Source organism: Stenotrophomonas sp. YJH_SMC_80 (assembly GCF_059372495.1).
In genome coordinates, this window is sequence record NZ_JCAFVP010000011.1 from 57,672 (window position 1) to 114,900 (window position 57,229).

Below are 57,229 nucleotides of genomic sequence, written 5' to 3' on the forward strand. Positions count from 1 at the left end.
ATGCGCGCCAACACAGCGCAGGACCAGGCAGAGGCCGGTAACAACAGGACCTGCAGGAGATGGGTGAAATGGCGCGCCCGACAGGAATCGAACCTGTAACCGCCGGCTTAGAAGGCCGGTGCTCTATCCAGTTGAGCTACGGGCGCCCGGACCGGAACGGTGTCCAATCCGACGTGATGTGGGATTGGTCGGGGTAGAGGGATTCGAACCCCCGACATCCTGCTCCCAAAGCAGGCGCGCTACCAGACTGCGCTATACCCCGGTCTTGCAATCCCCTCGGGCCAGGCCCGGGGAGCTGGTCATTGTGGCCAAGCGCATCATGAACTGTCAACGCGGGCGACTCGAACCCGACGCCTGGCACGGCACCACGTGCAGCCATCGGCTATGCTCCCGGTCATCGGCCGGATGGCCGTCCAGCCCCTCATCCGCACGGAGAACACGCATGCGCAGCGGCAACCCGGCTCTTTCCGAGTCGACCTTCCTCGACCTCGCCAGCGGCTCGGTGGTGACCAGCCCCGACCAGGTGATGACCCTCAACGGCACCGCCAACAAGACCGGCTTCCTGCTGTTGTTGACCGTGCTGACCGCGGCGTTCGCCTGGAGCCAGGCGGTCGACGAGTACGGCCAGATTTCCGGCAGCGCGAGCCTGTACGCCATCGGTGGCGCGATCGGCGGCCTGGTGCTGGCATTGATCACCATTTTCAAGAAGGAATGGTCGCCGGTCACCGCGCCGATGTACGCGCTGGTCGAAGGCCTGTTCCTGGGCGCCGTGTCGGCGCTGTTCAACATGAAATACCCGGGTATCGTGTTCCAGGCCGTACTGCTGACCTTCGGCACCCTGGCCGCCCTCCTGGTCGCGTACCGCAGCGGCGTGATCAAGGCCACCGAGAACTTCAAGATGGGCGTGGTCGCCGCCACCGGCGGCATCGCCCTGCTCTACCTGGCATCGTTCGTGCTGGGCTTTTTCAACATCAACGTGCCGGTGATCCATGACTCCAGCTGGCTGGGCATCGCTTTCAGCCTGTTCGTGGTGGTCGTGGCCGCATTGAACCTTGTACTGGACTTCGACTTCATCGAGACCGGCGTGGCCCAGCGCGCGCCGAAGTACATGGAGTGGTATGGCGCATTCGGCCTGATGGTGACCCTGGTCTGGCTGTATGTGGAGTTCCTGCGCCTGCTGTCGAAGATCCAGCAGCGCTGAGTCGGAACATGCCATAGACGACAAAAGGGCGCCTCTCGTGGCGCCCTTTTTCGTTCCTCCCTCAGCGCGCCAGCAGCGTCGGCAGCGACGAGGCCAGCAACGCAATGCCTGATGCGGTCAGCAGGCCCAGTACGACCTGCCTGAAGCGCAGCTCGCTGATGCCGATGTAGACGCGCGCGCCCAGCAGGGTCGGCACCAGCATGGCTGGCGCCACGATGGCGAAGTACGGGAGCATCTGCCGGCTCACCAGGCCACTGCCGACATAGGTGGCCATGGTCACCGCCAGCATGGCCAGATTGAAGTTCTGGATGACCGCGCGCTGCTCGTCCTTGCCGAAGCCGCGCAGCGTGCTCCACAACGTCGGCACCGGCCCGGCGAAGCCGCCGATGCCGCTGAGCACGCCACCGGCCATGCCAGCAATCGCATCACCGATACGGCCGCCGACGCGGACCGGAGGCAACGAACGCGCCATCAGCATCACCGGGCACCACAACGCCAGGAAGCCGCCCAAAAGCGCCTTGAACCAGTCCATGTCCAGCTGCGGCAGCACCATCACGCCCAGCGGAATGCCGGCCAACCCGCCCAGCACGAACGGCAGCAGCAGGCGCAGGTTGAATCCGCGGCGCACGGTGAACACCGCGACCAGCTGGCCGACCAGCGCGCCGAACACCGACAGCGTGGCCGCCAGTCGCGGCTCCAGCCCCCATGCCCAGAACGACATCGCCACCATGCCAAAGGCGAAGCCGGACAGGCCCTGCACGAATCCGGCGACGATCGCGCCCAGTGCGACCAGCAGATACACCGACTCCATCACCACCTCGATTGCAGCCGCGCGACTACCCTGCCGCGCCCACCTGTGCAGCGTAGTGCGCCGCAAGGTGCTCGACCAGCGCACGCACTTTCGGCGCCAGCGCACGTGCATGCGGATACAGCGCGAAGTAGCGCCGCTGTCCGGCGTGCCAGGCAGGCAGCACACGGATCAGGCGGCCGGCACGCAGGTCCTCCTGCACCGTCAGCGCAGTAAACAGGCTGATGCCCATGCCAGCCAGCGCGGCGGCGTACAACGCTGGCGTCGCATCTACCCGCAGGCGTTGCCCGGCCTCGACGCTCGCACTGGCACCGCGCGGCCCCTGCAGCTGCCAGGGCGGCATTGACGGCGTGGGACTGAAGCCCAGCAGCGTGTGCTGCGCGAGATCCGATGCCTGACGCGGCAGGCCATGACGCGCCAGGTAGGCTGGGGCGGCCACCAGGATGCGAGGGCAGCTGGCCAGTTCACGTGCGACCAGCTGGCTGTCCGGCAACGCATGCGCGATCCGCAGGGCCAGGTCGAAGCCACCACCGACGACATCGACCAGCTGATCATCGGCCGACAGATCCAACGAGACGTGCGGGTAACGCTGCAGGAACGACGGCAGCCAATGCGGCAACTCCTGGCTGGCCACCACCTGCGGCACGCTGATGCGTACGCTGCCACTGGGTTGCGCCTGCCCGGCGCGGGCACGGTCGTCCGCCTCCTGCAGGCGGTCCAGCAGCGTTGCCGCCTCGCGGTAGTAGTCGCGCCCGGCCTCGGTCAATGACAGCCTGCGGCTGTTGCGATCGAGCAAGCGAACCTGCAGATGCTCTTCCAGCTGGCGCAGTTGCCGTGACATCGCCGAGTGGGTGGTCCCCAGGCGTTCAGCGGCCGCGGTGAAACTGCCCGCGTCAACGATGGCGCGCAGCGCACGCAGGGCGGCGAAGTGATCCATCGGCGGGCAGCTCCATGTGGCGGGGCCCACGGCATGCGGGCCCCGCCAGCTTATCAAGCGCCGTCGCCGGCCTTGCGCACCGGCAACGCCAGGATCGCGTCGGTACTCATGACATCACCGAAGGCGTCTTCGATCTGCGCCAGCGAGGCATCGTGCAGCGCGCGATGATCGATGCGCTGGCCACCGGCCAGGTCCAGGTCACGGCTGGCGCTGGCATCGGACGACACGATCACCCGGTAACCACGGGGTGCGGCCGCCGCGTCGCGCGCGGCACCGGCCACACAGGCATGGGTCTGCAGGCCGGTGACGATCAGGGTGTCGATGCCGGCATCCTTCAGCACCGTGTCGAGCACCGCGGCCGAGTTGCCAGCGAACACACTGACGTTGTCCTTCTGCACGACCGTCTCGCCCTTGCGCGGCTGCAGGTCGCGATGGAAGTCGGCATTGACGCTGCCCTGCGCGAACAGCGGTGCACCGGCCGGCAACACGTGCTGCACGTGGATCACGCGGATGCCGTGGGCATCGGCGAACGCGACCACCCGCTTGGCCTGGCGCAGTGCGGCCACGCCATCGGGAATGACCATGCGGCCACCGGCAAAGCCCGGCGCGGCCTTGGCATCGAAGTACTCGTTCTGGAAGTCGATCACCAGCACGGCGGTCTTCGCCGCATCTAGCGAGGTCGCGACCGGCGCGCCCGCCATATGGCGGATGGTGGGATGGGCCGGCTCGGCGGCAACGACCGGAGTGGTGGCGGCCATGCCGATCAGGCTGGCCAGGCCGAAGGCGGTGAGATTCATGGAGCGACGCCTGTGCAGTGGAAAGTGGGCACAGGATGCGGAGCGGATGGCGCACGAACCAGCCGTTCAACAGCACATGATCTGTGCGAGATACGCACAGACAATCCCTTGTAGAGCCACCCCATGGGTGGCTGCGGACCAAAGCCACGCCATCCACGCATGGCGTGGATCTACGAGTCAGCCCACAACGCAACGGGGCGCCCGAAGGCGCCCCGCTGTGGATCCAACCGAGGTCGACCGGCCGCTTACAGGCGGCTGGCGATGGCCTGGGCGAAGCTCATGGTGGTGCCGGTACCGCCCAGGTCGCCGGTCAGCGAATCCTTGGCTTCCATGGTGGCCACGATGGCCTTGCGCAGGCGCTCGGCGTTTTCCGGCTGGCCGATATGGTCCAGCATCTGCGCGGCTGCCAGCAGCAGCGCGCACGGATTGGCCTTGCCCTGGCCGGCGATGTCCGGCGCGGTGCCGTGCACGGCTTCGAAGATCGCCGCGTCCTTGCCGATGTTGGCACCCGGGGCCAGGCCCAGGCCGCCGACGAGGCCGGCGCACAGGTCGGAGATGATGTCGCCGAACAGGTTGGTGGTGACGATCACGTCGAACTGCTCCGGACGCATCACCAGCTGCATGCAGCAGTTGTCGACGATCATTTCCTGGAACTCGATCTCCGGGTACTGCGCGGCCACTTCACGGGCGACGTTCAGGAACAGGCCCGAGGTCGACTTGATGATGTTGGCCTTGTGCACAGCGGTGACCTTCTTGCGGCCGGTGCTCTTGGCCAGCTCGAAGGCGTAGCGCACGATGCGCTCGGAGCCCTTGCGGGTGATGCGGGTGCCGGAGAAGGCGGTCTCGCCGTCGGCCGACACTTCCTGGCCTTCGGCCAGGTAGGCACCCTCGGTGTTCTCACGAACGGTGATCAGGTCGACGTTGTCGAAACGCGACTTGGTGTTCGGGAAGGTGTGGGCCGGACGCACGTTGGCGTACAGGTCGAAATGGCGGCGCAGGCTGACGTTGATCGAGGTGAAGCCACCACCGACCGGGGTGGTCAGCGGGCTCTTCAGCGCGACCTTGTTGCGCGCGATCGATTCCAGGGTCACCGCCGGCATCAGGTCGCCGTGCTTTTCCAAGGCCACCAGGCCGGCGTCGGCGTCTTCGTACTCCAGGCCAGTCTTGAGCTGGTCGAGCACGAACAGGGTGGCGTCCATGATTTCCGGGCCAATGCCGTCGCCGCGGATGACCGTAATTTTCTGCGTCATTGATCGATGTTCCGAACAGGGGGAAAAACGCCGTCCGGACGTGCCCGGAAACGCCGGCGCAAAGGAAGTTTCACCGGCAATTATGCCTGAGACGGGGCCGAGGTCCCAAATAGACCATGGTCCCAGTGCCCGGCTCAGGCAGAATTGCCCGCGCATTCTTCCTCTACCCCCGCCTGTCGGCGCGCCCCTTCAACAAGAAGGGGCTCCTGGGCTGCTGGATCGCGGGACAGGCCCCCTCGCGGGCCCGGTAGTGCCGGCCGCTGGCCGGCAATCTCGGCCAGGTCGAGTTCAGGCGATGCCGGCCAGCGGCCGGCACTACCCTCAGTGCTCGTGCGCTGCCGGAGCGCTGGCGCCGCCTTCCAGCTGGTCGAGGAAGTCGACCGCGCGGCGCAGGTGCGGGATCACGATGGAACCGCCGACCACCAGGCCGACCGAGAAGGTCTCGAAGAACTCTTCACGGGTCACGCCGGCGTCCTTGCACTGGGCGACGTGGTAGCTGATGCAGTCGTCGCAGCGCAGCACCATCGAGGCCACCAGGCCCAGCAGTTCCTTGGTCTTCACGTCCAGCGCGCCGGCCTGGTAGGTCTGCGTGTCCAGTGCGAAGAAGCGCCGCACCACCTGGTTCGGTTCGCCCAGGATGCGTTCGTTCATGCGCTTGCGGAAGTCGGTGAATTCGGCGATGCGGTCCTTGCTGCCTTCGTCGGCCGCGCTCATGCCTGGCCCTGCCCGGCCAGCAGCGGCTCGAGCTTGCCTTCACGGTGCAGGGCCATCATGTCGTCGTAGCCGCCCACGTGGACGTCGCCGACGAAGATCTGCGGCACGCTGGTGCGGCGGGTCAGTGCCATCATCTTCTCGCGCTCGGCCGGGTCCAGGTCGATGCGGACCTCGGTCCACTGCTGGCCCTTGCTCTTCAGGAAGTTCTTGGCGGCCACGCAATACGGGCAGACGGCGGTGGAATAGATGGTGATGGCGGGGGCGCCGCCGGCGGTCTGGGCTGTCACGGGAAACTCCACGATGGATCGACGGTCTACATATGGTACCGGTGCGCTGGAAATTCCACGCCACCGCCGCAACACTGTGGGTTAACGAATGGTTGCCCCCTGCCCTGCCACGCTTGGCGCGCCCTGCCCGAGGACCTTCCGCTTGCGAGCCCTGCTGCTGACTACCGCCGTTACCCTGGCCCTGGCCATGCCGCTGGCCCAGGCCCAGGAGAAGCTGCCCGACATCGGCTCCTCGGCCGGCGAGCTGCTGACCCCGGCGCGCCAGGCCGAGTACGGCGCGATGATGCTGCGCGAGCTGCGCAACTATGGCTACCTGCTGGATGACCCGCTGGTCAACGACTGGCTGCAGACCATGGGCACCCGGCTTGGCTCCAACAGCGACCAGCCGCGCCAGCCCTACACGTTCTTCGTGATGAAGGACCGCCAGATCAACGCCTTCGCCACGCTGGGCGGCTATATCGGGGTCAATGCCGGCCTGGTGCTGACCGCCGAGCGCGAGGACGAGGTGGCTGCAGTGCTGTCGCACGAAATCGCCCACGTCACCCAGCAGCACGTGCTGCGCGGGGTCGAACGCGCCCAGCGCGACCAGATACCGATCCTGCTCGGCATGCTGGCGGCGGTGGTGGCCGCGCAGGCCAGCAACAGCACCTCCTCCGGCAACGCGACGATGGCCGCGATCAGCTCCGGCATGGGCCTGATGCAGCAGCGGCAGATCAACTACACCCGCTCCAACGAATCGGAGGCCGACCGCCTCGGCATCCGCACCCTGTCGCGCAGCGGCTACGACGTGGATGCCATGGCCGGCTTCTTCGAGCGCATGTCGGCGGCGATGCGCGGCAACGAGGGCGGCTACAGCGTGCCCGAGTTCCTGCGCACCCATCCGGTCAACATCACCCGCATCAGCGAGGCCAAGGCCCGCGCCGAGCAGATGAAGAAGGACACGGTGCTGCTGACCACCAGCACCCCCAGCGGCGAACGCAAGGAGCGGGTGAATCCGGCCGACCCGGGCCTGGCCGAGCCGCTGTTGCGCGGAAACAACCCCTTGCTGCCCAGCAGCGTGCTGCGCGTTCCGGTCGGCCAGCTGGCCCGTGGCGCCAGCGGCGACTTCGAGTGGGCACGCGAGCGCCTGCGCGTGCTGAGCGCCGATTCCACCGCCGAGCTGGAGCGCGAATACGCGGACATGGCCAAGCGGCAGAAGGACGGTCTCAACGACGCCCAGCGCTATGGCCAGGCGCTGGCGGTCATGCGCGGCGGCCGCAGCGGTGCCACGCAGGCCCGGCAGACCCTGGCCAGCCTGCTGCAGACCCGCCCGGACAACCTGTGGCTGGCACTGGGGCTGGGCGAGGCCGAATCGCGTGCCGGGCTGGGCGCGCAGGCCAACACCCGTTTCGAGCAGCTGCTGCGCGAGCACCCCAACAGCCGGCCCGTGGCCCTGACCTACGCCGAGATCCTGAACGAACAGGGCACCCGCGAGGCGGGCCAGCGCGCGCAGGCCATGCTGCGGCCCCTGCTGTCGCAAAGTGGTAACGATCCGGTCTTCCAGCAGCGATACGCCCGCGCCAGCGAGCTGGCCGGTGACAGCGTGCGCGCCAGCGAGGCCTATGCCGAGGCCGCCTTCCTCAGCGGCCGCCCGGAGCAATCGCTGATGCAGCTGCAGGCCCTCAAGCGCAACCCGGCGCTGGACTACGTGGGCCGGGCGCGGGTGGATGCGCGCATCGAGGCGATCACCCCCACCGTGCTGGAGCTGCGTCGCCAGGGCGTGCAGGACCCGGACCTGGACCGCCGCTGAGTGCTGCGTGACCGGTCGATGGCAATCCCGACCGGTTCCGGCCAGGCAGTCACAAACATGTCATCAAACCGTAGTCTACTGGCACCACTCCAGTAACCGAGCCCTACGGTGTCCTCGTGCAGAAACGCATCCTGATCGTCGATGACGAGCCCGCGATCCGTGAAATGGTCGCCTTCGCCCTGCGCAAGGGCGATTACGAGCCGGTCCACGCCGGCGATGCCCGTGAGGCCCAGACCGCCATCGCCGATCGCGTCCCCGACCTGATCCTGCTGGACTGGATGCTGCCCGGCACCAGCGGCCTGGACCTGGCCCGCCGCTGGCGCAAGGAAACGCTGACCCGCGAAGTGCCGATCATCATGCTGACCGCCCGCGGTGAAGAGAACGACCGCGTAGGTGGCCTTGAAGCCGGCGTCGACGACTATGTGGTCAAGCCGTTCTCGGCGCGCGAACTGCTGGCCCGCATCCGTGCGGTCATGCGCCGCGCCCGCGAAGACGACGAGGACGGCAGCGTGGCCGTCGGCCCGATCCGCATCGACGGCGCCGCCCATCGCGTGTTCGCCAACGACCAGCCGGTGCCGATCGGCCCGACCGAGTACCGCCTGCTGCACTTCTTCATGACCCACCCCGAGCGCGTCTACACCCGCGCCCAGCTGCTGGACCATGTGTGGGGCGGCAGCGTGTACGTGGAGGAGCGCACCATCGACGTGCACATCCGCCGCCTGCGCAAGACGCTGGAACCGTTCAACGCCGAGAACATGGTGCAGACCGTGCGCGGCGCCGGCTACCGCTTCTCCACCGCGACCTGAGTCTCGTCGTGCCGACGCCGCGCACCCGCGGGTGCCGGTGCCGGCAACTCTGCTATAACCCTCGGTTCACCCCAGTGAACCGCCGCACTTCAACGACGAGATCGCAATGCCCCGCCACATCCGCTCTGCCTGGTTGAAGACCCTGGCCACCGTTGCCGCGGTACTGCTGTTCTCCGGACTGGTGGGGTGGTTCACGGGTCACCTGTGGCTGTGCATCGCACTGGGCGCGCTGGCCACCCTGGCCTGGCATTACTGGCGGCTGCGCAGCGTGCTGCGCCGGCTGACCGCGCGCCAGCGCTGGGACACCGCCGAGGAAGGCACCGGCGTCTGGAACGAGCTGGACCGCCTGCTGTACCGCAACCAGGTGGAAATGCGCGTTCGCAAGCGCCGCCTGCTCGACATGCTGCGCAGCTACCGCGCCGCTGCCGCCGCGCTGCCCGATGCCGTGGTGGTGCTGGACCGCAACAGCCAGCGCGTGCAGTGGTTCAACGAGGCGGCCACCGCCCTGCTTGGCCTGCATCATCCGGGCGACCTCGGCGAGGCGCTGGTCGAACGCCTGCAGCCGATGCCGCTGGCGCACTGGCTGGCCGGCGGCCGCAACGCCGAGCCGATCCTGGACGTGCCCTCACCGGTCGATCCTGCGATCCGCCTGAACCTGCGACTGATTCCGTATTCTTCGGACTACTGGCTGCTGATCGCCCGCGACGTCAGCAAGCTGCTGCGCCTGGAACAGGTGCGCCGCGACTTCGTCGCCAACGTTTCACACGAACTGCGCACGCCGCTCACCGTGGTCCACGGTTACCTGGACATGATGGACCCGGAGGATTTCCCGGGCACCGGTCCGATGCTGGAAGAAATGCGCAAGCAGAGCCAGCGCATGGCCCAGCTGGTGGAAGACCTGCTGACCCTGTCGCGGCTGGAATCCCAGGAGCACAGCGAGGAAGAGACCGTCGCCATGCAGCCGATGCTGGCCACACTACGCCGCGAGGCCGAAGCGCACAGCCAGGGCCGCCACCAGATCAGCATCGACGATCTGGCCGGCGTCGACCTGCAGGGTTCCACCAAGGAGCTGCACAGCGCCTTCTCCAACCTGGTCACCAATGCGGTGCGCTATACGCCGGCCGGTGGCCGCATCGCCGTGGAGTTCCGCCGCGAAGGCGATGGCGCGGTGCTGGCGGTGCGCGATTCCGGTTACGGCATTCCGGCTTCCCACCTGCCACGCCTGACCGAACGTTTCTACCGTGTCTCCAGCAGCCGCTCCCGCGAAAGCGGCGGTACCGGCCTGGGCCTGTCCATCGTCAAGCACATCCTCGGCCTGCACCACGCGCGGCTGGAGATTGAAAGCGAGGTCGGCAAGGGCTCGGTGTTTTCCTGCCATTTCGATGCCGACCACGTGCGCCCGCGCGAGTCCGCCCCCCTGACTTCCATCGAAGAATGACGCCATGAGCAGCCTCGGATCCCTCCCCCTCCCCGTGAGCCCGGACAACGATCCGTTGCGCGACCCGGCGCTCTACATCAACCGCGAACTGTCGCAGCTGGATTTCAACTTCCGCGTGCTGGCGCAGGCGATGGATCCGCAGGTGCCGCTGCTGGAGCGCCTGCGCTTCATGTGCATCTCCTGCACCAACCTGGACGAGTTCTTCGAGATCCGCGCCGCCGCCGTCCGCCACGCGCAGGAATTCGGCCTGCCACCGGCACCGGACGGGATGAGCCCGCAGGCGATCCTCAACGCCATCCACGACCGCGCGGCACAACTGGTCGACCAGCAGTACCGCTGCTGGAACGAGACGCTGCGCCCGGCGCTGATGGAGGCCGGCATCGGCGTGCTCGGCCGCCACTCCTGGACCGATCGGCAGAGGCGCTGGCTGCGCGCCTATTTCCGCAACGAGATCATGCCGGTGCTGTCGCCGCTGGGCCTGGACCCGGTGCACCCGTTCCCGAAGATCCTCAACAAGTCGCTGAACATCGTGGTGGTGCTGAAGGGTACCGACGCGTTCGGCCGCGCCGGCCATCTGGCCATCGTGCGTGCGCCACGCTCGCTGCCGCGCATCATCCAGCTGCCGGAGAAGCTCGGCGGGTCGCAGAATTTCGTGTTCCTGTCCTCGGTGCTGTCCACCTTCGTCGATGAGCTGTTCCCGGGCATGGAAGTCCAGGGAGCCTACCAGTTCCGCGTCACCCGCAATTCCGAGCTGGTGGTGGACGAGGAGGAGGTGGAGAACCTGGCGCTGGCACTGCGCGACGAACTGGTCGATCGCGGCTACCGGCCGGCGGTGCGGCTGGAAATCGCGCAGGACATGCCGCGCGAGATCGTGCGTACCCTGCTGCAGAACTTCGGCCTGACCGAGAACGCGGTGTACCGCATCGACGGCCCGGTCAACCTCAACCGCATCATCCAGTTGTACGACCTGATCGCGCAGCCGGACCTGAAGTACCCGCCAATGACCCCGCGCACGCTGCGCGACAGCGACGGCATCTTCGAGACCGCGGCGCGCCAGGACCTGCTGCTGCACCACCCGTTCGATGCTTTCACCGCGGTGCTGGACCTGATCCGGCAGGCGGCGATCGACCCCAACGTGCTGGCAATCAAGCAGACCCTGTACCGCACCGGCAAGGATTCGCTGATTGTCGATGCGCTGATCCAGGCTGCGCGCAACGGCAAGGACGTGACCGTGGTCGTTGAACTGCGCGCACGCTTCGACGAAGAGGCAAACCTGGGCCTGGCCGATCGCCTGCAGGAAGCGGGCGTGCAGGTGGTGTACGGCGTGGTCGGCTACAAGACCCACGCCAAGATGCTGCTGATCGTGCGCCGCGAGGGCCGCAAGCTGCGCCGCTATGTACATCTGGGCACCGGCAACTACCACAGCGGCACCGCCCGCGCGTACACCGACATCAGCCTGATCACCGCCGATGCGGACATCGGCAACGACGTGCACCTGCTGTTCCAGCAGCTGTCCGGGCTGGCCTCGAAGATGAAGCTCAAGCGCCTGCTGCAGTCGCCCTTCACCCTGCACACCGGCATCCTCGGCCGCATCGAGCGTGAAACGCGCATCGCCGCCGCCGGCCGCCCCGCGCGGATCATCGCCAAGATGAACGCGTTGAACGAACCGCAGGTGGTGCGCGCGCTGTACGCCGCCTCGCAGGCCGGCGTGCAGATCGACCTGATCATCCGCGGCGCCTGCACCCTGCGCCCGGGTGTGCCGGGCATCTCGGACAACATCCGCGTGCGCTCGATCGTCGGCCGCTTCCTGGAGCACAGCCGCGTCTACTGGTTCGGCAACGACGGCGCACCGGAGATGTACTGCGCCAGCGCCGACTGGCTGGAGCGCAACCTGCTGCGCCGGGTCGAGACCTGCTTCCCGATCCTCGACCCGGAGCTGGCCAAGCGGGTCTACCGCGAGGTGCTGCAGAACTATCTGGACGACAACCTCAACGCCTGGGAACTGGATGCCGACGGCATCTACCACAAGCGTGCCCCGGCGCACGACGAAGCCCCGCATTCTGCGCAGATGGCATTGATGCAGGGCCTCTGACCCGGTGTGTCGACCAAGGTCGACACCTACCAAGAGCAGTAGGCACCGATTTTGGGCGGGATAGGATCAGTGCCGACCAACGGTCGGCACCCACCATCAGATCGCAGAAATCTGTCAAAGGCGGGGTGGGTCCGCCATCCCACGGATACCCCGCTTTTGACGTTGACGTTGACGTTGCCTCTGCGGGTGCAGGGCGCAGCCCTGCCGCACTCCCCTCTTCCAAAATGTGAAGGCCGCGCGGTGACGAGCACACCGCCCCTTCGGCTAACATTCGCCCATGCCGCATACCACTACGACTCCGCCCGCATTGCAGGATGGCGACCTGCTGGCCGCCATCGACCTTGGCTCCAACAGTTTCCACATGGTCATCGCGCGCTACACGCTCGGCCAGCTGCGGGTGATCGACCGCCTGCGCGAGACCGTGCGCATGGCCGATGGCCTGGATGGCAAAGGTGGGCTCTCTTCCGCCGCACGGCAGCGCGCGCTGGAATGCCTGGCCCGTTTCGGCCAGCGCATCCGCAATGTGCCGCCGCACCGGGTACGCGCGCTGGCCACCAACACCGTACGCCAGCTGCGCTCGCCGCAGTCGTTCCTGGTCCCGGCCGAAACCGCGCTGGGGCATGCCATTGAAGTGGTCAGTGGCCGCGAAGAAGCGCGCCTGATCTACCTCGGCGTGGCCCACGCGCAACCGCCCAAGCCTGGCCAGCGCCGGCTGGTCATCGACATCGGCGGCGGCTCCACCGAATTCATCATCGGCATGGGCATGCAGACCCTGGAGCGTGAAAGCCTGCAGGCCGGCTGCATCGCCAGCACCCGCCGCTTCTTCCCCGGCGGCAAGCTGAGCAAGAAGCGCTGGAAGGACGCGCTGGCCGAGATCGGCCGCGAGTTCCAGCCCTTCGCCAGCAAGTACCGCGCACTGGGCTGGCAGGAAGCGCTCGGATCTTCGGGCACGCACAAGGCAATCAGCGAGATCTGCGCGACCATGAAGCTGAGCAAGGGCGCGATCACCGCCGAGGCCCTGCCCCAGCTGCGCGACGAGCTGCTGAAGGCCAAGAAGATCGACGACATCCAGTTGCCGGGCCTGTCCAGCGACCGCCGCCCGATCATCGCCGGCGGCATCCTGGTGCTGGAGGCCGCCTTCCAGGCCCTGGGCCTGCAGAAGCTGCTGGTCAGCAAGGCGGCGATGCGCGAAGGCATCCTGTACGACATCGTCGGCCGTGCCGGTGAGAACGACCTGCGCGACGAATCGGTGGCCGCGCTCAGCCAGCGCTACGGCATCGACACGGTACAGGCCGACCGCGTGCAGGACACCGCGCTGTCGCTGCTGGAGCAGGTGCAGGAACGCTGGAAACTCGATGCCGACGACGCACGCATGCTCGGCTGGGCCGCGCGCCTGCACGAGCTGGGCCTGATGATTGCCCACAGCGGCTACCACGTGCATGGCAGCTACGTGCTGGAACACTCGGACATCGCCGGCTTCTCGCGGCAGGAGCAGCAGATGCTGGCCGCACTGGTACGCAGCCATCGCCGCAGCGTGACCAAGACCGCGTTCGACGCCCTGCCCGAGCGCCTGCTGCTGACTGCACGCCGGTTGGCCGCCCTGCTGCGCCTGGCGGTACTGCTCAACCGCGCCCACGAGGACGATCCGCTGCCGGCATTGGAATTGACCGCGGACGACAACCGCCTGTCGCTGATCGTGCCGCAGGCCTTCATCGATGCGCGCCCGCTGCTCCGCGCCGACCTGATCGGCGAGACCGACGGCATCGCCGGGCTGGGCATCCAGTTCCGGCCGTTCGTGGCCTGATCCCTACGGCCAGGGCGGCACGTCATGACGCGTCGCCATAGGCCTGTTCCGCGCGTGTTCGACAAGCTGTTGAAGCTCTACGACCCCGGCCCTTCGGAGCCGTGGTCTTTTCTGTTTCCGCGCAGGTTGTCGCTGCCTGCAATTGCCATGACGCTTTCAGTCCAGAGCCGGGACGAGGGTGCATCGTCCATCGCTCCGCCGTCGATCAGATCAATCGATTGATTCACTTCCGGTTTGTGCGGAAGCGTCATGCCGCTCCATGGCGATTTCGTCCTTTCCCCATACCTCTCCCTCTCCTCCTTCACTAGGTTCGAACAACCACCGCCTGCGGTGGCGTTGGCGCGGCCCGCTTGGCTGCGCACCGAAGACTTCGAAGACTGAGAGAGAGACACCCATGACCATCCGTATTCCCGCACTGGGGCTGGCGATCCGTCGTGCGCTTGCAATCACGGCGACCACAACCCTGGCCGTTCCGGCGCTCGCGCAGCAGGCACCGGAAGCCACCACGCTGGACCGCATCGAAATCACCGGCTCACGCATCCGCCAGGTCGACCTGGAAACCGCACAGCCGGTGCTGACCGTCAGCCGCGCCGACATCGAGCGACAGGGCTTCAACTCCGTTGCCGACATCCTGCAGAACCTGACCGCGACCGGCAGCCCGGCATTGAGCCGCGCCAGCCCGTTGAGCGCTGGCGAAGCCGCCGGCGGCAGCTACGTGAACATGCGTGGTCTCGGTGCCCAGCGCACCCTGGTGCTGGTCAACGGCAAGCGGCTGGGCATGACCACTTCGGGTTTTCAGGACATCTCCAGCATTCCTGCCGCTGCGGTGGAACGCATGGAAGTGCTCAAGGATGGTGCCTCGGCCATCTACGGGTCCGACGCGATGGCCGGCGTGGTGAACATCATCACCCGGCGCAACGTTCAGGGTGTAACCGCCAACGTCTATCACGGCCAATACAGTGAAGGCGACGGTGCCCGTACCCAGTACGACGTGGTTGCCGGCTGGTCCAATGACCGTGCTTCCATCAGCGTTGCTGCCGAGCATGTCGAAGAAAAGGGCGTCTGGGCCAGGGACCGCGGCTTCAGTGCCTATACCTATACCGACGGCCACGCGGATGACGGCTGGACCACGGTCGGCCAATGGGGTCGCATCACCGGCTTCAAGGGCCCCGGCTGCAGCAACAGCCGGGGCTGCAGCTATTCGCTCGACCGTGGCAGCCAGCCGGGCGGGCCGGACAGCTTTCACCTCAGCGACAACACACCGTTCACCGGCAATGTCAGCAACAGCAACGAGCAGATGCATCTGCAGACGCCGATCAAGCGCGATTCGATCTTCGTCGATGCGCGCGTGGAGCTGAACGACCAGGTCCGTTTCAACACCCAGCTGGCCTACAACCGGCGCACCACCACGCGCCAGATTGCCGGCTATCCCTTCCAGTCCGGCCCAGCCGGCATCACCCCGATGTCGGCCGACAGCTGGTTCAACCCGTTCGGCAGCCATCACGGCTACGACACGCCCAGCGATGTGCACTGGAACCGTCGTACCTGGGAGATTCCTCGCGTCAGCACCAGCGATCTGACCACCTGGCAGGCCGTCGCGGCACTCGAGGGCAACTTCGAATTCGGCGGTCGCGACTTCGACTGGGAAGCGGGTTATCAGTACAACCGCAGTGAGCTGACCCAACGTGCCACCGGCAACCTGCACAAGCAGCGCGTGGCCGATGCCACCGGTCCTTCGTTCTACAACCCGGCAACCGGCAAGGTCGAATGCGGAACGCCGGATGCGCCGATCGCAGGCTGCAAACCCTGGAACCCGCTGGTTCCGTATGGCCAGGACGATCCCTATGGCCTGACCGGCAACACGGAGCTCCAGGACTGGCTGTTCCCGGAAGAACTCACCCGCGGCCGCACCACCACCCGCAACCTGTTCGCCAACCTCAGCGGCAGCCTTGCCAGCCTGCCCGCCGGTGAGCTGGGCTTCGCCGTGGGGGCCGAGAGCCGCCGCGAGGACGGCCGCTTCATCCCCGATGCGCTTGCGCAGACCGGTGCCACCACCAACCTGGCGGCAGGCCCCACCGGTGGCGGCTACCGCGTCGACGAAGCCTACCTGGAACTGAGCGTGCCGGTGCTGCGCGACCTCGCCGGCGCCCGCGAACTCACCCTCAGCGCGGCGACGCGGTACTCGGACTACTCCACCTTCGGCGGAACCCTCAACAGCAAGTTCGGCTTCACCTGGAAGCCGATCGATCAGCTGCTGGTCCGCGGCACCTGGGCACAGGGCTTCCGTGCGCCGACCATCGCCAACCTGTACGGCGGCGGCTCGGAGACGTTCACCACCGGCTTCCGCGATCCCTGCGATACGGTCCATGGCGCAGCCGCAAGCAGTGCCGAGGTCCGCGCGCGCTGTGCTGCCGACATCGCCAACGCCGACACCTACCGCCAGCTCGGCCAGGGCAATGAACCCATCACCGGCAGCAGTGGGCAGACGCCCCTGCCCTTCACCAACGGCTCCAATCCCGACCTGCAGCCGGAAACTTCGACCAGCCGCACTCTGGGCCTGGTCTGGAGCCCGACGTTCGCCGAAGGGCTTCACATCGCACTGGACTGGTGGAAGATCCGCATCGACAACACCATCGTCTCCGACCATCCCAACGACATCCTTCGCGACTGCTACGAGCTGGGTATTGCCGAGCGCTGCAGCAGCTTCACCCGCGACCCGGAGCTGGGCATCGTCAACAAACTCAACTTCGGCAACCGCAACAGCGGCTTCCGCCAGGCAGAAGGCTACGACCTGGAGATCGGCCACAAGGTCGAAACCCGCTGGGGCAGGTTGAGCGCTGACTGGAAGTCCACCTATGTGGTCAACGCCGAAGAGAAGACCACCAACGAAGCCGGCGTACCGGCCATCCCCAGCAATGGCATTGCCACCAACGGCGGCATCGGCTTCCGCGTGCGCTCCAACGCGTCGCTGGGCTGGGAGCATGGCAACCTCGGCCTGACCTGGGGCCTGCGTTACTTCTCCGCCGTCAAGGAACGCTGCCTGGGTGCGGAGGATTATCCGAACGAGTGTTCCCACCCCGACCAGCGCGCGCCGTGGTTCAGCGGTACGCGCGACTACAACCGTCGTGGATCGGTCACCTTCCATGACGTGCAGGCGCGCTACAGCCTGCCGTGGGACGCCACCGTTTCAATCGGCGCCAACAACGTCTTTGGCCGCCAGGGCCCGGCCATGTACAGCCAGCCGAGTGCCAACTTCTCCTACTACGGTGGCTTCGACATCGGCCGTTTCATCTACATGAAATACCAGCAGCGCTTCTGATCCACGCACCACGCACGGTGCCCACCACGGCCCTTCGGGGCCGTGGTGGCGTACGCTTCCGGCCGCGTCATCTGCCGGTCGCAAAGCGGTCACATCGGCTACATCGCCAGGCCCGAGCATGCCGGAAACCCGGAGGCCCGCCATGCGCTATGCCATCGTCACCGAGACCTATCCGCCGGAAGTGAACGGCGTTGCCCTCACCGTGCAGGGGCTGGAGCAGGGACTGCGCAATTCCGGCCATGAGATCGACCTGATCCGGCCCCGCCAGGCCAACGAAGCGCTGGACTCCGCACCGGGCACCCTGTTGGTTCCCGGCGCCGCCCTGCCGCGCTACCCCGGCCTGCGCTTCGGCATGCCGGCACCGATCCGGCTCGGTCGCCATTGGCAGCAGCAACGCCCGGATGCCGTCTATGTCGCCACCGAAGGCCCACTGGGCTGGTCGGCGGTGCGCACCGCACGGCGCCTCGGCATCCCGGTGGCCAGTGGCTTCCACACCCGCTTCGACGAGTACCTGCCCGACTACGGCGTGGCCTGGCTGCAGGCCGCCGCGATGCGCTGGATGCGCCGCTTCCACAACCAGGCCGATGCAACCCTGGTACCTACCCGCGAACTGCAGCAGTTCCTCGGCGAACAGGGCTTCGAACGCGTGCGCCTGCTGGCGCGCGCGGTCGACAGCCAGCAGTTCGATCCGAACCGCCGTGACCCTGCCCTGCGCGAAGAGTGGGGCGTGGACGGCAACGGCCTGGTGGCGATCTACGTCGGCCGCATCGCCGCGGAAAAGAACCTCGGCCTGGCGGTGAAGGCCTTCCGTCGGTTGCAGCAGATCCGTCCGAAGGCCCGCTTCGTGTGGGTGGGCGATGGCCCGGCCCGCGAAAAGCTGGCGCATGAAAATCCCGACTTCATCTTCTGCGGCGTCCAGCGTGGCGATGCGCTTGCACGTCATTTCGCCAGCGGCGATCTGTTCCTGTTCCCCAGCCGCAGCGAGACCTTTGGCAACGTGACCCTTGAAAGCATGGCCAGCGGTGTGGCAACGGTGGCCTTCGACTATGGCGCGGCGCGCGAGTACCTGCGCAATGGCGAGAATGGCGCTGCAGTGGACAACGACGAGCAGTTCATCGACGCGGCCGTGCAACTGGCCGCGGATGACGCGCAGCGCCACGTGCTGGGCAGCAACGCCGCACGCGCCATGAAGCGCCTGCATCCGCAGCAGGTGGTGGCGGAATTCGACGCCCTGCTGGCCGAACTGGCCCAGTCGCGGAGGACCGGCCATGCGCACAACGCGGCTTGAACTGCTGGCCGACCGCGAAGCGCGCCTGTGCCGGCGGGCCAACCACTACTGCCGCCGCCGCCGTGTGCGCCGCCTGTTCGCGGTCATCAGCCGGCTCGGTGATGGCGTGTTCTGGTATGTGCTGATGGGCGCCCTGGTGCTGCTTGATGGCTTCGACGGCCTGCGCGCATCGGTGCACATGGCCGCCACCGGCCTGGCCGCGCTGTTGCTGTACAAGGGCCTCAAGCGCTGGACCCGGCGCCCGCGCCCGTATGCCGCCGACCTGCGCATCCGTGCCTGGGTGGCACCGCTGGACGAGTTCAGCTTCCCCTCCGGGCATACCCTGCACGCGGTGTCGTTCACCATCGTGGCGCTGGCCTATTACCCGTGGCTGGCGCCACTGCTGGTGCCGTTCACCGCGGGCGTGGCGCTGTCGCGGGTGGTACTCGGCCTGCACTACCCGTCCGATGTGCTGGCCGCCACCGGCATCGCCATCGGGCTGGCCTCGGCCAGCCTGGCCTGGTTACCGTTGCCGGTGTAGCCCCCGGGGTCAGATCCGTTTTCCTTCGGGGAGGGATCTGATCCCCACGATGCCGGCGGCGCTACCGTCATCGTTGATGCCCTAGAATGCCCGCATGACCACGTTGTTCATTTCCGACCTGCACCTGGACCCCAGCCGTCCGGAGATCACCGACCTGTTCCTGCGCTTCCTGCGCGAGCAGGCGCCCGGCGCCGATGCGCTGTACATCCTCGGCGACCTGTTCGAAGCCTGGATCGGTGACGACACTCCCTCGCCCGCCGCCGACGCGGTGGCCGATGCACTGAAGGTGCTGTCCGACAGCGGCGTGCCGGTGTACTTCATCCGCGGCAACCGTGACTTCCTGCTTGGCGAGGACTACGCGCGCCGTGCCGGCCTGCGCATCCTGCCCGACCCGTGCATGATCGACCTCTACGGTCGCCCGGTGCTGCTGCAGCACGGTGACCTGCTGTGCACCGATGACATTCCCTACCAGCAGTTCCGTGCACAGACGCGTGACCCGGTGTTCCAGGCACAGTTCCTGTCACAGCCGCTGGCAGCGCGTATCGCGTTCGCGCAGAAGGCGCGCGAAGCCAGCCAGGCCCGCCAGTCGGAAATGAAGCAGGGTGATCGCGCGCAGTTCGAGACCGTCACCGACGTGGCGCCGTCCGAAGTCGATGCCACGTTCGCGCGCCATGGCGTGGACACGATGATCCATGGCCACACCCACCGCCCGGCGATCCATTCGCTGCAGGCCGGTGGCCGTGCCTGCACCCGCATCGTGCTGGGTGACTGGTACGAGCAGGGATCGGTGCTGCGCGTGGATGCCGGCGGCTGGTCGCTGGATACGCTCGCGCGCGAATGATGGGTCCGAAGGTGCCAACCAAGGTTGGCATCTACCCGGGCAGATGCACGTGCCCGGGTAGACGCCACCCCTGGTCGGCGCTTGGCCTCAGCGGAAGGCCGCGATGGTGGCCTTGGTATTGACCAGCACGCGCTGGTTGTCGGCGGTACTGGCATTGCCCATCGGGATGCCGTTGTAGCTGATGTTCGGGTTCGACCAGTAGTTCAGGCGCGGGCAGCTGCGGGTGCAGTTGTAGGCCATGATCGTGCGCCAGCCGGTGCCGGTGGACGGTTCATAGCGATAGCCATGGCCATAGGCGTACGGCGAGGTGCTCGAGTCGGTCGCGATATCATGCCGCGCGCTCTGCAGGTGGCCGATCTCGTGTGCGAAGGAGTAGTAGCCGGTCGCGCAATCCCAGTACACCGCCGCGAAAGCGGTCGATGCCGTCGAGCCGATGCCCGAGGCCAGGCCGCAGTACGCGGTGTTGTTGATCAGCAGCACGCCCACGTCGGCCGCCGTGTTGTTGCGGCTGGTGTGGATGCTGTCCATGTAGCCGTCACTGGTGCCGCGGAAGCGCGCCAGATCGGTATCGAAGCTGCCGGACTCGGTGTAACTGGTGGTCTCGTAACCGGCCAGCTGCATGGTGATTCCAACGTTGCTGTTGACGTAACCCTGGTTGGACTCGGCCACCGCCAGCTGCACCAGCGACTGCATGTTGCCGCCATAGGCAGTGACCGCCGCATTGGTCGCCACCACCAGCACGCGGATGGTCGCCGGCGTTCCCGACGAGGCCTGCGCGATGCCGATGTGGTCGTTGTCGGCCATCGGGATCTTCGGCAGCTGGTTGTAGTCAGCCGGATGATCGGCTGGCATCCTCGATTCGTCGACCTCGACCAGCACGTGGCGGTTACCCAGTGGACGCAGGCGATAAAGCTTGCCGTCCTTGCGGATCGAACCGGTGATGGTGTCGCCCGAACGTACCAGGATCAACGAATTGCCCGGATCGTCCTGGCCGCTGGAGGTGGCGGCGGTCAACCGGTCGGACGGCGAACGGAACTGGCCGTACCAGATGCTGCCACCATCGGGCAGCGCCTCGACCTTGCTGCGCACCGCCTGCACCCGTTTGCCGAGCAGCTCGAATTCCAGCTGCGGCTGCGCCGTAGCCGCCGCGTCGACACGCACTTCCTGCACCGTCGCCGTGGACGGGGTGGCCAGCAGCTTGCCGAGTGCAGGCTCGCTGTTGGCCGATGCCCGGCTGATGACCGTCACCGGTTCGAACAACGGTGCCGCATGCGCGGCTGCCGCCACCGACAAACCCAACACCAGGCCACCTGCCGCTTTGCCAATCGATCTGGACAACATTGCGTCGCTCCTTGAATGATGTGAACAGCGTTGATGCAGCACGCCCGGGTTTGCCGGGTTTGGCCATATGGCCCGCGCGGGTCGTGTGAATTCAATAGAAGATGGGAATGAAAATCAGGAACTGTGATCGACCGCATCTGCGTTAAGTAAGGTCAAAAGCGTCACTACACTTCGCCAATACACCGCTTTCGCGCTACCGTGACGCGGCCACGACGGGGAATGCACATGGCACCAGCGAAGGACACGGACGAAGATGTCGGCTTGCTGCGGATCGGCCTGTTCTTCGACGGCACCCGCAACAACGCACACAACCTGGCGCGCGGCCGTCCGCAGGTTCCGCAGCCTCGACCGGCGCAGCTGCGCGCGGACGATGATTCGACCTACCAGAGCCGGCTGACCAGCAGCTACGACAACGGCCTGACCAACATCGCGCGCCTGCAGCAGCTGTATCCGGACAGCCGCCGTGATGCGATGGCCGCTCCCTCGCTGTCGATCTATGTCGAAGGCGTGGGTACCCGCGATGATGCCGACGACGATCTGATCGGGCTGGCCTTCGGCATCGGTGCCAGTGGCGTTCGCGCGAAAGTGCAGCGCGCGCTGCAGGTGCTGCTGCCGGCCGCGCTGGCGCAACTATCCGCACGCTGGCAGCGACCGCTGCATGGCGTGCAGCTGGACCTGTTCGGTTATTCACGCGGTGCTGCTGCCGCACGTGACATCGCCAACCAACTGCAGGGCTGGGACAGCGTGCGCTGGCGCCAGCTGCTGCAGGCCGCCGGCCTGTCCTGCACTGCGAACTTCGCCCCGGCCACGCCGGTGCTGCGCTTCATCGGGCTGTTCGACACCGTTGTCGCAGTCAATGGCGGCCGCGCCGATGAGCGGCCGCAGCTGGCCCTGCACAGCGGCATCGCCGGTCGCGTCGTGCAGCTCACTGCACGCGATGAACATCGCCAGCACTATCCGTTGACCAGCGTGGCACCGCCGTTTGCCGAGATCGCCCTACCCGGCGTACACGCGAATATCGGCGGTGGCTACAACCAGCTGGAAGAAGGTCCCAAGCTGCTCAGCCGCCCGCGCCGGCAACAGTTGCGCCGCCCCGCGGTTGCCGACTACCAGGTCCCTCCACTGGCGTTGCTGCGGGCCACCACGGTCTACGCCGAAGCACAGGCCGATGCCGAACGCTGGCGCCAGCAGCTGGGCGTGGGTGAGAAGGAGGTCTGGGTGGATGTCTGGCACCAGTGGCAGCAGCAGCGTCGCGCCGGCAGCCGCAGCGTGCTGTTGTCACCGGTGCTGTATGTGACTGCCGCGGTGGTGCTGCGTCGGCGCATCGACTGGCGTTACCAGCTGATTGCACTGCAGGTGATGCAGCAGCAGGCCATCGACGCCGGCGTGCAATGGACCGCCAATGCCGCCGAGGTTCCTGGCTGGGAGCTCCCGTCCGCCCTGCAGCCGATCGCACGGCGCCTGGTGACCGGACAGCCGCTGACGCAGACACAGGAGGCGCTGCTGCGCCGGCGTTACCTGATGCAATCGGCGCACTGGAACTTCGATGCACTGGGCGACACCGCACTGACCTACGCGGCCGATGCCGGCGTCAGCGAACTGCCCTACCGGCCGGGTCCCGGCCTGTTCTACATCAACCGGCCGACGGTGGATGGCAAGCGCGTGGTGTTGCCGAACGCCTGAGAAAAGGGGACGGAGGGGATCAAGTCGTTTGTGCCACAAACGACTTGATCCCCTCCGTCCCCTTTTCTTCAACCGGCCTGTTCGACCAGGTTGGCGAGCTCATCCGCATCGAAACCGGCCAGCAGGCGCGCTTCCATGTTGAACGGTCCGTGCAGGTAGCCGCCGGCGTACTCCACCAGCAGTTCCTTGAAACGTGCGCGCGGCTCGACGCCGGCGCGGTCGCAGTACCAGCGGTACCAGCGCGAACCGGCAGCCACATGTGCCACTTCCTCGCGCAGGATCACTTCCAGCACATCGGCGGTCTCGCCATCGCCGACATTGCGCAGTTTCTCGATCATGCCGGGCGTCACGTCCAGGCCGCGCGCTTCCAGCACGCGCGGCACCAGCGCCATGCGTGCCAGGCCATCGTGCGCGGTCTTTTCGCACATTTCCCACAGGCCGTTGTGCGCGGGGAAGTCGCCGTAGTCGTGGCCATGCACCTGCAGGCGCTCCCGCAGCAGCATGAAGTGCCGCGATTCGTCGTCGGCACAGCTGACCCAGTCGGCATGGAACGCCGGCGGCAGGCCGCGGAAGCGGTACACCGCGTCCCAGGCCAGGTCGATCGCGTTGAGTTCGATATGCGCGATGGCGTGGATGAAGGCAGCCCGTCCTTCCACACCGCCCAGTCCGCGCCGCGGCACTTCGCGCGGGTGCACCAGCACCAGCTGTGCCGGCCGGCCCGGCATGCGGATCGGCTCTGGCGGTAGCGCGTCGGCAGCCACCTTCAGGCGGCCGGCACGGAACGCAGCGGCGTAGGCCTGGGTCAGCGCAACCTTGCGCAGCGGGTCGGCTTCGGCCAGGCACTGCTGCGCTGCGCGCAGCAGGTCGCCAGCAACATCGGGCACGTCAACCACGCCTGGTCCTCAGGCGCGGCGCTTGTGCTTGGCGTCGTCCGACCGCAGCTGCTGGATGCGCTCGAAGTAGCCCGGTTCAATGCCGGTCGGGTAGTGGCCGTTGAAGCAGGACGAATCGAAGTTGCGCAGCGCCGGATTGCCCTCGCTCACTGCCGCTTCCATGTCTTCCAGGTCCTGGTAGATCAGCCAGTCGCAGCCCAGGTGGGCTTCGATCTCTTCCACGGTGCGGTTGTGCGCGACCAGTTCCTCGGCCGCCGGCATGTCGATGCCGTAGATGTTCGGGTAGCGCACCGGCGGCGCGGCGCTGGCCAGGTAGACCTTGCGCGCGCCCGCGTCACGGGCCATCTGCACGATCTGCTGGCTGGTGGTGCCACGCACGATCGAATCGTCCACCAGCAGCACCACGCGGTTGCGGAACTCCAGGTGGATCGGGTTGAGCTTGCGACGCACCGACTTCACGCGTTCGCCCTGCCCCGGCATGATGAAGGTACGGCCGATGTAGCGGTTCTTGATGAAGCCTTCGCGGTACTTCACGCCGAGCACGTTGGAGATCTCAAGCGCAGCGTCGCGCGAGGTATCCGGGATCGGGATGATGGTGTCGATGTCGTGGTCCGGGCGCAGGCGCAGGATCTTCTCGCCCAGCTTGATGCCCATGCGCATGCGCGCCTTGTGCACCGACACGTTGTCGATCATCGAATCCGGGCGTGCGAAATACACGTATTCGAAGATGCATGGGGTGTGCTCGGCCGGCTCGGCGCAGATCTCCGAGAACAGCTCGCCACGCGCGGTGATCACCAGCGCTTCGCCCGGCTGCACATCGCGCACGCGCTGGAAGCCCAGCACGTCCAGCGCGGCCGACTCGGACGCCACGATGTACTCGTCGCCCTCGGCATGGCTGCGCTTGCCCAGCACCAGCGGACGGATGCCATGCGGGTCGCGGAAGGCGACCAGGCCCAGGCCCAGCACCACGCTGACCACTGCATAGCCACCCTTGCAGCGGCGGTGCACGCCAGCCACCGCGCGGATCGCGGCTTCCGGGCTCAGCTGGCGCTGCTGCTCCAGTTCGTAGGCGAACACGTTCAGCAGCACTTCGCTGTCCGAATCGGTGTTGACGTTGCGGCGGTCCTGTTCGAACACCTGCTGGCGCAGCGCCTCGGTATTGATCAGGTTGCCGTTGTGGGCCAGCGCGATGCCGTACGGCGAATTGACGTAGAACGGCTGCGCCTCGTCCATGCCTTCCGAACCGGCAGTCGGGTAACGCACGTGGGCGATGCCGACGCTGCCTTCCAGGGTGGACATGGTGCGGGCATCGAACACATCGCGGACCAGGCCGGTGGCCTTCTGCACACGCAGGCGGCTGCCGTTGGCGGTGGCGATGCCCGCCGCGTCCTGGCCACGGTGCTGGAGGACGGTCAAGCCGTCATACAACTGCCCGGCGACGTTCTGGTTGCCGACGATTCCGACGATGCCACACATGGTGCGAGGTCTCCGCTGGGCTGTGCCCAGTTACAAGGAAGGTGGCCGTACCTGGCCGCGGTGGTCGCCGCGCCTGCGGTCGACATTGGCCGGATCGCCCGGCTCGATACTGTCCGGCAGTGCTGGGGCGTCCGGACGCACTTCGGCCGGATCGTAGGAATCGCCCTGTTCCGCTTTCGCAGGCCGCAGCCATCCGCTGCCTGCCACTACCTGGTTGAGGATGCCATTATCGCCTGCCGCGCCCGGCTTTCCCAACCCGGCGCCTGCGTTCTTGCCCAACTCCATCAATGCAGATGGGGACAGCGCGTCGGTCGGCAAGGCCTTGGGCAGCAGATCGGCCCCGGGAACCTCCCAGTGCGGCAGCTTGCTGTTCATCCAGGCAACGGTGGGGTTCAGCAGCGGGCGCACCGCCGAGCGCTGCCAGGAGGGCTCGGCAGTCAACGGGGTGAAACTGCCCAGCAGCAGCAGGATCGCGGCGATCAGGCCGCCCCGCACGGCGCCCAGCACCCCGCCCAGCAGGCGGTCCAGGCTGGTCAGCATGCTGCGGTGGACCAGAGCCTTGATGACCATGCCGATCACCGCGACCACGATCATCACGCCGATGCCGACCCCCAGGTAGCCACCGACGAAGTGTTCGCCACCGGGGGCCGCCGGGGCCGCCCACCAATGGGCGGCGTCATTGCCGAAGGCGAAGGCCGCCCACGCGGCCAGCAGCCACGACAGGGTGCCGATGACGATTCCCACGAAGCCGCGCAGCATCCCCAGCAGGGTGGAGGCGGCGATCACGATCAGCAGCACCACGTCGATCATGGCGCCCCGCTCCTTCGGCGGCGCTGGCAACGAGGCTGCGCGTGGGTCATGGGTGCGGTCGGACCATGCCGGCCACGCCGACCTTGGCGGCGACCTGCGCCTTCAGCTGCTCGGCATCGCCACGGTTGGCCACCGGCCCGACGCGGACGCGATGCAGGGTGCCCTTTTCGGTGCGCACCTGCTCGACAAAAGCACTGAAGCCGGCGGCGCGGACCTTGTCGCGCAGGGCGTTGGCATCGTTGGCCTGGCCGAACGCGCCCAGCTGCACGGCAAAGCCGACGCCGCTGGCGGCCGGTGCTGCCGGCGTGGCCGGGGCCATTGCCGGCTTGCTGGCGGTGGCCTCCGGCTTCGGCTCGGGCTTCGGGGTTTCGGGCTTCGGCGCCGGCTTCGGCGGCTCGGGCTTGGCCGCCGGAGTGGTCGTTGCAGTCGGCGTACTCGGCGGCAGGCTTTCACTGCGCACCGGGTTGCTGCTGGCCGACGGCGCGGTGGCGGCGGATGGGGTACTGGCGCTCGGCGTAGCCGGTGCCGGGGTGGCTGCCACCGGGGCGCTGCTGTCCGCTGCGGCATCCAGGGTGATCACTTCGGCCTTCACATCGGCACGGATCTTCACCGCCTGCAGGCGGGCGGCCTCGGCCTGTGCACGGTCGGCGTACGGCCCCACGCGCACGCGCCATGCCTGGCGGCCGTTGATGGTCGCCGTTTCGGCGAAGCCCGGCAGCTGCGAGCGCTTCAGGTAGGCGATCACCGCATCGGCGTCGGCCTTGCTGCCGTAGGCACCGAAGGTAACCGCATAGTTGCCGGCGGCGACCGTCGGCGAGGTGTCCACGGTCGGCGGAGTGGCCGGCGTGGCGGCGTCCTGCAGCGGCTTGGCCTGCCCGGTCTGCAGGCCGGTGGCACCACCGGCCGGGGCGACCAGGGGCAGCTCACGGGTTTCGAACTGGCCATCGGCCGGTGCATCCGGCGCGGCGATCGGCACATTGGCCACGCCGCTGTCCGGTGCCGGCCCCTTGACCAGCATCGGCAGGAAAATCACGGCCAGTGCCACCAGCACGATGGCACCAATCAGACGCTGTTTCAGAGGCGTATCCACGTGAGGCAGGCAACTGTCCGGAGATTGGCATCGATTATACGGGTGCCGGACCGGACGGCGTCGGCGTTGGCTGAACGCGTATCAGGCATCGCCCTGCAGCCATTGCAGGGCGGCGGCAGCGGTATGGAAGGAGCCGAACACCAGCACGCGGTCACCGCGCTCGGCCTGGGCCAGCACCTGCGCCAGTGCCTGTTCGACGCTGTCAGCCAGCAGCGCCGTGGCGGCGGCGGTGCCGGCCAGGCGTGCCTGCAGCTGGACGGCGCTCTGCCCGCGCGGGCCTTCCAGCCCGGCCAGGGTCCACTCGCCCACTACGTCCTCCAGCGCCTGCACCACCCCCGCTGCGTCCTTGTCCTGCAGCGCGGCGTACACCGCCAGGGTGCGCCCGGCAGAGACCTCGGCCTTCAGCGCACGCGCCAGCTGGCCCGCCGCCTGCGGGTTGTGGCCGACGTCGACGCGGATCTGCACGCCATCGCGCTCGAATGCCTGCAGCCGGCCGGGAATGCGTGCCGCTGCGACACCGGCGGCCCACGCCGCACGCGGCACCGGCTTGTCCAGCGCGCGCAGCGCGGCGATGGCGGCACCCGCATTAGCCAGCTGGATCGGGCCGGCCAGCGCCGGGGTCGGCAGTTCCATGCGCAGGCCGACATCGCGCCAGCGCCAACGCTGCGCATCGATCGGCTCGTAGAAATAGTCGCTGCCACCACGGATCGCATTGGCGCCAACCAGGTAGGCACGGCGCAGCACGCTCGACGGCGGATCGGTCTCGCCCAGGATCACCGGCTTCCAGCCGCGGATGATGCCGGCCTTCTCGGTCCCGATCGCCTCGCGATCCTCGCCCAGCCACTCGGCATGGTCGATGTCCACGGTAGTGATCACCGCCACGTCGGCGTCCACGATGTTGACCGCATCGAGGCGGCCGCCCAGGCCCACTTCCAGTACCGCCAGGTCCAGCCCGGCGTCGGCGAACAGCTGCAGCGCGGCCAGCGTGCCGTACTCGAAATAGGTCAGCGTGATCTCGCCACGCACGGCTTCGATGGCATTGAACGCGGCGACCAGCGCGGCATCGTCCACGTCCTGGCCGTCGATGCGCACGCGCTCGTTGTAGCGCAGCAGGTGCGGCGAGGTGTAGGCACCGACCTTCCAGCCGGCGGCGCGTGCAATGGCTTCGATGAAAGCCACGGTTGAGCCCTTGCCGTTGGTGCCACCGACCACGATGGTGCGCTTGGCCGGCGCGCCCAGGCCCATCGCCGCGGCCACGGCGCGCACGCGCTCCAGGCCCATGTCGATGCTCGCCGGGTGCTGGCGTTCAATGTAGTCCAGCCAGTCGGCCAGGGTGGTCGGGGTGTTCGTCACGGCAGCGGTTCCAGCAGAAGCAGTTGATGCGGGGATGGATCAGAGGGCGCGGTGCTTGGCTTCGCCGAAGAACGGCGTGTGGTGGGCGCAGTCGTTCAGGCGCACCACTTCCAGGCTGTCCAGGTCGGCGCCTTCGAGCAGGTTGAGCGTGGTCGGTGCCTGGCGGAAGGTCCACAGGCGGGAAAGCGGCAGGCCCAGCACCTTGCACAGGATCACGCGGTTGACCGCATCGTGCGCAACCACCAGCAGAGTGTCGTGCTCGCCGAGGCCTTCGGTGGCACGCGCCAGCCCACGCCAGCTGCGCTCCAGCACCAGGCGCAGCGATTCGCCGCCGGGCATCAGCACCGTATCCGGCTCCTCGCGCCAGGCCTGCAGGCGCGACGGATCCTTCTCGTGGATCTCGCTGGCGAGCAACCCTTCCCATTCACCGTGGGCGATTTCCTGCAGCTCCGGCTCGGTCAGCAGCATGTCGGCGCGGGCGGCGCCAAGCGCCAGCTGCGCGGTGCGCTGCGCGCGCGACAGCGGCGAGGCGACGGCACGGGTGATGTCCACCGAGGCCAGGCGGGCACCCAGTGCCTGGGCCTGGGCTTCACCGATCGGCGAAAGCGGAATATCGATCTGGCCCTGGTAGCGGCCTTCGGCGTTCCACGGCGTTTCGCCGTGGCGGGCAAGCAGGATGCGCATGCGTGCAAGGGGTCCTGGGGGGGAGGAGGTTTCCGCGTTTCGTTCACATCCTGTGAAGTACGCGGAACAGGGATGATACCTGTTCGGCGCACCGGGCCGGGCCGGGCCGGGCATGAAAAAACCCCGCGACGTGAGTCGCGGGGGTTCGGAAACTCCGGCTGTCTGGTCGAGGTTGCCGGCCAGCGGCCGGCACTACCTCACTTCGCCAGGTTCAGTTCCTTCAGCAGCTGCGGCGCCGGCGCCACTTCCTGCATGATCCACTGCATGTAGCGGCTGTCGACGGCGATCATGCGGGTCATCACCGGGTCGAACACCCAGTTGGAGCTGACCGATTCCCAGTTGCCATCGAAGGCCAGGCCGACCAGCTTGCCGTTGGCGTCCAACACCGGCGAACCCGAGTTGCCGCCGGTGATGTCCAGGTTGGACAGGAAGTTCACCGGCACCGAACCAAGGCGCTTGTCTTCCAGGCCGCCGTAACGCTTGGCCTTGACTGCATCAAGCAGCGCCTTCGGCGAATCGAACGGATCCTCACCGGTTTCCTTCGCCGCCACGCCTTCCAGGGTGGTGAACGGGGTGTACTTCACGCCGTCCTTGCCATAGCCCATGACGTTGCCGAAGGTGATGCGCAGCGACAGGTTGGCGTCCGGGTAGACGAACTCACCCTGACTCTTCTTGTAGTCGGCCACGGCCTGCAGGTACAGCGGGCGCGCGGTCAGCGATTCGCCTTCGCGGATCTTCTTCTGCTCTTCCTGCTTCAGCAGTGCCGGCATGACGGCCACGGCGTACTGGATGGCCGGATCGTTGCTGGCCTCAAACGCGGCGCGGTCGGCCTTGAACCATTTCAGGCGTGCATCCAGGCTGCCCAGCTCGGTGCCCGACAGCTTGCCCACCAGCGACTTCACCGCAGCGGCATCGCTGCCGGCCAGCCACTTGTTCAGCACTTCGTTGTCGCGCTGTCCGGCCGGCAGGGCCACGTACTGGTCCAGCCAGTAGGCCTGCAGCTGCTGGTCCATCTTCGCCACGTAGCGGCGGTCCATCTGCTTCAGGCCACCTTCGATGGTGGTCAGGTCGCGTTCCTGGTAACCGGCTTCGCGCTCGGCATCCGGCTTGCTGCGCTCGATCGACAGGCGGTACAGGGTGATCGCCGCGCCAACGGCCGAGGTGTTGTTGAACTGACCGACGAACAGGTCGCGTTCGCGGGTCGACTTGCTGGTATCCAGATGCTTGAGCAGCTGCGCGTGTGCCGCCAGGGCCGGCTTGCCGGCAGCGCCCTGCTTCTTCAGCCACGCCAGCACGGCGGCTTCTTCAGCCTGCTTCTGGCCAGCGGCGTCGATGCGCTTGAAGCCTTCCAGCTGGCCCAGGTAGTTCTTGGCCACGTTGTTCATGCTGGCGGCGGTGGCGGCGTACTTCACCTTGACGTCGGCGTCGGCCTTGCCGGCGTCGGCGATCATCTTCAGCACGGCGTTGTAGTGCTTGGCGATGGTCGGGTAGGTGAAGCTGGCGGTTTCGTTGAATTCACCGGCCAGTGCATAGCGGTTGGTGCGGCCCGGGTAGCCCGCCACCATCACGAAGTCGTCGGCACCCAGCGGCTGGTCGGCGAACTTCAGGAAGTGCTTGGGCTGGTACGGCACGTTGTCGGCGGCGAAGGCGGCCGGCTTGCCGTCCTTGCCGACGTAGGCGCGGTAGAACGAGAAATCGCCGGTGTGGCGCGGCCACATCCAGTTGTCGACGTCGCCGCCGAACTTGCCGACGCTGCCCGGGGGCGCGTAGACCAGGCGCACGTCCTTGATTTCCATGTTGCGGAACAGGCGGTAGGTGTTGCCGCCAGAGAAGCTGTACAGGCGGCAGCGGAAGCCGGCATCGGCTTCACAGGCGGCGACCTGGGCCTTGTCGAAGGCGTCCAGCGCGCGGCTGCGGGCCAGCGGGTCGTTGCCGGCGGCAGCGATGGCGGCCTTGGCCTGGGTGGTGACGTCGGTGATCTGGTCGAGCACGAACACGCGGGCGTTCGGGCCGGCGCTCAGTTCGTCCTTCAGGGTCGGCGCGTTGAAGCCGTCCTTGATCAGGTTCTTCTGCGCGGTCGAATTCAGCTGGATGGCGCCATAAGCGCAGTGGTGGTTGGTGACCACCAGGCCCTGCGGCGAGACGAAGCTGGCGGTGCAGCCGCCGAGGGCGACGACCGCGCCCATCGGGTCGCCGGTCAGGTTGGACAGCTGTTCCGGGGACAGCTTCAGGCCGGCCTTCTGCAGCGGGCCGGCGATTTCCGGCAGCTGCTGCGGCACCCACATGCCTTCAGCGGCATGGGCGACCTGGGCCAGCCCGAGGCTGGCGACGATGGAGAATGCAAGCAGGTTCGAGCGCATGGAGCGGCCCCTGGTAGTGGAACCCTCGATTGTAGCCCGCCGCCCTGCCCCGGCCCGAACCCCGGAAGTCATGGGCCTACTTCTTGCGCTGCCATGCGCACCTCGGCCGCGCACATGGAATCGTCCAGAGCATCCTGGCCGGGACCGTTGGCGCCATGGGCCGGGCGCATGCGACTGGCGGGTTGGGCAGGACGCCCAACCCCGGTCTTGCCGTGTGCGCAGGACAGCGCGCACGAGCAAGGCGCCATCGAGCACCATGGATGGGCTTTTGCGTGTCCCGGCCAGGGTGACCACGCCCCCTCCCCCGGAATCAAGGAGGCGCTGCTGTTTGCGGCACGTCCGAAACGCCCGCCGGCGCACGCCTTTCGTTCCGCCAATGCACCCGCAGCGCAACATGGGAAATCCGCGCGGCACCCTATAATCCGCGCTTTCCCCCTGATGAGTTCCACCCCGATGGCGCAGCAAACGATGAAGGCCCTGGTCAAGCGCGAAGCGGCCAAGGGCATCTGGCTGGAAGAAGTTCCGGTGCCGACCCCGGGCCCGAATGAGGTCCTGATCAAGCTGGAGAAGACCGCGATCTGCGGTACCGACCTGCACATCTACCTGTGGGACGAGTGGAGCCAGCGCACCATCAAGCCGGGCCTGACCATCGGCCACGAATTCGTCGGTCGCGTCGCCGCACTCGGCTCGGCCGTGACCGGCTATGAAATCGGCCAGCGCGTCTCGGCCGAAGGCCACATCGTCTGCGGCCACTGCCGCAACTGCCGTGGCGGCCGCCCGCACCTGTGCCCGAACACCGTCGGCATCGGCGTCAACGTCAACGGCGCCTTCGCCGAATACATGGTGATGCCGGCCAGCAACCTGTGGCCGATCCCGGACCAGATCCCGTCGGAGCTGGCTGCGTTCTTCGACCCGTACGGCAACGCCGCGCACTGTGCACTGGAATTCAATGTGATCGGCGAGGACGTGCTGATCACCGGTGCCGGCCCGATCGGCATCATCGCCGCCGGCATCTGCAAGCACATCGGTGCGCGTAACGTGGTGGTGACCGACGTCAATGATTTCCGCCTGAAGCTGGCCGCCGACATGGGTGCCACCCGCGTGGTCAACGTGGCCAACCAGTCGCTGAAGGACGTGATGAAGGAACTGCACATGGAGGGCTTCGACGTGGGCCTGGAAATGAGCGGCAACCCGCGCGCGTTCAACGACATGCTCGACTGCATGTACCACGGCGGCAAGATCGCCATGCTCGGCATCATGCCCAAGGGCGCCGGCTGCGACTGGGACAAGATCATCTTCAAGGGCCTGACCGTGCAGGGCATCTACGGCCGCAAGATGTACGAGACCTGGTACAAGATGACCCAGCTGGTGCTGTCCGGCTTCCCGCTCGGCAAGGTGATGACCCACCAGCTGCCGATCGACGACTTCCAGAAGGGCTTCGACCTGATGGAAGAAGGCAAGGCCGGCAAGGTCGTGCTCAGCTGGAATTGACCCTTCGGGTCAATTCCCCCGCAGGTTTCCTTATCCCCGCGCCGTCGGCGCGCCCCCTTGAACAACAAGGGGGCTCTCCCCCAGCCGGGGTGAGGCATGCTGCTGGAACTGAAAAAGGCGCCCATTGGGCGCCTTTTTCGTGGACATCAGCGAAGGCGCATCAGTTACCGATCGCGACGCTCAGCATCACGCGGCTGTGGGCCAGCTTGCCGGAATTGTCACGGCCGTTGCCGTCGGTGCCGTAGTAGCCCAGGCCGATGTTGAACAGGCCGAACTGGCGCGCGACGCCGACGTTCCAGTCGGTGTAGTCCTTGGCGATGCCGTCTTCGAAGGTGCTGCGACCGACGTTGGCATTCAGGGTGAAGTCCTTCGGCAGGCCCCAGCTGCCGCCCAGGCCGAAGTACCAGCCATCGGTGCTGCTGTTCCAGACATCGTTGGTGTAGGCCACCGTCAGCTTGTAGGTGTCATCCAGCGTGGTGGTTGTGATCAGCTCGTTGTAGTTCTGGTGGCTGGACTTCAGGTAGGTGTAGCGGTTCAGCAGCACGTCAAAGTTGACGCGCTCGGTGACGTCCACGCCGTAGCCGATCAGGTAGTCGACCTCGGTCTTCGGGTCACCCGCACCAAAATCCACGCCCGAGCCCCACACGCCTGCGTACAGGCCAACCGGGCTGGTGTAGGTGAATCCGGCCTGCAGGGTCGGATCCTCGTCGGTCTGCGACACACCACGGAACAGGTAATCGGAAACAGCGGTGACGTTCCAGCTGTACGGCGATTCGTTTTCCTGGGCGCTGGCGGCGAACGGGGCGGCCAGGGTCAGGGCAGCGGCAATGGCGAGGCAGGCACGGGCGTGCTTCATGGGCGTCTCCGAGGGTGGCGGGGGCGGGAAGGGGGAGCGGGCAACCGGCGCCAGACAGGCGCGGTTCACGAATTTTTAACCCGTTTGCTATTGCGATGCAACATGTGTCACCCGTGGCGGTGCCCTGCCCGGCCCGGTCGAAGGCCGTCGTAGCCCGGTAGAATCAACGGTTTCCCCGTTCAGAGCCGTGCCCACGCCATGACCGACGCCTCCTCCGCCCTGACCCGCCACTACGCCGAGGAACTGGACGCCATCCGCGCCCAGGGCCTGTTCAAGTCCGAGCGGATCATCACCAGCCCGCAGTCGGCCGAGATCACCCTCGAGGATGGCCGCAAGGTGCTGAACTTCTGTGCCAACAACTACCTGGGCCTGGCCGACCATCCGGACCTGATCCAGGCCGCCAAGGATGCGCTGGATACCCACGGCTTCGGCATGGCCTCGGTGCGCTTCATCTGCGGTACCCAGGACCTGCACAAGCAGCTGGAGAAGCAGATCGCCGACTTCTTCGGCAAGCAGGACACCATTCTGTACGCGGCCTGTTTCGACGCCAACGGCGGCCTGTTCGAACCGCTGCTCGGTGAGAACGACGCGATCATTTCCGATGCACTGAACCACGCCTCGATCATCGACGGCGTGCGCCTGTGCAAGGCAAAGCGCTTCCGCTACGCCAACTGCGACATGGCCGACCTGGAAGCCCAGCTGCAGGCCGCCGATGCCGCCGGCTGCAAGACCAAGCTGATCACCACCGACGGCGTGTTCTCGATGGACGGCTTCATTGCCCCGCTGGACGAGATCACCGCACTGGCGAAGAAGTACAACGCGCTGATGCACATCGATGAATGCCACGCCACCGGCTTCCTCGGTGCCACCGGCCGCGGCTCTGCCGAAGTGAAGGGCGTGCTGGAGAAGATCGACATCATCACCGGCACCCTGGGCAAGGCCATGGGCGGCGCACTGGGCGGCTTCACCTGCGCCAGCGCCGAGGTGATCGAGCTGCTGCGCCAGCGTTCGCGGCCGTACCTGTTCTCCAACTCGCTGCCGCCGCATGTGGTGGCCGCCGGCATCAAGGCATTCGAGATGCTGGCTGCCGCTGACGACCTGCGCGACACCTTGGTGGAGAACACCCGCTACTTCCGCGAAAAGATGGTCGCCGCCGGTTTCGACGTGAAGCCGGGCGTGCACCCGATCAGCCCGGTGATGCTGTACGACGCACCGCTGGCGCAGAAGTTCGCCGAGCGCCTGCTCGAAGAAGGCATCTACGCGATCGGTTTCTTCTTCCCGGTGGTGCCCAAGGGCCAGGCCCGCATCCGCACCCAGATCAGCGCTGCGCACAGCCGCGAGCACCTGGACCGCGCGATCGATGCGTTCACCCGCATCGGTGTCGAGCTGGGCGTGATCAAGGGTTGATCCCAGCGGTCAAAGCGTGCCGACCAAGGTCGGCACCTACCAGAGCTTGAGGGCGTGCCGACCGAGGTCGGCACCTTCCCGGCATCACTTCTTTTTCTTCTTGCCCTTCGGCTCGTCCTTGCTGGCCACCACCACCGGCTTGGCGGCAGCGTCCTGGCCGTTGCCCTTGGCAACGCGGATGCCGTTGGCCTTCATCCAGGCATCGAACTCGTCGGCGGTCATCTTCTTGTCGCCGTTGCTCATCAGGAAGCGGTAGCTGCCGCGGCCATCCAGCTCCGGGGTCTTCACTTCCACCACCGGGGTTTCGGCCGGCGTTTCTGCCTTGGCCACCTTCTTGTGGCCACCACAGGCGGTCAGCAGCACCATCGGCAGCAGCAGGCCTGCGCAGCGCAGGGTTTGGTTGAGGGTCGGGTGGTACATGGGCAGGCTCCGTTCGGGAAGTTCAGCAACCAGGCGCCCCCTACGCCTGGAACGGTGGCCGGCAACCGCCGGCCGCGGGCGATGATCAGCCCGGTGCAGCGGCCCCCAGCCGCTGCTGGTCATTGACCTCCAGCATCCGCCACTGACCCTTGCCGAGATCGCCGAGCTGCAGCCCGCCGATCGCAACCCGGACCAGGCGCAGCACCTGCAGGTCGAAGGCCGCCAGCAGGCGGCGGATGTGGCGGTTGCGGCCCTCGTCGAGGACCACCTCCAGCCACGCGGTCTTGTCGCCGCTGCGCAGCACGCGCACGGCCTGGGCCACGAGGAACTCGCCCTCGTCCTCCACGCCGGCCTGCAGGGCCGCCAGCGTGGCGTCATCTGGCAGGCGGTCGACCTGCACGTGGTACGTCTTCTGCGGACCCGTTTCCGGATCGGTCAGGCGCGCGGCCCACTGCGGATCGTTGCTGAACAGCAACAGCCCTTCACTGGCCTTGTCCAGGCGCCCGACCGGCGCGATCCACGGCAGCCCTGCACCATCGAAACAGCGGTAGACGGTGTCGCGGCCACGCTCGTCCTGCGCGGTGGTCACCACCCCGCGTGGCTTGTTGAGCATCAGGTACAGGCGCTGCGGCGCGCCCATCGGCTGGCCATCGACCTCGATCGGCGGCGCCGGCTGGCCAATCGGGAACTCGGGATCCCGCACGATGCGGCCGGAGACGCGTACGCGTCCGTCGGCAATCCAGCGCGCGGCCTCGCTGCGCGAGCACACGCCGGCCTTGGACAGCACGCGCGCCAGGCCATGACGGACACCGGCGGCGGTGGCAGCGGGAGTCGCACGCCCACGCGATGCGTGGGAGCGGGCGGCGGGGGCGGCAGGTGGGCGGCGCGTGCGCAAGCCTCTGCTCCCCGCGGCGCTTACTTCTTGTCGACCGGCTTGGTCTCAGCCGGTGCTTCGGCCGGGGCCGGAGTGGCGGCCGGAGCCGGACGCGCCTTGACCACACGCACGCCACGCGCCTTCATCCAGGCGTCGAACTCTTCGGCGGTCATGCGCTTGCCGTTCTGGCTCATGTCGAAGCGCCAGGGCGTGTTGTCGAATTCGGTCTGCGGCTTGTAGGCCGCCGGATCGTTCGGCTTCACCGCCGGTGCGCTCGGAATGGCCTTGGCGATGTTCTGGCAGCCATCGATGCGCAGGCGCTGCAGCACCTGGTCCAGCGACTGCGACGGATCGTAGTTGCTGCTCAGCACGCCGGCCGGCATGCCCAGCTGGTTGCCACGGATGTAGAGCTCGTCGGCCACCGGCGCGATGGTCGTGGCCGGCAACGGCAGCGGCGAGGCGCTGGTGTTGACCGAGCAATCGACCGCAGCGTGGGCGGCGGGAACCAGGGCCAGCGCCAGGACGGCGGCCGATGCAGAGCGCAGCATGAAGGGCATCCAGGAAAGGAAGTGACGCGGCGAGTTTAGCAATGCCGCGACAGCTTTCAAGCGCCACTTTCAATGAATACGGCAACCCATTGGTTTTACGGACAAAAACCCGACGAACGGTTACCCTCGGACCGGCAGGCACCGGATTCCGGGCCGCAGAAACAACAAGACCCGGCCGAAGCCGGGTCCTGCTATGTCCTACTGGCAGAGCGTCAGAACTTAGTTCTGGACGTTCAGCTCGGTACGACGGTTCTTGGCGCGACCTTCCGGGTTGTCCGAACCATCCGGGTTGGTGTTCGGAGCAATCGGACGGCTCTCGCCGTAGCCGATCGGGCCGACCAGGCGACCGGCGTCAACGCCGTTCTTGGTCAGGTAGTTGTACACGGCGGTAGCACGACGCTCCGACAGCTTCTGGTTGTAAGCGTCGGTACCCTTCGAGTCGGTGTGACCGGCGACTTCAACGCGCAGATCCGGGTAACGCTTCAGGATCTCGGTGGCTTCGCTCAGGATCGCCACGGCGTCCGGACGCAGGTTCGACTTGTCGAAGTCGAAGTTGACGCCCTTCAGGTCGATGGAGACCGGCACCGGGCAACCGTCCGGACCGATGGTCTGACCCGGCTGCGAGTTCGGGCACTTGTCGTCGCAGTTGTTGACGCCGTCACCGTCGTCATCCAGGTCGGCGCAGCTCGGGGCAACCGGAGCCGGAGCCGGAGCAGCCGCGACCGGAGCCGGGCCCAGCGGGATCACGACGCCGACCGAAGCCAGCACGTCGCCGAACCAGCTTTCATCGTTGCCGGCACGCTTCGGGTTCACGCTCTGGTCGTCGAAATCAGCGCGGTAGGCGACTTCGGCACGGACAGCAACGCGCTTCTCGAAGGTGGTCTGCAGACCGACGCCGACCTTGGCGGCAAAGTTGCCGTCCTTGCGGTCAGCCAGGCCACCGCTGATCGGGTTGTACTCTTCTTCCGACTTCTGGTAGCCCAGGCCGGCCAGCAGGTACGGGTTCCAGCCGCGGCCTTCCTTGATGAAGTGGCGACGCAGGTCCAGCGAGACGCCGTACTGCGACCAGTTCATGTCCTTGTTGGCGTCGAAGTTCGGGTTCTGGTAGTTCAGCTCACCGTCCAGCGACCAGTTCGGGCTGATGAACTTGCCCAGGCCCAGGGTGACGAACGGAGCGTCATTGGTCAGGCGGTCGCTGTCCTGGAAGTTGAAGCCGGCCGAACCGGTCAGGTACCAGCGGTCATCGAACTCCTGCGCGGACGCAGCCTGGGCGAAAGCCAGACCACCCAGCAGCGCGGCAGTAAGGATCTTCTTGTTCATTGAGTACAGCTCCTATTTCGGGGGTATGAAACCGGTAGAGGCATGGGCCAGCACTAGTGCGTCGATGTTCGACAGCCGATTCAGCACGCCACCGCCGCGAACATTATGCTCAGGCGGGTGAAGGTCATGTTAACAGTCCCGTAACATGTGAAGTATCGCGCCCGACCCTCCACCGGTCCGACGTTGAAACCCTATACAGGATGATGAAAATCCGCAAGACCCTCACGCTGCAAGGGTTTGACGGGGTTTAAGTGCGGAATACGACATATTGCGCAACAGCTTGCTCCACCCGATTCAGCGTATCTGCTGAAACGTGAGGAACTCTATGATGGAGCCACGTACCCAGCCGGAGCCGAGATGAAAGCCGTCGCCCTGAGTCGTGAATCCGCCCCCGCCCTCTGCGATATCCACCTGCCCCCGCCGCTGCCTCCGGGTGGCCGCGACCTGCTGATCCGGGTCGAGGCCGTCTCGGTGAACCCGGTCGACGGCAAGCAGCGGGCGGCCACCGATCCGGCCACGCTCGAAGCACCCCGCGTACTCGGCTGGGACGCCGCCGGGGTGGTCGAAGCGATCGGCGAGGACGCCAGCCTGTTCGCGTCCGGCGACGAGGTCTACTACGCCGGTGATGTCACCCGGCCGGGCTGCAATGCGCAGTTCCATCTTGTGGACGAACGGCTGGTAGCGCGCAAGCCGACCACGCTCGACTTCGCCGAAGCGGCCGCACTGCCACTGACCACGCTCACCGCATGGGAACTGCTGTTTCAGCGCATGCCATTGCAGCTGGATGATCGCCGCCATGCCGGCCAGCACCTGCTGGTGATCGGCGGAGCAGGCGGTGTTGGATCGATGGCGATCCAGCTGGGCCGGCATGCCGGATTCGAGGTGATCGCCACCGCCTCGCGTGAATCATCGATCCACTGGTGCCGGCAGATGGGTGCCCAGCATGTAATCGACCACCGGCAGCCGCTGCTGCCCCAGCTGCAGGCATTGGGCATCGACGCAGTACAGGTCGCGCTCAACCTGGCCGACACCGACCATTACTGGGATGCGTTGGGTCAGCTGCTGGCGCCACAGGGCCATGTCGGCCTCATCGTCGAACCGCGCGGCGCGCTGCGCATCGGTGATCCCTACAAGGCCAAGTGCATCGGCATCCACTGGGAGTTCATGTTCGCGCGTTCGCGCTTCGCCACGGCGGACCGCATCGAACAGCACCGCATCCTCAGCCGCGCGGCCAGCATGATCGACGCTGGCCAGCTGCGCGGCACCCTCAGCGAGACGCTGGGCGCGATCAATGCGGCGAATCTGGACATCGCGCATCAGCGCTTGGCCAGCGGGCGCACGGTGGGCAAGCTGGCGCTGGCCGGCTGGGGCGACTGAGCCAGGCTGGAACGCCAGTGCAGTGCCGAGCCATGTTCGGCTGGCGGTGCCAGGCAAAGCAGCCGGAGCATGGCCCAGCTCCACAGAACGGCCCATACGCAGGATCGACGACTCCTGTAGCGGTGGATCGGCCGGCATCTGTATCTATGGGAGTGACTGAATCGGGATTACGGTGGAAACAGCCCCCCCCTCTCCCCGAGCGCCACCATGCCCACCGCCCTGCCCCTGCGTCTGCTGCAACTGATCATCGGCCTGTTCCTGTACGGCTTCGGCGCCTCGCTGATGATCCGTGCAGCGATCGGCGTGGCCCCCTGGGACGTGTTGTCGCAGGGCATCGCCGCACAGACGCCGCTATCGTTCGGCCTGGCCACCAATGTGATCGGTGCACTGGTGCTGCTGCTGTGGTGGCCATTGCGACAGAAGCCGGGCGTCGGCACCGTGCTCAACGTGATGTTGATCGGTCCATCCGCGCAGTTCGGGCTGTGGTTGCTTCCCCCGGCGGTCGGCCTTGGCTGGCAGCTGGCGATGTTCTGCGCCGGCATGCTGCTGGTCGCCCTGGCCACCGGCCTGTACATCGGCGCCAAGCTCGGGCCCGGCCCACGCGACGGCCTGATGACCGGCCTGCATGCCCGCACCGGCTGGCCGATCTGGAAGGTGCGCAGCCTGATCGAGGGCAGCGTGCTGCTGCTGGGCTGGTGGCTCGGCGGCAATGTCGGTGTCGGCACCCTCGCCTTCGCCCTGCTGATCGGCCCCCTGTGCGGAGTAACGCTGGGCTGGTTCGGGATTGGGCGTCCCCCGGTAGTGCCGGCCGCTGGCCGGCAACCGCAATCACCCTGAGCTGATCGAATGCCGGCCAGCGGCCGGCACTACCGCCCGCGCCCCTTGCCCCGGCCGCCGTTTCCCGGCACGCTTCGCGCTTCCGTACGCAAGCGTATCGATCATGTCGCCAGCCAACGAAAGCGCCTATCCCCACCTGTTCGCCCCGCTGGACCTGGGCTTCACCCAGCTGCGCAACCGCGTGTTGATGGGTTCGATGCACACCGGCCTGGAAGATCGCGCCCGCGACTTCCCGCGCTTGGCCGCCTACTTCGCCGAACGCGCCGAAGGTGGCGTCGGCCTGATCGTCACCGGTGGCTTCGCGCCGAACGTGGTCGGCTGGCTGAAGCCCTTTGGCGGAAAGCTGTCCTGGCCCTGGGAAGTGCGCCCGCACCGGCAGCTCACCGCGGCCGCGCACCAGCACGGCGCGAAGATCTGCCTGCAGCTGCTGCATGCCGGCCGCTATGCCTACCATCCCCTGTCGGTGGCACCTTCGAAGCTGAAGGCGCCGATCAACCCGTTCACCCCGCGTGCGCTGTCGGCCAGCGGTGTCGAGCGGCATATCGCCGACTACGCACGCAGCGCAAAGCTGGCCCGCGAAGCCGGCTACGACGGCGTCGAAGTGATGGGCTCGGAGGGCTACCTCATCAACGAGTTCATCGCCCCGCGCACCAACAAGCGCTCCGACCGCTGGGGTGGCGACGCCCACCAACGCATGCGTTTTGCAGTGGAGATCGTGCGCCGCATCCGCGAGGCCTGCGGCCCGGACTTCATCATCATCTACCGCCTGTCGCTGGTGGATCTGGTTGACGACGGCAGCAACTGGGAAGAGATCGTGCAGCAGGCCCAGGCCATCGAGGCGGCTGGCGCGACGATCATCAATTCCGGCATCGGCTGGCACGAAGCGCGCATCCCGACCATTGCCACCTCGGTGCCGCGCGCCGCCTTCGCCGGTGTCACCGCCAAGCTCAAGCCGCATGTAACGGTGCCGCTGGTGGCGACCAACCGCATCAACATGCCCGACGTCGCCGAGCGCATCCTTGCCAGCGGCGGCGCCGACATGGTGTCGCTGGCGCGCCCGCTGCTGGCCGACCCGCAATGGCCCAACAAGGCCCGCGCCGGCCGCGCCGAGGCGATCAACACCTGCATCGCCTGCAACCAGGCCTGCCTGGACCACGTGTTCGAGAACAAGCTGGCCAGCTGCCTGGTCAATCCGCGTGCCGCACACGAGACCGAGCTGGTCTACCGCCCGGCTGCCACGCCGAAAAAGGTGGCGGTGGTCGGCGCCGGTCCGGCCGGCCTGGCTTGCGCCACGGTGGCCGCCGAGCGCGGCCACCAGGTCACCCTGTTCGATGCCAACGACGAGATCGGTGGCCAGTTCAACGTGGCCAAGCGCATCCCCGGCAAGGAAGAGTTCCACGAGACCCTGCGCTATTTCCGCCACAAGCTGGCTGAAACCGGCGTGCAGCTACGCCTGGACACGCGAGCAGACGCGGCCAGCCTGGCCGGCTTCGACGAGGTGGTGCTGGCCACCGGCATCACGCCGCGCAAGGTCGACTTCCCCGGCGCCAACCACGCCAAGGTGGTCAGCTACCTGGACGTGCTGCTGGGCCGGGTCGAAGTGGGCGCCAGTGCGGCGATCATCGGCGCCGGCGGCATCGGCTTCGATGTCGGCGAGTTCCTCAGCCACGCTGGTGAGTCCCCCTCGCTGGACCCACAGCGCTGGATGGCCGAATGGGGCGTGGACAGCACGTTCGAGGCCCGCGGCTCGCTGGCCAGGCCGCAGCCCGAGGCATCGCCGCGGCGGCTGTGGCTGCTGCAGCGCAGCCCGGGCAAGCCCGGCGCGCGGCTGGGCAAGACCACCGGCTGGATCCACCGCGCCACGCTGAAGGCCAAGGGCGTGCGCATGCTCGGCGACGTCGAGTACCTGGGCGTGGACGACGAAGGCCTGCGCATCCGCGTGGAAGGCAGCGAACAGCTGCTGCCGGTCGATCATGTGGTGATCTGCGCCGGGCAGGAACCGAACCGCGCATTGCAGGCCGAGCTGCAGGCCGCCGGCATCAACGCGCAGCTGATCGGCGGTGCCGATGTAGCGGCCGAACTGGACGCCAAGCGGGCCATCGACCAAGGCAGCCGGGTGGCCGCCGCGCTCTGATGAGCGCATGAATGGGGGACGGAATGTGATTTCCGTCACCCCTCCCGAACCTGAATGTCAAGCCGGACGGTTCACGATGCGTTCGGCTACGCCCCCCTACCTTGCGCCATCTTTCCGCTCACCAGCCAGTTTCCGGTGAGCCGGCGCAGCCCCCACGATCGGTACTGGTCGTTTCTTTTGGGGCTGCCCACGGGGCGGCCCCGATGGCCGCCTCCCCATGACGCCAAGTCGTCCCCCGCATCCTGTCGCCCCCGCGACTGGAAGCGGAGAGTGCGGCCCATACGGAGCAAGGAGTTATATGAAACTGGCCTGGATTCTCTGGCTGTCGCAGTTGTTGCCGCAGCCGGCCGCTGATTCACTGTGTCTGAGCACCACCGTTTACCTGGAAGCCCGCGACCAGACCCTGCGCGGCCAGCAAGCCGTTGCCGAGGTCGCCCTGCGCCGCCTCGACAGTGGCCTGTGGGGCGACTCGATGTGCCAGGTGGTCACCGCGCGCAAGCAGTTCGCGCCGACCATCGTCTCCCCCGGCACCCAGCTGGGCAATGACGCGGCCTGGAGCGAGGCAATGAACGTGGCCTTCGACGCCGAGCGCAACTGGGCGCTGCCGGCCGGCGAGCGCCGCGAGATCGTGCCCGGAGCCAGCCACTTCGCCGCGTTGTCCATCGCCAGCCCGAACTGGCGCAACGCCTACCAGGTGGCCACCATCGGCGATCACACCTTCTATAAGGTGCAGAACCTCAAGCCGCGGCAGTCGTAACGATCCGTGCTGGCGGCAGCGTTGCCGCCCGCTGGCAGGCTCTGGGATAGTGGGCGTTTCCCGCCCGCATCACCTGGAGTTCCCATGAAGCTGTACAGCAAGCCCGGTGCCTGTTCCACCGCCGACCACATCGCCCTGCAGTGGACCGGCCAGCCGTTCGAGGTCGAACTGCTGAACAAGGACACCCTGAAGGGTCCGGAATTCCTCAAGATCAATCCGGCCGGCGCCGTTCCCGCGCTGGTCGATGGCGACTTCGTGCTGCTGCAGAACGCCGCGATCATGGGCTATATCGCCGACACCTACCCGCAGGCCGGCCTCGGCGGCGATGGCAGTGCGCGCCAGCGTGCCGAAGCCACCCGCTGGCTGGCCTTCGTCAATTCCGACGTGCATCCGGCCTTCTCGCCGCTGTTCGCACCGGGCAAGTTCATCGCCGACGAAAGCCAGTTCGACGCGATCCGCGCCGCCGCACACAAGCGCCTGCGTGGCCTGTTCGAGACCGCTGACAGGCAGCTGGCCGACAAGCCCTGGCTGGCCGGCTTCCGCAGTTTCGCCGATCCGTACTTCTACATCACCCTGCGTTGGGCCGCCGGCACCAAGGTCGACCTGTCGGGCCTGGACAACCTGGCCGCCTACAAGGCACGCATGGACGCCGATGCCGGCGTGCAGGCCGCACTGAAGGCCGAAGGCCTGGCCTGAGCCTGACCCGGGGTCGGATCCGTCTGCACAGCAGGCGGCTCTGACCCCACCGGCGCCATCACCACACTCAGCCGATCTGGCGGATCACTTCACCGTTGGCATCGCGCAGGTAGGTCGGCACCACTTCGATGCGCAGCGCTCCCGCCACCGGGTAGATGCCACGTTCGGCACGCACGCCCGCCAGGGCCTGCAGCCCCGTCTCGTCCAGCGCCCAGCGCGCGCTGTCGGCCGATACCTCGCCGGTTTCACCGCGCGCTGCCGGAATGAATTCCCACTGCCGCTCGCGGCTGGCCAGTTCCAGCGATCTGCCGTGGCGCAGGCGCAATGGCAGCAGCTCGCACACACTGGCCACCTGGCCGGCGCCGAGCACCAGGGTGGTGACGCCCGCCTCCTGCCGCCAATCCAGTGTCTCGATGAACAACATGCCGGTGCTGGAGCCCTCGCGCTCGCTGCCGGCCCGCACCTGTGCGGCGAGTGCCGGATCCTCCAACAGGTTGCCGCGATGCAGGTCGCTGATCCACAGCGGCATCGCCGGTTGCAGCGCCTGCAGCACGCCGCGCGTCGACCAACGCTTGACCGCTTCCATCTCCTCATCGGTCAGCCCGACCAGCTGCAGGAACTGCAGGTGGCCATTGGCGGTGTCGCGCGCAGGCAACTGCGGATCGGCGATGAAGGCCAGGTGGCACAGACGCGTGCCGGTCTCCAGCGCGATCGGGCCGTTGGCGTTCAGATGGTGACCATCCTCGAACACGTTGCCGCTGCCAAACACGTAGCGCGCCAGGTTCTGCAGCAGGTTCATCGGCCACACCGGCGGGGTGCTGCCGGCGTGCTCACCGGCTTCAGCAGCCAGGCGGAAGGTCAGCTCGAATCCATAGCCGCTGGCATCTGCATCACTGCTCTCCTTGGCGTACAGCTCGGAGAAGCCGTAGGTGATGTAATGCCAGTGCGGTACCGGCGCATCCGCCCAGTACACGCTGATGCCATCCAGCGGATCCTGGCCACCCGGCGTGTACGGCAACGCCGTACCGTAGTGACGGGGTTCCTGGCCAGCATACAGCGGCGCCAGCGCCGCATTGATCGCGTCCCAGCCTGGGGTGTCGGTGTCGTCGTGGTCGTCCTGCACGCGGGACTCCTTGTGGGGAAGTGAACCGATCACTTTACGCGGTGGCTCAGGCCTGCACGACCTCGCCGCCACCATTGACCACGGCGGCCTGGGTTTCCTGCCACCAGCGCTGCGCCAGCGCCGGGCTGCGCGCCTTGCCCACCGCCGCCAGCAGTTCCGGGCACAGGCGTTCCAACGCAAGTGCATCGGTGCAGCGTTCAATCTTCAACTGCATGAAGTAGCCCTTCAGGCCCAGGTGGCGCCGCACCGCCTCGCTCATCGCGTCGTACAGCTGCTGGTACAACGCCGGATCCTGTTCGCGGCCGGTGCTGATGCCACGTACCGGTGCCAGCTCGGCATTGCCACCGATCACTTCGATCAGGCCCTGCGCTTCCAGCTGCTCCAGTGCATCGGCCGGCGCGCGCAGGCCTTCGAACAGGCCACGCAGTTCGGTGTCATCGCGATGGCCGTCGACCATCAGCAGGATCGAACGCAGTGCCGCCGGCAGGCGCCGGCCACGGTCTTCGATTTCCTGACGGCCAGCAGCCGTCTTGGCGTGCAGCAATGCCATTGCCTCCCCCTCCCTCGATGCACAATGCCGGCGCGCCCTGACGGGCACGCCCCCCTGTGTGCCATCCCCGGACGGCACGCGCCTTCCCCGGCGCGCGCCGCGTATTGCAGGTCGATGACAGGCCGAGCTTAGCGCAAGTGCCGCGGGTAGTGCCGGCCGCTGGCCGGCAACCTCGTGATTGAGGGGGGTGCCGGCCAGTAGCCGGCACTACCGGATCAACGGCCCAGCGCGCGGCGGATCTCCTCCAGCGCGCTGGGGTCGTCCAGCGTCGACAGGTCGCCCGGATCACGCTGTTCGGCCAGCGCCTGCAGCGAGCGCCGCAGCAGCTTGCCGGAGCGGGTCTTGGGCAGTGCATTGACCACGTGTACGTGCGCCGGGCGTGCGACCGCGCCGAGCGAGGTGGTCACCGTCGCCATCATCTCGGCCACCACCGGCGCCGGATCCTCGCCATCCAGGCCCTGCTTGAGGGTGACGAACACCAGCGGCACCTGCCCCTTCAGTTCATCCTTGACCCCGATCACGGCGGCCTCGGCCACCCGCGGATGGCTGGAAATGGCCTCCTCGATCTCGCGCGTGCCCAGACGGTGCCCGGCTACATTGATGACATCATCGGTGCGACCGAGGATGAAGGTGTAGCCATCGTCGTCGCGGATCGCCCAGTCCAGCGAGCTGTACAGCAGTTCCTTGAAGTGGCTGAAGTAGCTCTGCAGGAAGCGGCTGTCATCATTCCACACGGTGCTCATGCAACCCGGCGGCAGCGGTGGCGACACCACCAGCACGCCCTTCTGCCCCGGTGCGACTTCCTCGCCGGTGTTCTCGTCGATCACCTTCATCCGGTAACCGAGATTGGGGAACCCGGGCGAGCCGAAACGCACCGGCTTCATTTCCAGGCCCGGCAACAGGGTCAGTGCCGGCCAGCCGGTTTCGGTCTGCCAGTAGTTGTCGATGATCGGCTTGCCGAGCGCTTCGCTGATCCAGTGCGCGGTCGGCTCGTCGAGCGGCTCGCCGGCCAGGAACAGGTACTTCAGCGCACGCAGGTCGTGGCGATGGATGAAGTCCGCGTCGTGCTTCTTCAGCACGCGGATGGCGGTGGGCGAGGAGAACATCGTGCGCACGTTGTACTGCTCGCACAGCGCCCACCAGATGCCGGGATCCGGATTGGTCGGCAGCCCTTCGTACAGCAGCGAGGTGCAGCCACCGATCAGCGGGCCGTACACATTGTAGGAGTGGCCCACCGCCCAGCCGACATCGGAGGTGGAGAACATCACCTGGCCCGGCTTGCAGTCGAACACGGTCTCCATCGACTGCGCCATCGCCACCGCATAGCCGCCCACATCGCGCTGCACGCCCTTCGGCTTGCCGGTGGTGCCGGAGGTATACAGCAGATAGCTCGGCTCGCTCGCTTCCAGCCACTGCACCGGCACATCCACTTCCCCGATCTGTGCATGCAGCGTGGCGTAGTCCACATCACGGCCCGGCACGCGCGGTTCGGCGGCATCCAGCCCACGCGACACGATCAGCACATGCGGTGGCGGCGACGCCGCTTCGGCGCAGGCGGCGTCGACCATCGGCTTGTACGGAATCAGCTTGCCACCGCGCATGCCGGCGTCGGCGGCGATGAGCAGCTTGGGCTTGGCATCGTCGATGCGCAGCGCCAGGTTGTGCGCGGCGAAGCCACCGAACACCACCGAGTGCACCGCACCGATGCGCGCGCAGGCCAGCATCGCGAACACCGCCTCGGCCATGTTCGGCATGTAGATCACCACACGGTCACCGTGGCCGACACCGAGGTGCTTGAGTACCGCGGCGAAGTCGTTCACTTCGCGGTACAGCTGGCGATAGGTGATCTCGCGTGTGCTGTTGGTTTCGGTGGAGATGGCGACCAGTGCGAGCTGGTCGGCGCGCTCGGCCAGGTGGCGATCGACGGCGTTGTAGCAGAGATTGGTTTCGCCGCCGACAAACCAGCGCCGGAACGGCGGGTTGCTGTAGTCGAGCACCTGCTGCGGCGGTTTATGCCAATGGATGCGCTTGGCTTCCTCGCCCCAGAAGGCCTCCGGCTCGTCGATCGAGCGACGGTAGGTTTCCTCGTAGTTCATGACGCAGCCCTCCCAGACAAAGTCATGGGTTCGAGGATAGTCCGGTGCTGCCGGGCGGGCCGCCCTACCTTGGTAGGGGGTGGGGTTTTCATGCAGGGCTGCGCCCTGCACCTGCAGGGGCCAGAGCAACGTCAACTTCAACGGCAGAAGCCGGCTATCCGTGGGATGGCGGGGTGGGTCCGGTTGAGGGGGACGCTGCAAGTACGTCCATGTAAGCTCGGTCGCCGCTTGCTCGTGTGCGCAGTCCTGCGCACACGGCAAGACCGGGGTTGGGCGTCCTGCCCAACCCGCCCGAGGCATGCCTCGGGCCCATGCGGCTCACGCCCCCTCAACCGGACCCACCCCGCCTTCGACAGTTCTCCGCGATCTGTCAGAACGGCGTTCTGCCTTGGTGGGTGTCGACCTTGGTCGACTGCTCTGGTAGGTGTCGACCTTGGTCGACACGGTAGATCCACGCCATGCGTGGATGATTCATTCGATATCTGACAGAAAAATCGTGTCGACCAAGGTCGACACCTACCAACAGCTGCGCGGAACAACGGCCACCGTTACCAACAGCCGAGTGAACCTGTCGAAGGTGGGGCGGTGTCGGAGTGCGGGGTGTCAGCCGCATGGATGCGGCTGCCAAGCCTACAGGGACGTACTTGCGGCGTCCCCGCACTCCGACACCGTCCCGCCAACCCACGTATAGCCCGCTTTTGACGTTGACGTTGACGTTGATTCTGCGGGTGCAGGGCTGCAAGCCCTGCCGACCCCCTAGAACGGAGCCGCGGACTCGAACGCGAGCACCTCGCCCGTCACCGGGTGGGTGAACTGCAGGCTGCACGCATGCAGATGCACGCGGTGCGCCGGTGCCGCGTCATACAGCACGTCGCCAACAATCGGATGGCCAATACTGGCCATGTGCAACCGCAGCTGATGGCTGCGGCCAGTGATCGGTTCCAACGCCACGCGCGTGCGCCGCGCTTCTACATCACGCGCCAGTACGCGCCAGCGGGTCAACGCCGGCTTGCCGCGTTCGTGATCGACCATCTGCTTCGGCCGGTTCGGCCAGTCAACGATCAACGGCAGGTCCACTTCGCCGGAATCACCCTCGAGCAGCCCCTGCACCACCGCTTCATACCGCTTGCCAACCTGGCGCTGCTCGAACTGCATCGACAACGCCGCCTGCATGTCCTTGCCACGCGCATGCAGCAGCAGGCCGGAGGTCACCTGGTCCAGCCGATGCACGGTCAACGCATCCGGATACAGCGCCTGCAGGCGCGCGACCACGCAGTCCTGGTTCTCGACGCTGCGGCCGGGTACGGACAACAGGCCAGCCGGCTTCTCGGCCACCAGCAGTGCGTCATCGATGTAGTGCAGGTGGATCATGCGGTTCCAGGAATTCCAAATGAAAACGGGGAAGCCGAAGCCTCCCCGTTTTCTGCGTACCGACCAGCGGTCGGTACCTACCTTGATGGAAGACGTACCGGCCGGAGCCGGTACCGCCTGCATCAGCCCAGCAGGTGGGCGACGCCGGCGCGCTCTTCTTCCAGCTCGGCCAGGGTCTTGTCGATGTACTTCTGGCTGAAGTCGTCGATCGGCAGGTCCTTGACCAGGGTGTACTTGCCGTTCTCGGTGGTCACCGCGAAGCCGAAGATCACGCCTTCCGGAATGCCGTAGGAACCGTCGGACGGCACGCCCATGGTGACCCACTTGCCGTTGCTGCCCAGCACCCAGTCACGCACGTGGTCGATCGCTGCGTTGGCGGCCGAAGCAGCCGAGGACGAGCCACGGGCTTCGATGATCGCCGCGCCGCGCTTGCCGACGGTCGGGATGAAGGTGTTGGCGTTCCACTCCTGGTCGTTGATCGCATCGGCGATCGACGCACCATCGGCGGTGGCGAAACGGTAGTCCGGGTACATGGTCGGGCTGTGGTTGCCCCACACCACCAGCTTCTCCATGCCACCGACCGGCTTGCCGAGCTTGGTCGACAGCTGGCTCAGCGCGCGGTTGTGGTCCAGGCGCAGCATGGCGGTGAAGTTTTCCGGCTTCAGGTCCGGGGCCGACTTCATCGCGATGTAGGCGTTGGTGTTGGCCGGGTTGCCGACCACCAGCACCTTCACGTCACGGCTGGCGACCTTGTTCAGCGCTGCACCCTGGGCGGTGAAGATCTTGGCGTTCTCCAGCAGCAGGTCCTTGCGCTCCATGCCCGGGCCGCGCGGACGTGCGCCGACCAGCAGGGCGATGTCGGCGTCCTTGAACGCGACTTCGGCGTCATCGGTGCCGACCATGCCGGCCAGCAGCGGGAAGGCACAGTCTTCCAGCTCCATCATCACGCCCTTCAGGGCGGCCTGGGCCTTGTCCACCGGCAGTTCCAGCAGCTGCAGGATGACCGGCTGGTCCTTGCCCAGCATTTCGCCGGAGGCGATGCGGAACAGCAGGGCATAACCGATCTGGCCGGCGGCGCCGGTCACGGCAACACGAACGGGTGCTTTCATGGGGGTTTCCTCTTGCTTGCAAGCGTTTGATGGGACGCCGCGGGCAGAGCCACGCAGGCCAGGCGGGCGGCGGGGAACAGGGAAACGGCCACCCATGGGTGGCCGTTTCGAAGGGGGATCAGGCGGCGAGGTGCTTGTTCCACTCCGCGACGCGGTCGGCCTGGGCGGCCAGCACGGCGTCGACGTCGCCTTCCAGGGTGATCGAATGGATCACGTCGCCCTGCTTGACCGAATCAACGATGGCCTGGCCTTCCAGGACCTTGCCGAAGACGGTGTGGCGGCCGTCCAGCCAGTCGGTCTTGATGTGGGTGATGAAGAACTGGCTGCCGTTGGTGTTCGGGCCGGCGTTGGCCATCGACAGCGAGCCGACCTCGTGCTTCACGCCGTTCTTCTCGTCTTCGAACTTGTAGCCCGGGCCGCCGGTGCCACGACCCTGCGGGCAGCCGCCCTGGATCATGAAGTCGGCGATCACGCGGTGGAAGATCAGGCCGTCATAGAAGCCGTGCTTGACCAGGTTCACGAAGTTGGCCACGGTCAGCGGCGCCTTGTCGGCGAACAGCTCGACCTTGATCGGGCCCTGGGTGGTGTCGAAAGTGGCGATGAGGGACATGAAGATCCTTGATGCAGAGGGGAACGCGTCTAGCCACCTAGTTTACACCTGCCTCGTGGCGGCGGCGGCTTCGACCATCGGTGAAGAACCCGGCTTCAGCCCGTGGACGGGAAGCCGCGTCTCCGGGCGCTGGCGGCCCCGGCCGGCGCGGCGGACAGCCAGCTGAATGGGCCCCTCGACGGATGTGAAGTCCACCTTTTCGCGAATCGTCAAGTTCGACGTATAATGTTGGACTTCTTTTTCCAAATCCGGCGCCGACTGGCCCCCTTTCGTATGTCCATCGAAAATCTTCGCAACATCGCCATCGTCGCCCACGTCGACCATGGCAAGACCACCCTGGTCGACCAGCTGCTGAAGCAGTCCGGCACCCTGTCCGAGCGCACCGTCCTCGCCGAGCGCGTGATGGACAGCAACGACCAGGAAAAGGAACGCGGCATCACCATCCTGGCCAAGAACACCGCCATCACCTGGGAAGACAAGAAGACCGGCATCAAGAACCGGATCAACATCGTCGACACCCCCGGCCACGCCGACTTCGGTGGTGAGGTCGAGCGCGTGCTGTCGATGGTCGATACCGTGCTGATCCTGGTCGACGCGATGGACGGCCCGATGCCGCAGACCCGCTTCGTGACCCAGAAGGCCTTCGCGATGGGCTTCAAGCCGATCGTCGTGGTCAACAAGGTCGACCGTCCGGGCGCCCGTCCGGAATGGGTGATCGACCAGGTCTTCGACCTGTTCGACAAGCTCGGCGCCACCAACGAGCAGCTGGACTTCCCGATCGTCTACGCCTCGGGCCTGAACGGCTATGCCGGCCTGGAAGACACCGTGCGCGACGGCGACATGACCCCGCTGTACGAAGCGATCATGCAGCACGCGCCGAAGCCGGAAGTGGATCCGGAAGGCCCGTTCCAGATGCGCATCAGCCAGCTGGACTACAACAACTTCGTGGGCGTGATCGGCATCGGCCGCATCCAGCGCGGCACCCTGAAGAAGAACATGCAGGTCGCGGTCATCGACCGTGAAGGCAAGAAGCGCAACGGCAAGGTGCTGCAGGTGCTGGGCTTCATGGGCCTGGAGCGCATCGAGCAGGATTCGGCCGAGGCCGGCGACATCGTGGCCATCTCCGGCATCCAGGAGCTGACCATCTCCGACACCATCTGCGCACCGGACTTCCCGGAAGCGCTGCCGGCGCTGACCGTCGACGAGCCGACCATCTCGATGACCTTCCAGGTCAACAACTCGCCGTTCGCCGGCAACAAGGACCTGTCCGGTGGCAAGTTCCTGACCAGCCGCCAGATCAAGGACCGCCTGGACCGTGAAAAGGTCCACAACGTGGCCCTGAAGGTCGAGCAGCTGGAAGACGCCGACAAGTTCCTGGTCTCCGGCCGTGGCGAACTGCACCTGTCGGTGCTGATCGAGAACATGCGCCGCGAAGGCTACGAGCTGGCCGTGTCGCGCCCGGAAGTGATCATCAAGGAAATCGACGGCCAGCTGATGGAGCCGATCGAGCAGCTGGTGGTGGACATCGAAGAAATCCACCAGGGCGGCGTGATGGAAAAGCTGGGCACCCGCAAGGGCCAGCTGAAGAACATGGAATCGGACGGCAAGGGCCGCGTGCGCCTGGAGTACCAGATCCCGGCCCGTGGCCTGATCGGTTTCCAGAACGAGTTCAAGACCCTGACCCAGGGTTCGGGCCTGCTGTTCCACGTGTTCGACCACTACGGTCCGAAGGAACAGGGCGCGATTGCCAAGCGCATCAACGGCGTGATGATCGCCAATGCACCGGGCACCACGCCGGCCTACTCGCTGGGCCCGCTGCAGGAGCGCGGCAAGCTGTTCGCTGCTGAAGGCGACAACGTGTATGAAGGTCAGCTGGTCGGCATCCACTCCAAGGACAACGACCTGACCGTCAACGCGATCAAGACCAAGCCGCTGACCAACATGCGCGCTTCGGGCAAGGACGATGCGATCCAGCTGACCCCGGCGATCAAGTACTCGCTGGAACAGGCCTTGGACTTCATCGAAGACGACGAGCTGGTCGAGATCACCCCGAAGGAGATCCGCCTGCGCAAGAAGTTCCTGACCGAGAGCGATCGCAAGAAGGCTTCGCGCGGCGGCTGAGCCAGCACCCCGTGAACCAGAGCGGCTACAACCCGGATCCACACCGGCATCCGGGTCTGCACGTCATCGCCCTGCTCGAAGCGAGCAAGGCGATGCTGGCGCTGTTGGCCGCCACCGGGCTGGAAGTGCTCGGACCGCAGCCGCTGCGGCACGGCATCATGGCCCTGATCCGGCGTTTCAGCCTGGATCCGGACCATGGCACCCTGCCCTCGCTGCTGCACATGATCAGTCCCGACGCGGTCCACCTGGCCGCGGCGGGAATGATCGGCTACGGCCTGCTGCACCTGGTCGAAGCCTGGGGCCTGTGGCGGGCCAAGGCCTGGGCGTCCTGGCTGGGCTGCCTGACCGCCGCCCTGTACCTGCCTTTCGACATCTTCGCGATCATCCGCCATCCCGGTTGGCCGTCATGGACGATCCTGGCGATCAACCTGATCGTGGTCTACGTCCTCGCCCGCGACCTGCGCAAGCGCCACCGCTGAGCACCGGCTACACTGGGGATTGGAGCCGACCAAGCCGCCCCATGCGCCCGTCCTTGCCGCCTCTGCTGACCTGCCTGCTCGCCGCGCTGCCGGCGCTGCTTTCGGCTGGCTGCAGCCCGGCCACGCCCAGCGCGCATGCGGCCGAACCTGCGAGCCGCAACGTGCCGTTCCCGTACGCCGAAACCGATGTCGCCGACCTGCAGGCGCGGATGACTGCCGGAGATCTGGACAGCACCACCCTGACCCAGGCCTACCTGCAGCGTATCGCCGCCCTGGACCGCACCGGGCCCCGCCTGCGCGCGGTGATCGAGCTCAACCCCGACGCCTTGAAGGAAGCCGCCGCACGTGACCGCGAGCGCCGCGAAGGGCGCCTGCGTGGGCCGCTGCATGGCGTCCCCCTGCTGCTGAAGGACAACATCAACGCCGCACCGATGGTCACCAGTGCCGGCTCACTGGCCCTGCAGGGCTTCCGTCCGGACGATGCCTACCTGGTACGCCGGCTGCGCGAGGCTGGCGCTGTAGTGCTGGGCAAGACCAACCTCAGCGAGTGGGCCAACTTCCGCGGCAATGACTCCATCTCCGGCTGGAGCGCGCGCGGCGGCCAGACCCGCAACCCCTACCGCATCAGCCATTCACCGTGCGGTTCCAGCAGCGGCAGCGCGGTGGCCGTGGCCGCCAACCTGGCCAGCGTGGCGATCGGCACCGAAACCGACGGCAGCATCGTCTGCCCGGCCGCGATCAACGGCGTGGTCGGTCTGAAGCCGACGGTCGGGCTGGTCAGTCGCGATGGCATCGTGCCTATCTCCTTCAGCCAGGACACCGCCGGCCCGATGACCCGCAGCGTCGCCGATGCTGCCGCCGTGCTGACTGCGATCGCCGGCCGCGATGACGCCGATCCCGCCACCGCGACCATGCCCGGCCGTGCGGTCTACGACTACACCGCGCGCCTGGACCCGCAGGGCCTGCGCGGCAAACGCATCGGTCTGCTGCAGACGCCGCTGCTGAAGTACCGCGGCATGCCGCCGCTGATCGATCAGGCAGCGACCGAGCTGCGTCGCGCCGGCGCCGTGGTGGTGCCGGTGGAGCTGCCCAACCAGGGCGCGTGGGCCGAGGCTGAGCGCACACTGCTGCTGTACGAATTCAAGGCCGGGCTGGAGCGCTACTTCAGCACCCACCGCGCGCCACTGCGCAGCCTGGCCGAACTGATCGCCTTCAACCAGACGCACAGCAAGCAGGAACTGGGCCTGTTCGGCCAGGAGCTGCTGGTGGAGGCCGATGCCACCACCGGCCTGGCAGACCCTGCCTACATCCGCGCGCGCAGTGATGCGCGCCGGTTGGCCGGTCCGGAAGGCATCGATGCAGCCCTTGCCGCGCATCAGCTCGATGCGCTGGTGGCGCCGACCACCGGTGTGGCGTGGCCGATCCGCAGCGAAGGCGACGACTTCCCCGGCGAGAGCTACAGCGCCGCTGCCGTGGCCGGTTACCCCAGCCTGACCGTGCCGATGGGCCAGATCAACGGCCTTCCCGTCGGCCTGCTGTTCATGGGCACCGCCTGGAGCGAGCCGAAGCTGATCGAAATGGCCTACGCCTACGAGCAGCGCACCCGTGCGCGGCGGCCGCCACACTTTGATACCGATGCGCTGATCGACGCCGGCGAGCCCTGAGCTCCGGTGACGCCGCGACATCTTGCTTCCGGTAGTGCCGGCCGCTGGCCGGCAGCTCGATCGCTCCGGCGTTGCCGGCCAGCGGCCGGCACTACCGATCCTGTGGCTCCTCCGGCACGATCGCCGCCTCACCATCTTCAGCACCTGGCGAACGCACATCCGCAGTGCGTGCACGTGGACCACGCGGCATATCCAGCTCATCTTCGTGTTGCAGCCGCGCACGCACCTGCGGCAACGACTGCGGATGCTCACGTGCGAGGAAATCGAGCATGCGTTCGCGCACCAGGCAGCGAAGATCAAAGGCATCACCGGAACTGCGCGCGCTGACCAGCAGGCGCACCTGGATCGCGCGCTCGTTGGTTTCGGTCACCTGGGTCACGCAGACGCGCCCATCCCATAGCGCCTGGCCATGGCAGATGCGCTCCAGCTCGGCACGGATCGCCGCGATCGGTGCCCGATAGTCCAGCCACAGAAACGCAGTGCCGAGCAGATCGGCACTGCGCCGCGTCCAGTTCTGGAACGGGTTCTCGATGAACCAGGTCAAGGGCACCACCATCCGCCGCTCATCCCAGATCCGCACGACCACGTAGCTGCTGCCGATCTCCTCGATGCGTCCCCACTCGCCTTCGACGATCACCACGTCGTCCAGGCGGATCGGCTGCGTCAGTGCGATCTGCAGGCCGGCGATGAGGTTGCCGAACACCGGCTTGGCGGCGATGCCCGCCACCAGCCCGATCAGGCCTGCCGACGCCAGCAGCGCCGTGCCGATCTTCTGCACCATCGGGAAGGTCAACAGCACCAGCGACGCACCGAGCACGATGATGCCGCCCATCAACACCCTGCTGAGCACGCGCGTCTGGGTCTGGATGCGGCGTGCCTCCAGGTTGTCGGAGACATCGATGGGATGGCTGCGCAGGATCGCGCGCTCGCCCGCCGCCACCGCGCGTACCAGCAGCCAGACGAAGCAGGCCATCAATGCAATGTGGAGTCCGTGCTGCAGATGGCCCAGCAACGGATCCTGCAGCGGCGTCGCCTGCAAGGCGGGAATCAGCAGCAGCAGCGGCCACGCGGTGGCCAGCGGCAACCCGAGTACTCGACCGATACGCGCACGTCGGCGATCACGCCCTTTCAGCCGGTGATAGATCCACAGGATCAGCCACGCGCCTATGCCGCCCACCACTACGGCCAATCCCAACGGCCATGCGTAGGCCTGTGCGCTCTGCCAGTGCACCGTTGCCACCTCCAGTCGAACAACCAGGTGGACAGCCTCGCGCATGGCGCATGAGCGTCACGTCAGCCGTTCGTAAGCAGGGTGTTGGTCGGCAGGGCTTGCAGCCCTGCACATGCGGACGCAACGGCAACGGCCGAAGCAACAGCAACAGCAGAAGCGGGTACTCCGTGGGATGGCGGGGTGGGTCCGGTTGCGGGGGGGCGCTGCAAGTACGTCCCTAAGCTCGGTCGCCGCTTGCTCGTGTGCGCTGTCCTGCGCACACGGCAAGACCCGGGTTGGGCGTCCTGCCCAACCCGCCCGAGGCATGCCTCGGGCCCATGCGGCTTACGCTCCCGCAACCGGACCCACCCCGCCTTCGACAGTTTTCTGCGATCTGTCGGAACCTGCTGCTGATGGTGGGTGCCGACCGTTGGTCGGCACGGGGTCGGAGCCCATTTTGAATACTGCTATCTGACAGAAAAATCGTGTCGACCAACGGTCGACACCTACCAACAGCCGCGCATGCCAATCGCCGCAGTTACCAGTAGATCCACGCCATGCGTGGATGATTCATTCGACATCTGACAGATGTGCCGAC

The 57,229-nt window shown here is 66.9% G+C and carries 48 protein-coding genes and 2 tRNA genes; 21 read left to right on the plus strand and 29 right to left on the minus strand.

Annotated features, from left to right (window positions below):
- Positions 1-69 precede the first annotated feature (69 nt).
- Both AC5P99_RS16435 and AC5P99_RS16440 read right to left on the minus strand, forming a co-directional pair.
- Positions 70-146, minus strand: a tRNA-Arg gene (locus tag AC5P99_RS16435).
- A 39-nt stretch (positions 147-185) separates the two neighbouring features.
- A tRNA-Pro gene (locus tag AC5P99_RS16440) sits at positions 186-262 on the minus strand.
- Between the two features lie 180 nt (positions 263-442).
- On the opposite strand from AC5P99_RS16440, the gene AC5P99_RS16445 reads away from it, so the two are divergent.
- On the plus strand, positions 443-1,201 hold the full coding sequence (locus AC5P99_RS16445; protein ID WP_172963518.1) for a Bax inhibitor-1/YccA family protein: 759 nt from the start codon (positions 443-445) through the stop codon (positions 1,199-1,201).
- 61 nt (positions 1,202-1,262) lie between these two features.
- Here the strand turns inward: AC5P99_RS16445 and AC5P99_RS16450 are convergent, their stop codons facing one another.
- The 6 genes from AC5P99_RS16450 to grxC form a co-directional block, all read right to left on the minus strand.
- Positions 1,263-2,012: a sulfite exporter TauE/SafE family protein gene (locus tag AC5P99_RS16450; RefSeq protein ID WP_043033732.1), complete on the minus strand. Its 750-nt coding sequence runs from the start codon at positions 2,010-2,012 to the stop codon at positions 1,263-1,265.
- A 25-nt stretch (positions 2,013-2,037) separates the two neighbouring features.
- Positions 2,038-2,946 carry a LysR family transcriptional regulator gene (locus AC5P99_RS16455; RefSeq protein WP_005408263.1) on the minus strand — a complete coding sequence of 303 codons (909 nt, stop codon included), beginning with the start codon at positions 2,944-2,946 and terminating at the stop codon, positions 2,038-2,040.
- A gap of 53 nt (positions 2,947-2,999) precedes the next feature.
- Complete coding sequence (locus AC5P99_RS16460) at positions 3,000-3,743, minus strand: cysteine hydrolase family protein (RefSeq protein ID WP_088435501.1); 744 nt, start codon at positions 3,741-3,743, stop codon at positions 3,000-3,002.
- 245 nt (positions 3,744-3,988) lie between these two features.
- Positions 3,989-4,993, minus strand: coding sequence for an isocitrate dehydrogenase (locus AC5P99_RS16465; protein ID WP_005408261.1), 1,005 nt, complete (start codon positions 4,991-4,993; stop codon positions 3,989-3,991).
- 321 nt (positions 4,994-5,314) lie between these two features.
- Complete coding sequence (locus AC5P99_RS16470) at positions 5,315-5,707, minus strand: carboxymuconolactone decarboxylase family protein (RefSeq protein WP_088435502.1); 393 nt, start codon at positions 5,705-5,707, stop codon at positions 5,315-5,317.
- The gene (grxC, locus tag AC5P99_RS16475) at positions 5,704-5,994 is read right to left on the minus strand and encodes a glutaredoxin 3 (protein WP_004154541.1); all 291 of its coding nucleotides are present in this window, start codon (positions 5,992-5,994) and stop codon (positions 5,704-5,706) included. Before grxC ends, AC5P99_RS16470 begins: the two co-directional genes overlap by 4 nt.
- 142 nt (positions 5,995-6,136) lie before the next feature.
- On the opposite strand from grxC, the gene AC5P99_RS16480 reads away from it, so the two are divergent.
- The 5 genes from AC5P99_RS16480 to ppx all read left to right on the plus strand — a co-directional run bounded on the left by AC5P99_RS16480 (position 6,137) and on the right by ppx (position 13,923).
- Complete coding sequence (locus tag AC5P99_RS16480; RefSeq protein WP_043033734.1) at positions 6,137-7,783, plus strand: M48 family metalloprotease; 1,647 nt, start codon at positions 6,137-6,139, stop codon at positions 7,781-7,783.
- A gap of 116 nt (positions 7,784-7,899) precedes the next feature.
- The gene (gene phoB / locus AC5P99_RS16485; protein WP_005408258.1) at positions 7,900-8,589 is read left to right on the plus strand and encodes a phosphate regulon transcriptional regulator PhoB; all 690 of its coding nucleotides are present in this window, start codon (positions 7,900-7,902) and stop codon (positions 8,587-8,589) included.
- Positions 8,590-8,695: 106 nt separating this feature from the next.
- Positions 8,696-10,027 (plus strand): phosphate regulon sensor histidine kinase PhoR, encoded by a 1,332-nt coding sequence (phoR, locus tag AC5P99_RS16490; protein ID WP_005412369.1) that lies wholly within the window; start codon positions 8,696-8,698, stop codon positions 10,025-10,027.
- A 4-nt stretch (positions 10,028-10,031) separates the two neighbouring features.
- The gene (gene ppk1, locus AC5P99_RS16495) at positions 10,032-12,119 is read left to right on the plus strand and encodes a polyphosphate kinase 1 (RefSeq protein WP_005408256.1); all 2,088 of its coding nucleotides are present in this window, start codon (positions 10,032-10,034) and stop codon (positions 12,117-12,119) included.
- Positions 12,120-12,396: 277 nt separating this feature from the next.
- On the plus strand, positions 12,397-13,923 hold the full coding sequence (gene ppx, locus AC5P99_RS16500) for an exopolyphosphatase (RefSeq protein ID WP_005408255.1): 1,527 nt from the start codon (positions 12,397-12,399) through the stop codon (positions 13,921-13,923).
- A gap of 77 nt (positions 13,924-14,000) precedes the next feature.
- Here the strand turns inward: ppx and AC5P99_RS16505 are convergent, their stop codons facing one another.
- Positions 14,001-14,174 (minus strand): hypothetical protein, encoded by a 174-nt coding sequence (locus tag AC5P99_RS16505; RefSeq protein WP_158230911.1) that lies wholly within the window; start codon positions 14,172-14,174, stop codon positions 14,001-14,003.
- Positions 14,175-14,317: 143 nt separating this feature from the next.
- Here AC5P99_RS16505 and AC5P99_RS16510 point away from each other — a divergent pair, with 143 nt between their 5' ends.
- From AC5P99_RS16510 to lpxH, 4 genes are all read left to right on the plus strand, one after another.
- Positions 14,318-17,242 carry a TonB-dependent receptor plug domain-containing protein gene (locus tag AC5P99_RS16510; RefSeq protein ID WP_495213342.1) on the plus strand — a complete coding sequence of 975 codons (2,925 nt, stop codon included), beginning with the start codon at positions 14,318-14,320 and terminating at the stop codon, positions 17,240-17,242.
- Positions 17,243-17,384: 142 nt separating this feature from the next.
- Positions 17,385-18,530, plus strand: coding sequence for a glycosyltransferase family 4 protein (locus AC5P99_RS16515; RefSeq protein ID WP_005408252.1), 1,146 nt, complete (start codon positions 17,385-17,387; stop codon positions 18,528-18,530).
- The gene (locus AC5P99_RS16520) at positions 18,511-19,050 is read left to right on the plus strand and encodes a phosphatase PAP2 family protein (protein ID WP_005408251.1); all 540 of its coding nucleotides are present in this window, start codon (positions 18,511-18,513) and stop codon (positions 19,048-19,050) included. The genes AC5P99_RS16515 and AC5P99_RS16520 overlap by 20 nt, the downstream gene beginning before the upstream one ends.
- Before the next feature lie 94 nt (positions 19,051-19,144).
- Positions 19,145-19,891, plus strand: a complete 747-nt coding sequence (lpxH, locus tag AC5P99_RS16525; protein ID WP_005408250.1) for a UDP-2,3-diacylglucosamine diphosphatase — start codon at positions 19,145-19,147, stop codon at positions 19,889-19,891.
- An 87-nt stretch (positions 19,892-19,978) separates the two neighbouring features.
- On the opposite strand, the gene AC5P99_RS16530 is transcribed toward lpxH, so the two are convergent.
- Complete coding sequence (locus AC5P99_RS16530) at positions 19,979-21,232, minus strand: zinc-dependent metalloprotease (protein ID WP_099605470.1); 1,254 nt, start codon at positions 21,230-21,232, stop codon at positions 19,979-19,981.
- A gap of 225 nt (positions 21,233-21,457) precedes the next feature.
- On the opposite strand from AC5P99_RS16530, the gene AC5P99_RS16535 reads away from it, so the two are divergent.
- A complete protein-coding gene (locus AC5P99_RS16535) occupies positions 21,458-22,915 on the plus strand; it encodes a T6SS phospholipase effector Tle1-like catalytic domain-containing protein (protein ID WP_285309981.1) in 1,458 nt (485 codons plus the stop codon).
- Between the two features lie 68 nt (positions 22,916-22,983).
- Here AC5P99_RS16535 and AC5P99_RS16540 read toward each other — a convergent pair whose 3' ends face one another.
- The 7 genes from AC5P99_RS16540 to AC5P99_RS16570 form a co-directional block, all read right to left on the minus strand.
- Positions 22,984-23,808 carry a ferritin-like domain-containing protein gene (locus AC5P99_RS16540; RefSeq protein ID WP_123958241.1) on the minus strand — a complete coding sequence of 275 codons (825 nt, stop codon included), beginning with the start codon at positions 23,806-23,808 and terminating at the stop codon, positions 22,984-22,986.
- A 9-nt stretch (positions 23,809-23,817) separates the two neighbouring features.
- On the minus strand, positions 23,818-25,284 hold the full coding sequence (gene purF / locus AC5P99_RS16545) for an amidophosphoribosyltransferase (protein ID WP_005408246.1): 1,467 nt from the start codon (positions 25,282-25,284) through the stop codon (positions 23,818-23,820).
- A gap of 30 nt (positions 25,285-25,314) precedes the next feature.
- A complete protein-coding gene (locus AC5P99_RS16550) occupies positions 25,315-26,094 on the minus strand; it encodes a CvpA family protein (RefSeq protein ID WP_012479253.1) in 780 nt (259 codons plus the stop codon).
- 46 nt (positions 26,095-26,140) lie between these two features.
- Complete coding sequence (locus AC5P99_RS16555) at positions 26,141-27,184, minus strand: SPOR domain-containing protein (protein ID WP_285311418.1); 1,044 nt, start codon at positions 27,182-27,184, stop codon at positions 26,141-26,143.
- 81 nt (positions 27,185-27,265) lie between these two features.
- Positions 27,266-28,537, minus strand: coding sequence for a bifunctional tetrahydrofolate synthase/dihydrofolate synthase (folC, locus tag AC5P99_RS16560; protein WP_285311419.1), 1,272 nt, complete (start codon positions 28,535-28,537; stop codon positions 27,266-27,268).
- A gap of 39 nt (positions 28,538-28,576) precedes the next feature.
- A complete protein-coding gene (locus tag AC5P99_RS16565; RefSeq protein ID WP_005408242.1) occupies positions 28,577-29,221 on the minus strand; it encodes a histidine phosphatase family protein in 645 nt (214 codons plus the stop codon).
- A 197-nt stretch (positions 29,222-29,418) separates the two neighbouring features.
- Positions 29,419-31,581: a S46 family peptidase gene (locus tag AC5P99_RS16570; RefSeq protein ID WP_285311420.1), complete on the minus strand. Its 2,163-nt coding sequence runs from the start codon at positions 31,579-31,581 to the stop codon at positions 29,419-29,421.
- Between the two features lie 468 nt (positions 31,582-32,049).
- Between AC5P99_RS16570 and tdh the strand changes: the two genes are divergently transcribed.
- Positions 32,050-33,072, plus strand: coding sequence for an L-threonine 3-dehydrogenase (gene tdh / locus AC5P99_RS16575; RefSeq protein ID WP_010483949.1), 1,023 nt, complete (start codon positions 32,050-32,052; stop codon positions 33,070-33,072).
- 160 nt (positions 33,073-33,232) lie between these two features.
- Here the strand turns inward: tdh and AC5P99_RS16580 are convergent, their stop codons facing one another.
- On the minus strand, positions 33,233-33,928 hold the full coding sequence (locus tag AC5P99_RS16580; protein WP_108270719.1) for a TorF family putative porin: 696 nt from the start codon (positions 33,926-33,928) through the stop codon (positions 33,233-33,235).
- 198 nt (positions 33,929-34,126) lie between these two features.
- On the opposite strand from AC5P99_RS16580, the gene kbl reads away from it, so the two are divergent.
- Complete coding sequence (gene kbl / locus AC5P99_RS16585) at positions 34,127-35,335, plus strand: glycine C-acetyltransferase (RefSeq protein ID WP_285311421.1); 1,209 nt, start codon at positions 34,127-34,129, stop codon at positions 35,333-35,335.
- A gap of 84 nt (positions 35,336-35,419) precedes the next feature.
- Here kbl and AC5P99_RS16590 read toward each other — a convergent pair whose 3' ends face one another.
- From AC5P99_RS16590 to AC5P99_RS16605, 4 genes are all read right to left on the minus strand, one after another.
- Positions 35,420-35,755: a hypothetical protein gene (locus AC5P99_RS16590; protein WP_005412356.1), complete on the minus strand. Its 336-nt coding sequence runs from the start codon at positions 35,753-35,755 to the stop codon at positions 35,420-35,422.
- Positions 35,756-35,840: 85 nt separating this feature from the next.
- The gene (locus AC5P99_RS16595; RefSeq protein WP_005408236.1) at positions 35,841-36,650 is read right to left on the minus strand and encodes a pseudouridine synthase; all 810 of its coding nucleotides are present in this window, start codon (positions 36,648-36,650) and stop codon (positions 35,841-35,843) included.
- A gap of 20 nt (positions 36,651-36,670) precedes the next feature.
- Entirely contained in the window at positions 36,671-37,177 is a 507-nt protein-coding gene (locus AC5P99_RS16600) for a hypothetical protein (RefSeq protein WP_005408235.1), read from the minus strand.
- Between the two features lie 219 nt (positions 37,178-37,396).
- Positions 37,397-38,497, minus strand: coding sequence for an OmpA family protein (locus tag AC5P99_RS16605; RefSeq protein WP_005408234.1), 1,101 nt, complete (start codon positions 38,495-38,497; stop codon positions 37,397-37,399).
- Positions 38,498-38,854: 357 nt separating this feature from the next.
- On the opposite strand from AC5P99_RS16605, the gene AC5P99_RS16610 reads away from it, so the two are divergent.
- The 5 genes from AC5P99_RS16610 (at position 38,855) to AC5P99_RS16630 (ending at position 44,298) form a co-directional block, all read left to right on the plus strand.
- Positions 38,855-39,874, plus strand: coding sequence for a zinc-binding alcohol dehydrogenase family protein (locus AC5P99_RS16610; RefSeq protein WP_108270715.1), 1,020 nt, complete (start codon positions 38,855-38,857; stop codon positions 39,872-39,874).
- 207 nt (positions 39,875-40,081) lie between these two features.
- Positions 40,082-40,711, plus strand: coding sequence for a membrane protein YczE (gene yczE, locus AC5P99_RS16615; RefSeq protein WP_005408232.1), 630 nt, complete (start codon positions 40,082-40,084; stop codon positions 40,709-40,711).
- Positions 40,712-40,814: 103 nt separating this feature from the next.
- Positions 40,815-42,845, plus strand: coding sequence for an FAD-dependent oxidoreductase (locus tag AC5P99_RS16620; RefSeq protein WP_495213343.1), 2,031 nt, complete (start codon positions 40,815-40,817; stop codon positions 42,843-42,845).
- 298 nt (positions 42,846-43,143) lie between these two features.
- Positions 43,144-43,602, plus strand: a complete 459-nt coding sequence (locus AC5P99_RS16625; protein ID WP_004154513.1) for a cell wall hydrolase — start codon at positions 43,144-43,146, stop codon at positions 43,600-43,602.
- Between the two features lie 84 nt (positions 43,603-43,686).
- Entirely contained in the window at positions 43,687-44,298 is a 612-nt protein-coding gene (locus tag AC5P99_RS16630; RefSeq protein WP_005408230.1) for a glutathione S-transferase N-terminal domain-containing protein, read from the plus strand.
- 67 nt (positions 44,299-44,365) lie between these two features.
- On the opposite strand, the gene AC5P99_RS16635 is transcribed toward AC5P99_RS16630, so the two are convergent.
- The 6 genes from AC5P99_RS16635 to AC5P99_RS16660 form a co-directional block, all read right to left on the minus strand.
- Entirely contained in the window at positions 44,366-45,421 is a 1,056-nt protein-coding gene (locus AC5P99_RS16635) for a suppressor of fused domain protein (RefSeq protein ID WP_495213344.1), read from the minus strand.
- Positions 45,422-45,467: 46 nt separating this feature from the next.
- Complete coding sequence (locus tag AC5P99_RS16640; protein WP_033835447.1) at positions 45,468-45,971, minus strand: hypothetical protein; 504 nt, start codon at positions 45,969-45,971, stop codon at positions 45,468-45,470.
- Between the two features lie 215 nt (positions 45,972-46,186).
- Positions 46,187-48,067: a propionate--CoA ligase gene (gene prpE, locus AC5P99_RS16645; protein ID WP_005408227.1), complete on the minus strand. Its 1,881-nt coding sequence runs from the start codon at positions 48,065-48,067 to the stop codon at positions 46,187-46,189.
- A 756-nt stretch (positions 48,068-48,823) separates the two neighbouring features.
- Positions 48,824-49,438 (minus strand): RluA family pseudouridine synthase, encoded by a 615-nt coding sequence (locus AC5P99_RS16650; protein WP_088437128.1) that lies wholly within the window; start codon positions 49,436-49,438, stop codon positions 48,824-48,826.
- Between the two features lie 122 nt (positions 49,439-49,560).
- A complete protein-coding gene (locus tag AC5P99_RS16655) occupies positions 49,561-50,547 on the minus strand; it encodes a malate dehydrogenase (protein ID WP_004153634.1) in 987 nt (328 codons plus the stop codon).
- Between the two features lie 118 nt (positions 50,548-50,665).
- Positions 50,666-51,157 carry a peptidylprolyl isomerase gene (locus AC5P99_RS16660; RefSeq protein WP_005408225.1) on the minus strand — a complete coding sequence of 164 codons (492 nt, stop codon included), beginning with the start codon at positions 51,155-51,157 and terminating at the stop codon, positions 50,666-50,668.
- A 273-nt stretch (positions 51,158-51,430) separates the two neighbouring features.
- Here AC5P99_RS16660 and typA point away from each other — a divergent pair, with 273 nt between their 5' ends.
- The 3 genes from typA to AC5P99_RS16675 are packed head-to-tail and all read left to right on the plus strand — an operon-like array spanning position 51,431 to position 55,421.
- Positions 51,431-53,278, plus strand: a complete 1,848-nt coding sequence (gene typA, locus AC5P99_RS16665; protein ID WP_005412346.1) for a translational GTPase TypA — start codon at positions 51,431-51,433, stop codon at positions 53,276-53,278.
- Between the two features lie 11 nt (positions 53,279-53,289).
- Entirely contained in the window at positions 53,290-53,757 is a 468-nt protein-coding gene (locus tag AC5P99_RS16670; protein WP_005408223.1) for a DUF2127 domain-containing protein, read from the plus strand.
- 41 nt (positions 53,758-53,798) lie between these two features.
- Entirely contained in the window at positions 53,799-55,421 is a 1,623-nt protein-coding gene (locus AC5P99_RS16675; protein ID WP_088437126.1) for an amidase, read from the plus strand.
- Positions 55,422-55,512: 91 nt separating this feature from the next.
- On the opposite strand, the gene AC5P99_RS16680 is transcribed toward AC5P99_RS16675, so the two are convergent.
- Positions 55,513-56,697: a mechanosensitive ion channel family protein gene (locus AC5P99_RS16680; protein WP_219627547.1), complete on the minus strand. Its 1,185-nt coding sequence runs from the start codon at positions 56,695-56,697 to the stop codon at positions 55,513-55,515.
- Positions 56,698-57,229: the final 532 nt, after the last annotated feature.

Excerpts from the sequence above, each read along its gene's own strand:
- AC5P99_RS16445 (WP_172963518.1), top strand. The coding sequence starts at position 443 with ATGCGCAGCGGCAACCCGGCTCTTTCCGAGTCGACCTTCCTCGACCTC.
- AC5P99_RS16450 (WP_043033732.1), bottom strand. The coding sequence starts at position 2,012 with ATGGAGTCGGTGTATCTGCTGGTCGCACTGGGCGCGATCGTCGCCGGA.
- AC5P99_RS16455 (WP_005408263.1), bottom strand. The coding sequence starts at position 2,946 with ATGGATCACTTCGCCGCCCTGCGTGCGCTGCGCGCCATCGTTGACGCG.
- AC5P99_RS16460 (WP_088435501.1), bottom strand. The coding sequence starts at position 3,743 with ATGAATCTCACCGCCTTCGGCCTGGCCAGCCTGATCGGCATGGCCGCC.
- AC5P99_RS16465 (WP_005408261.1), bottom strand. The coding sequence starts at position 4,993 with ATGACGCAGAAAATTACGGTCATCCGCGGCGACGGCATTGGCCCGGAA.
- AC5P99_RS16470 (WP_088435502.1), bottom strand. The coding sequence starts at position 5,707 with ATGAGCGCGGCCGACGAAGGCAGCAAGGACCGCATCGCCGAATTCACC.
- phoR (WP_005412369.1), top strand. The coding sequence starts at position 8,696 with ATGCCCCGCCACATCCGCTCTGCCTGGTTGAAGACCCTGGCCACCGTT.
- ppk1 (WP_005408256.1), top strand. The coding sequence starts at position 10,032 with ATGAGCAGCCTCGGATCCCTCCCCCTCCCCGTGAGCCCGGACAACGAT.
- ppx (WP_005408255.1), top strand. The coding sequence starts at position 12,397 with ATGCCGCATACCACTACGACTCCGCCCGCATTGCAGGATGGCGACCTG.
- AC5P99_RS16505 (WP_158230911.1), bottom strand. The coding sequence starts at position 14,174 with ATGACGCTTCCGCACAAACCGGAAGTGAATCAATCGATTGATCTGATC.
- AC5P99_RS16510 (WP_495213342.1), top strand. The coding sequence starts at position 14,318 with ATGACCATCCGTATTCCCGCACTGGGGCTGGCGATCCGTCGTGCGCTT.
- AC5P99_RS16515 (WP_005408252.1), top strand. The coding sequence starts at position 17,385 with ATGCGCTATGCCATCGTCACCGAGACCTATCCGCCGGAAGTGAACGGC.
- AC5P99_RS16520 (WP_005408251.1), top strand. The coding sequence starts at position 18,511 with ATGCGCACAACGCGGCTTGAACTGCTGGCCGACCGCGAAGCGCGCCTG.
- lpxH (WP_005408250.1), top strand. The coding sequence starts at position 19,145 with ATGACCACGTTGTTCATTTCCGACCTGCACCTGGACCCCAGCCGTCCG.
- AC5P99_RS16530 (WP_099605470.1), bottom strand. The coding sequence starts at position 21,232 with ATGTTGTCCAGATCGATTGGCAAAGCGGCAGGTGGCCTGGTGTTGGGT.
- AC5P99_RS16535 (WP_285309981.1), top strand. The coding sequence starts at position 21,458 with ATGGCACCAGCGAAGGACACGGACGAAGATGTCGGCTTGCTGCGGATC.
- purF (WP_005408246.1), bottom strand. The coding sequence starts at position 25,284 with ATGTGTGGCATCGTCGGAATCGTCGGCAACCAGAACGTCGCCGGGCAG.
- AC5P99_RS16550 (WP_012479253.1), bottom strand. The coding sequence starts at position 26,094 with ATGATCGACGTGGTGCTGCTGATCGTGATCGCCGCCTCCACCCTGCTG.
- AC5P99_RS16565 (WP_005408242.1), bottom strand. The coding sequence starts at position 29,221 with ATGCGCATCCTGCTTGCCCGCCACGGCGAAACGCCGTGGAACGCCGAA.
- AC5P99_RS16570 (WP_285311420.1), bottom strand. The coding sequence starts at position 31,581 with ATGCGCTCGAACCTGCTTGCATTCTCCATCGTCGCCAGCCTCGGGCTG.
- tdh (WP_010483949.1), top strand. The coding sequence starts at position 32,050 with ATGAAGGCCCTGGTCAAGCGCGAAGCGGCCAAGGGCATCTGGCTGGAA.
- AC5P99_RS16580 (WP_108270719.1), bottom strand. The coding sequence starts at position 33,928 with ATGAAGCACGCCCGTGCCTGCCTCGCCATTGCCGCTGCCCTGACCCTG.
- kbl (WP_285311421.1), top strand. The coding sequence starts at position 34,127 with ATGACCGACGCCTCCTCCGCCCTGACCCGCCACTACGCCGAGGAACTG.
- AC5P99_RS16590 (WP_005412356.1), bottom strand. The coding sequence starts at position 35,755 with ATGTACCACCCGACCCTCAACCAAACCCTGCGCTGCGCAGGCCTGCTG.
- AC5P99_RS16600 (WP_005408235.1), bottom strand. The coding sequence starts at position 37,177 with ATGCTGCGCTCTGCATCGGCCGCCGTCCTGGCGCTGGCCCTGGTTCCC.
- AC5P99_RS16605 (WP_005408234.1), bottom strand. The coding sequence starts at position 38,497 with ATGAACAAGAAGATCCTTACTGCCGCGCTGCTGGGTGGTCTGGCTTTC.
- AC5P99_RS16610 (WP_108270715.1), top strand. The coding sequence starts at position 38,855 with ATGAAAGCCGTCGCCCTGAGTCGTGAATCCGCCCCCGCCCTCTGCGAT.
- yczE (WP_005408232.1), top strand. The coding sequence starts at position 40,082 with ATGCCCACCGCCCTGCCCCTGCGTCTGCTGCAACTGATCATCGGCCTG.
- AC5P99_RS16620 (WP_495213343.1), top strand. The coding sequence starts at position 40,815 with ATGTCGCCAGCCAACGAAAGCGCCTATCCCCACCTGTTCGCCCCGCTG.
- AC5P99_RS16625 (WP_004154513.1), top strand. The coding sequence starts at position 43,144 with ATGAAACTGGCCTGGATTCTCTGGCTGTCGCAGTTGTTGCCGCAGCCG.
- AC5P99_RS16630 (WP_005408230.1), top strand. The coding sequence starts at position 43,687 with ATGAAGCTGTACAGCAAGCCCGGTGCCTGTTCCACCGCCGACCACATC.
- AC5P99_RS16640 (WP_033835447.1), bottom strand. The coding sequence starts at position 45,971 with ATGGCATTGCTGCACGCCAAGACGGCTGCTGGCCGTCAGGAAATCGAA.
- prpE (WP_005408227.1), bottom strand. The coding sequence starts at position 48,067 with ATGAACTACGAGGAAACCTACCGTCGCTCGATCGACGAGCCGGAGGCC.
- AC5P99_RS16650 (WP_088437128.1), bottom strand. The coding sequence starts at position 49,438 with ATGATCCACCTGCACTACATCGATGACGCACTGCTGGTGGCCGAGAAG.
- AC5P99_RS16655 (WP_004153634.1), bottom strand. The coding sequence starts at position 50,547 with ATGAAAGCACCCGTTCGTGTTGCCGTGACCGGCGCCGCCGGCCAGATC.
- AC5P99_RS16660 (WP_005408225.1), bottom strand. The coding sequence starts at position 51,157 with ATGTCCCTCATCGCCACTTTCGACACCACCCAGGGCCCGATCAAGGTC.
- typA (WP_005412346.1), top strand. The coding sequence starts at position 51,431 with ATGTCCATCGAAAATCTTCGCAACATCGCCATCGTCGCCCACGTCGAC.
- AC5P99_RS16675 (WP_088437126.1), top strand. The coding sequence starts at position 53,799 with ATGCGCCCGTCCTTGCCGCCTCTGCTGACCTGCCTGCTCGCCGCGCTG.
- AC5P99_RS16680 (WP_219627547.1), bottom strand. The coding sequence starts at position 56,697 with ATGCGCGAGGCTGTCCACCTGGTTGTTCGACTGGAGGTGGCAACGGTG.